Origin of the sequence: Desulfitobacterium sp. THU1 (assembly GCF_038181555.1) — a bacterium.
GTDB lineage: Bacteria > Bacillota > Desulfitobacteriia > Desulfitobacteriales > Desulfitobacteriaceae > Desulfitobacterium.
Map to the genome: position 1 here is coordinate 57,545 of NZ_JBBWUA010000009.1, position 53,875 is coordinate 111,419.

Genomic DNA, 53,875 nt, shown 5'->3' on the forward strand with positions numbered 1-53,875 from the left:
TTAGCGAAAATCATGCGCCCTGCGGCAGTCTGCAAAACACTGGTAACTAACACAGTTATGGTTTGCCCCATATATCTGCGACCAGTATCCACCACGATCATCGTGCCATCATCCAAGTAGGCTACCCCTTGTCCGGGTTCCTTACCCTCTTTCATCACTTGAACTTCCATCTCTTCCCCAGGTAGTACGATGGGTTTGACCGCATTAGCCAGTTCATTGATATTAAGGACTTTTACCCCCTGCAACTCTGCCACCTTATTGAGGTTATAGTCATTGGTGAGAATCGGTGCATCAAGATTTTGTCCCAAGCGAACCAATTTGCTATCCACTTCCGCGATATCCTCAAAGTCCACTTCCATGATTTCCACATTATTGGCTAACTTCTCTTTGGAAATCTGGTTTAAGATGTCCAACCCTCGGCGACCACGATTGCGTTTTAAGAGATCAGATGAGTCTGCAATATGCTGGAGCTCCTCAAGAACAAAACCTGGGATTAGCAACGTCCCCTCAAGAAAACCGGTCTGAACGATGTCCGCGATGCGTCCATCGATAATCACACTAGTGTCCAGAATTTTATAATTGAGCATAGCAGCGTCCGAACCTTGTCTTGACTGCCCATCCTTGCCTTTGCTCTTATCTGCTTTGTCCCCCCGAAGTTTCGGAAAGAAAGTAAAATAGCTAAATATCTCTTCTTTCCGTTTAACTCCAATAATCAAGCCTAAGTAACCCAAGGAAGCACTTAAAATTATGGATAACACACTCCCGATAATGGGGATGCCATTTAAGGCATTGCTTAATAAACTAGCAATTATAAGTCCGATTATAATACCAAGCGCACCACCGATTAATTCATGGGTAGGAACTTTGTTCATGCGAGCATCGAGCCATGCCATCATTTTTAAGAACCCTCGTATACCTGGTGGGGCAATTAGGAAGCCGATACTAGAGAAAATTACCACCATGGCCACAAATGACCATATGGGAGAAATCGGCCATCCCAATGACTGTAATACATTAAGACTCAATAGGAAAGCATTAAGGTAAAAACCTAACGCTCCAGCTAAAACCGTGATGATACCGCGTACAATTTTGCGAATCATCATTTCACCTCCTTTATCATTATTTTGGCTGAAATCTTTTACCATTATACTAGCATTTACCATATATTTTCAATTCTAAAATTTAGGCAAGAAGCCCCTTTATTCGCTGTGTCATTTCATCAGCTTTCACACCCTCGGCCAAAACCAATTCACTGACCAAGATTTGACAGGCATTATCATACATTTTTTTCTCCCCTGTTGAGAGACCTTTTTCATGATCTCTTTGTGAGAGACTGCGCACCACCTCCGCTATTGAAAAAATATCGCCGCTTTTGATTCGATCCATATTGGCTCGATAGCGTCTATTCCACGCTAAGACAGGAAGCGTACTTTCATTTTCGAGAATCTTAAGCACCTCAGGTACTTCATCAGATGAAATCACTTCCCGAATGCCTAGCTGGTTTACATTATTTAAAGGAATAAAAACCTTCATATTCCCTATCGGAATATTCATGACGTAATAGCGATGGGACTCTCCAAGAACCTCTCTCTCTTCGATGGCTTCGATCACTCCTGCTCCATGCATTGGGTAAACTACTCTATCTCCGATACAAAACATTGAGATCCCCCCTTACGCTCATTATAGCAATAATCGAATAAGGGGTCAAAAATTTTTTAATTATATCATAGACAACCTGCTCTGTCAATTTCTTGTTTTCCCTGGCAGGATTGTAGAAAATTGACAACTCCACCAACCGCTCGTTATAATTAAGGTGTCAGAAAGGAGTGAGGAAATAACTTATGGATAATCTCACAGATCGCTATCAAACTCTCGTTCAATCCCTCCTGATTCGTCACCAAAGCATCTTAGATATCATCACCAAGGGACAGGAAGCCTCCTCTCGAGTCAATCGAGCTGTGGTGAAGAGTGTGACCGATTGCGGCTGCTTAGGTATTGATGCCCATAAGAAACCGATCCCGGAAGAGGCGAGCATGCAAGACTTGAAGAACTTGCTGGACAGCCAACTCGATGGAAAGCTTTGCGAAAACTGCCAAGACATCATTGAAGCAGAACTTGGGGAACAATTCTTTTACATAGCTGCTTTAGCCAACACCTTGGATATATCCCTAAGCGAGGTCCTTGCCAAGCAGGAAAAGAAACTCTCCACCCTGACCATCTTTAACCTTACTTAGTTCCACTCAATTCTGACGTATCCTCCCGCACCCATTCGTTAAGGACTAATATGAATTTTGAGCCGTATCTTTTTGAAGATACGGTATTTGTTTTTTAGGCCATAAACATGACCTCTAGGACTCAAACATGACTTGAACTGCTTCTTCGACGGTCTTTACTGGAACAATCGCAAAATTATGAGTAGATTTTACAGCGGCGATATTGATTTGCGGGAGAATGCAGCCTTCAAAGCCTAATTTCATAGCTTCTTTCACCCGGTTTTCAATCTGAGCAATCCCTCGCACTTCACCTGTCAGTCCCACTTCACCAATGAGAGCATAGCGCTTCAGGGGACGATCTCGCATACTGGAGGCAATAGCTGCAATACAAGCTAAATCAACCCCCGGATCATCAATGCGTATTCCGCCGGCGATATTGATGAACACATCCTGAGCTCCCAAATGAAAACCCACCTTTTTATCAAGCACAGCCAAAAGCATCAAGACCCGGTTATAATCAATCCCCGTGGCTGTTCGACGAGGTGGCCCGTAGGTCGTCGGGGTGACCAAGGCTTGAATTTCTACCAACAGAGGCCGAGAGCCTTCCATGACTACTGCCACAGAGGATCCCGGTGCCGTGGAAGAATTCTCTCCCAAAAAGGCTCGAGAGGGGTTGGGTACCTCAAGCAAGCCGTCTTCGTGCATCTCAAATACCCCAATCTCATTGGTAGAACCGAAACGATTTTTCACAGCCCTCAACAAACGATACACATGATGGCGATCCCCTTCAAAATAGAGGACCGTGTCCACAATATGCTCTAAGACCCGAGGTCCGGCAATGGCTCCTTCTTTTGTCACATGGCCCACTAAGAAGATCGGAATCTCTTCTTCTTTGGCTATGCGCATGAGGAAAGCAGCCCCTTCGCGAACCTGACTCACACTCCCCGCTGCTGCCTGCAGTTCTTCCAAGACCATGGTTTGGATAGAATCAATAATCAAGAGTCCCGGCTTCATGGCTAGGGCAACATCTTTGATAACCTCTAGCCGAGTCTCCGTCAGAATATGCAAGTGAGATTCAGTAATTCCTAGACGCTCCGCTCTCAGCTTGATCTGCTTTTCGGATTCTTCTCCGGAAATATAGAGTACGTCCATTTTTTTTGCTAACAATCCAGCGGTTTGCAGGAGCAGGGTAGACTTGCCAATTCCCGGCTCCCCACCCAAAAGTACAAAGGAGCCCGGCACAATGCCCCCGCCCAAGACTCTATTCAGCTCTTGGCAACCAGAGCTTACTCTTTCTTCTTCCTGAAGCATAATCTCGGTCAAGGGCGTCGCCCTTACCCCTGTAGAGGTGCGCTTAGCGGTAGAACGTTCTAAGATCTCTTCCACTAAAGTATTCCATTCCCCACAACCCGGGCATTTTCCTAACCAACGAGCACTTTCTTGCCCGCAGGCTTGACAAAAAAACCGCGTTTTTATCTTCGCCAAATAGGTATCCGCCTTTCTCTACCATCGATCATCTCAACTTTACCCTTATAAGAAAATACGTTTGGTCATTCAATTTTTAAGTCCAAGTACCTATTTTAACTAATTGTTCGATAATTCGTTAGCTCGATATTTCGTTTGCAGAAAGTTCTAGGCTAACCCTGAGGTTAGCCTAGAATAGGTATATCCTTTATTTTACCATAAATCTTATACAGTACCAAAACTTAAAGCACTAAAATTTAAACTGACAAGAAATCCATAGAAATTATTTTTCAGAAGTCACAGCTTTCTTGCTTTTGCGAGCCTTTACTGCGGAGAATTTCATTTTATCCTCTTCAGCAGTGACCTTGATCTTGTCCCCGGGTTTAAACTCCCCAAGGAGGATTTTTTCGGATAGACTGTCTTCGATCAAGCGTTGAATAGCTCGGCGGAGAGGGCGGGCACCATAGGTTGGGTCATTACCCTCCTTAGCGATAAGCTCCAGAGCACTCTTCTCCACTTGTAGATCATAGTCTTGTTCCTTCAGACGGGTGTTGACTTGTTTCATCAGAATCTCAGTAATCTTCAATAAGCCTTCAGTTTGCAGGGAGTGGAAGACCACAGTCTCATCAACCCGGTTAAGGAATTCCGGACGGAAGGTCTTTTTCAGCTCCTCCATGACGCGCGCGCTCATATTCTTATATTCTGTATTTTCATCGCGGCGGTTAGCAAAGCCCAAAGCTTCCTTCTTCATCATGGAAGCGCCCACATTGGAGGTCATAATAATTACTGCGTTGCGGAAATCTACGGTTCTGCCCTTGGTATCGGTAAGACGCCCATCCTCTAAGACTTGCAGCAAGATATTGAAGACCTCAGGGTGAGCTTTTTCAATTTCATCCAACAAAATGACACTGTAGGGTTTACGGCGGATTGCTTCCGTGAGTTGACCCCCTTCATCATGGCCAATATAGCCGGGAGGCGCTCCCACTAAGCGGGATACTGCATGCTTTTCCATATACTCGGACATATCGATACGTACTAGATCATCGTCCTCACCGAATAATGCTTCAGCTAAAGCACGAGCGAGCTCGGTCTTCCCTACCCCAGTAGGTCCAAGGAAGATAAAGGAACCTACGGGACGTTTGGGGTCTTTCAACCCTGCCCTGGCCCGGCGTACAGCACGGGATACGGCCTTTACAGCATCCTCTTGTCCGACCACCCGTTGATGAAGGGTCTCTTCAAGGCGGAGGAGTCGTTCGCTTTCTTCTTGAGCCAGCTTCTTCACAGGGATTCCTGTCCAGCTCGCCACGATCTGAGCGATGTCATCGGCGGTTACTTGACTTTCGTTAACATCCCGCTTGCTCTCCCAAGAGTTACGCAATTGGGCAAGCTCTTCCCGAAGTTGGTGTTCTTCATCACGGAATTTAGCAGCCTTTTCAAACTCCTGGCTGGAGACAGCGGCTTCCTTTTCACTCTTGAGAGCATCAATCTTTTCTTCTAACGATTGCAGATCCGGAGGAGCAGTAAAGGCTGTCAAGCGAACCCGAGAAGCCGCTTCGTCCATCAAGTCGATGGCTTTATCCGGCAGGAAGCGGTCGGAAATATAGCGATCAGACATCTTCACCGCAGCTTCAATCGCTTCATCGGTAATCTTCGTCCGGTGATGGGCTTCATAGCGATCCCGTAAACCATAGAGAATCTGAATAGCCTGCTCGACAGTAGGTTCGCCCACCTTAATGGGTTGGAACCGCCGCTCAAGGGCCGGATCCTTTTCTATATATTTACGGTATTCATCTAAGGTGGTAGCCCCAATGCATTGCAGTTCGCCACGAGCTAAAGCCGGTTTTAAAATATTAGCAGCATCGATAGCCCCTTCCGCTGCTCCGGCACCGATCAGGGTATGAAGCTCATCGATAAAGACGATAATCTTGCCATCGATTCGTATTTCTTCCATAACCTTTTTGAGGCGTTCTTCAAATTCTCCACGATACTTACTACCGGCGACCACAGCAGAAAGATCCAAGGTGACCACCCGTTTGCCCGCTAAGGTCTCAGGTACTTTATTCGCAATTATCCGTTGAGCCAAGCCTTCCGCAATTGCAGTTTTTCCCACACCCGGTTCACCGATCAGAACTGGATTGTTTTTGGTCCGGCGGCTGAGCACTTGTACTACCCGCTCAATCTCATCATCCCGGCCCACTACCGGATCCAGCTTGCCATCCCGAGCCTGCTGAGTTAGATCGCGACCGAATTCGTTCAAAGCCGGGGTGTTTGAGGGTCCGGCATTTTTGGCACTTCCATTGCTCGGGGCACCGTTAGGCATTGGGGTATCATCAGGCTGCCCACCCAGCAACTGGACCACTTGCTTCCAGATTCTCTCCGGGCTTACCCCGAGATTGCGCAAGACTCGCGCGGCGACCCCTTCCCCCTCCATAAGGAGACCGAGGAGGAGATGCTCTGTACCTACATAACTCACCCCATGACGGCGAGCTTCTTCGCTAGCTAATTCTAAAATCCGTTTGACCCGGGGAGTGAGACTAACCTCGCCTTCATATGGCTCGCCAATACCGGTTAAATTTCCGATTTGCTCCCGGATCTTTTCCGGGGTTACCCCTATTCCTAAAAGTGACTTAGCCGCAATTCCTTCACCTTCATCGACTAAGCCGAGTAGAAGGTGCTCTGTCCCAATGACGTTAGAACCCATGCGTTGGGCCTCTTCTGCAGCAAACTGCAGAGCTTTCAATGCCTTTTCCGTAAATTTCTCATTCATTATGGTTTCCACCTTCCATATTGGTCTCTTTAACTTCACTCATGGCCATTCGCACAAAGTTGGCCCGCTGCTCATCCCGTTGCTCAGGAGTGAGTTCTTTTTCTAAAATGTATTGCAAGGAAGCAGGCAGGGTCTCCACTAGCAAGGTGCTAAAGCTACGCTGGTGAGGAGGAAGTATACCCATGTCTATCCCCAGACGATCTAGGGATAAGCTTTGCAGTGCATCCTCCGATTTGAGTAGCCTAGCATTTTCTAGTGTACCCCTTGCCCTCCAGACCTTATCTTCCAGAGTAACTCGGGCCTCTCTAGCCAAGCTCTCCCGAGCATGAATTTCTTGCTCAACTATCTGAAGAGTCACCGCCTCCAGATGGGTCAGTGTATCCTCTTCGCTCTTGCCTAGGGTAATCTGATTAGATACCTGATAGATATGCCCAAAGGCTTGTGAGCCTTCTCCGTAGAGTCCCCGTACCGCCAAACCCAGTTGATTAAGGGCTCCCAGTAGCTGCTGAACCCGATGGGTCATGACAAGTGCCGGGATATGGACCATCACCGAGGCCCGCATGCCTGTTCCGACATTTGTGGGGCAAGCGGTCAGATAACCTTCGTTTTCTCGATAAGCCAGATCCAAGCGATGTTCTAACTCATCGTCTAAGGTATTCGCCAAGTGAAAGGCCTCTTTTAATTGATTTCCCGGGAGTAGGACCTGAATTCTGATATGATCCTCTTCATTCACCATCACCGATGCCCGATGATCAGGATTTATGGCTACCCCCCGAGCTCCTCTTGCACTCACAAGGGCCGGACTGATCAAATGTTTTTCGATAAGGACATATTGCTCAATCGCGGTCAAATCCTTAATCGAGTAATAGGTGAGCTTCTGACCATCAATCGCTAGCTCTTCTAGTTGCTGAGAAACCTTCTTCTCAACCTCTTGGGAGGCTTCCTCGGTAAGTCCTAAAGGAAAAGGAACTCCTTCTAGATTACGGGCTAGACGAATTCGGCTGCTCAAAACCACCGGCATATCCGGCCTTTCCTTCATCCATTCACTGTGTTTTAGCAAGTGTTCTTTTCTCTCCATCGTCTCACTCCCCCAGCTTCTGCTCGAGTTTACGAATCTGATCGCGAACCGTTGCCGCTGCTTCAAATTCTTCATTGCGAATGAGTTGCTGAAGCTTTTCTTTAAGCTTTTTGACCTCCATCTTCTCTCGGAGGGACGCTCCTTTGCGGGCGGGAATCTTACCAACATGGTAGCCGCCCCCGTGGATCTTCCGCAGGATGGGCTCCAGCTCCGCTTGGAATTTATCATAACAGCCACTGCAACCTAGCTTACCGGCTTGGGTGATTTCAGAAAGCCGACGTCCACATTGCGGGCAGGCTTCTTCCTGCAAGGCTTTAGAGTTAGTCGTCACACTAAAAAGCGACTGCAAAAAATCCGGAATGATTCCCGGGTTGAAGACGAAGCTTACTTCCGGGGCGTTTTTAGCGCATTGATCACATATAAAAAGCTTGACCATCTCTCCATTGTCTATTTTGGTGATTTGGACATTAGCCTCTCTTTGCTGACAATGTTGACATAGCATGTGGTTCCCTCCTGTTCTCAGTGCAAATCCTCACGGCCTAGGGTTAACAGGATCCGCTTCATGATATGAGCTCGTAGGCTATTGGTTTTGATATTCTCCAGTCCTAAGGTGTCTCGGTGGAGAATCGTCTTGATAATTTCCTCTTCCCGTCGCGTGACAAGTTCATCTTCATAGAGACGCTGCAATAGATCATTCGCGCGATTCTCCGTTAACTGATTGCCAATTAACTGTTTCATGATGTTTTGGAATTCCCCATCATCACTAAAGCTCAAACGAACAATCCTGAGATAGCCACCACCACCCCGACGACTCTCCACTAAATAACCTCGATCTATAGAAAAGCGAGTTTCCAGCACATAATTAATTTGAGATGGAGCGCAGGAAAATTCCTCCGCAAGAATACCTCGCTGGAGGGTGATAAAGCCCTCTGTTGATTGTTCTATGATTCGCTTCAAATGCATCTCAATACGGTCCGCAAGATTTCCCATATACGACACTCCCTTGATCATGACATTCTTTGACCTTATGACCTTCTCTGACCTTTAATAGTATTCTACCCCAAAATGTTCTTTTTGCAAAGACTCTAAAGAACTTTTTAAAGATTTTCTTCCCCGAGTCCCTAGCCTATCTTTTGCAAAATCCATACATCCTCATTCGTCATACTAAAAATACAGTAAAATAAAAAACTTCGTCTTTGCCTATTAGGCAAAGACGAAGTATGCCCACGTCCCTAAGGTAATACACCCCATCACCGATAATAAGATATACACTTTTGCACCTGACCAAAAAAGCGGCGGATCACCCTCGTTATCCAGATCATTCTTGTCTGGCTCAGGATCATTTTGAGTAGTAAACTTACTTCTAACCCGAGGTTCATGACTAAGAGAGACGGATGCGTCCTTTGGGACTGCCGGATCAATGGTGCTTCGTAAAGGGCCTTCCGATCGAGCGGAAAGATCCTCCCAATGAATCGTTCCTTTTAATAAGTAATCAATCTCTTCAGGTGTCAACCGAATCTCTTTTTCTTTCATAGCTATCTTACGCTCCTGTTGCTGGGTTAGTCTTGCACTTCTTGGTATTCTTTATTAAAGTAAAAAACCCTGCTCCTGGGAGCAGGGCTAAAGTCCTATTTTATGAGCAGGACCGGGCAGGGTGCCTTTTGGAGAACGCGCTGACTGACGCTACCCAGTACAGAACCTGTGATTGGTCCATAGCCGTGACTACCGATAATCACCAAATCAATCTCATCCTGCTTGATCTGATCGATGATCTTCATGACGGGATGGCCGATCTCTAAAACTGTACGAACAGGCACCTCTCCCGTATCAATCCCCGCGAGGGTAGCCTCCAAGGCCAATTCAGCGTTTTTCAAGATATCTTCTTGGGACATGGTAAATCCATAGGACACAGTATATCCCCAAAGGGCCTGTGGTGTATAAGTAACATGCATAAGTACGATCTCTGCTCCGAATTGTTTTGCAAGTTCAAGAGCTGTTTTATAAGCACGTACCGAAAATTCTGAGGCATCGGTTGGGACGAGTATTTTTTTGTACATAGATAATCCTCCCTTCTATTGAAAGACTCCTGTTCAGGGAATTCTTTCTTGTCTTAATTTTAAGTAGTTATTTTTCAAAAAGCAACTTATAATAGTAATTTGAAACGCTACATTTAAAAGATATCTGAAATTAATATGATTAAAACGTTTAAAACACAGAAAGAAGTGGAGAACTTGCAGTTCGCTTTAAAAACATCACGCTATGGCTGGAGCAGTTGGAGCATCTTAGTCATAGCCTTTATTACTGTCTTTTTTCATCGACTATCGGTGGGTTCAGTGGCTGATCAGCTGACCCAAGAAATCCCCATGAATGCCTTAACTCTAGGGAACTTGACTGCTATGAACTATTACGCTTATGCCCTTATGCAGATTCCCGTCGGCATTCTCGTTGACCGCATCGGTGTTCGCAAAATTAACTTCTGCGGACTCTTGATTACTGCAGCAGGAAGCATCCTTTTTGGTTTAGCTCATAATTTAGAAACTGCCTACCTCTCCCGTTTCTTAGTCGGAATCGGTTCCTCAGTCATCATCGTCTCGATCTTTAAGATTCAAGCCACTTGGTTTCCCCTCTCACGTTTCTCAGCCCTTTCAGGGCTTACCTCCTTTTTTGGGAATTTCGGCTCTTTGCTCGCTCTCTACCCACTGTCCTTTGTATCTATGGCCTTTGGCTGGCGAAATGTCTTTTATTGGATGGCGGTCGTATCCCTGGTTCTTGCCATCTTGGTCCTTTGGGGCGTACATGATGCCAAGCCCAAGCTTAGGGATCCTGACCGAGATGAGCAAAAAAAGGCCTCCCCCCAAGTAGCGACCACCACCGAGATCACCTCACAAGAGCGGATCAATCCTCCTCAGGAGAAATCCGTCCCCTTTATGAGCTTCTTAAAAGAAAGCTTACGCAGTGTGCTCAAAAACCCTCGAACCTGGCCCAATGTCCTTACCCTCTTTGCTTTTACCGGTTCCAGCACCACTTTGCTGGGGCTTTGGGGAATTCCCTTAATTACGCAAATTTACGGTCTGGATAAAGCAACGGCTGCCGGATATGTGACTTTTGCTACCTTTGGCTTTATTCTCGGAGCTCCCCTCGTCTCCCTATGGGTTCGCTTGCTGAAAGGTATTCGCCCTGCCCTCTTAGCCGGCACGGGTCTCAATCTTCTGCTATGGACCTATATCACAGTGATTGCGGCAGGACGACCGCCAGTTCAGCTCTGGCCCATATTTTTCTTTCTGTTCGGACTCCTAATTATGACCCATATTCTTGCTTTTTCTAATGTAACTGCCGTCAATTCCTTAAAATACAGTGGCATTGCAACAGCAGTTACCAATATGGCTGAATTCATCGGTAGCTCTATCGCCAGTCTTGCCATCGGATTAGTGCTAGACCATAGCGGTAACGCCGGCACTGCTTGGTGGATTATCCTGTTCATGGCTGCTTTAAGCTTTATCGCAGCTCTCTTAATAAAGGAACAGCCGATCGACTCCTAAATATAAATAAAACCTTATTCAAAGAGCACGAGCTCCTTTGAATAAGGTTTTTTACTATTGGTAATTAAAAAAAGCGAAGAGCCCCCGTCGGAGCTCCTCACTTTTTAGATGCTCTGTATCTTGTTCATATTGGCCATAGGCCAAATGGTTCTTATTAATACTCTTCCGGTAGCGGCTTGAAGTAACCTTGAGGATGTTGACAAGCTGGGCAAAGATCGGGAGCGCCTGCACCTTCATGAACATAACCACAGTTCTCGCATTTCCAGGAGAGCTTTTCTTCTTTTTTGTAGAGGGTACCGTTTTCCAAGTTCTTAGCTAAGTTTGCATAGCGATTCTCGTGATGTCCTTCTACAGAGGCAATCTTGCGAAAAGCTACTGCAATATCTTTATAACCCTCTTCGTCCGCAATATCTGCAAATTGCGAGTAAGCTTCTACTTCCTCTCCTTCTCCGGCAGCCGCGGATTTCAGGTTTGCTAAAGTATCCCGCAGGTTAAGTGGGTATTCCCCAGTAACATGGAAGGATTCCGCTTGGTCGCCGGCATATTTTTGCAAGAACTTATAGAACACCTTTGCATGTTCTTTTTCATTATCTGCTGTAGAAATGAAAATGTTTTGAATTGCTTGATGTCCTTCATTCTTAGCGGTACCAGCATAAAAGGTGTAACGATTGCGCGCTTGAGACTCTCCGACGAATGCATCCACCAAGTTTTGAAATGTCCTTGAATCTTTAAAATCCATCTAATACAAACCTCCCTAATTATTATTTTGGTAGTGTGCCATGTACTGAATAATTTCATACTGTGCAACTCTCTACTTTGTTATTTTCTTCATAACCACGGTTTTTTCCTGCCTTTGTCGATAGTTTTTAATATAATTATAATTTTCATCTATCTCAGCTTGCTGCCTTTACTTACGTCTAAAGCCCTGAACCACCCTCATTCCTCTACATTTTTCCAGAGGGATGCATTGTTATTTTCCAGTTAGAGTGGTAAGTTATTAGAGCGGCCACAATTATTATGTAAAGAGGTTATAGCCATTTATGGAGTCTCAACAGATCACTAAATTTAACATTCCGAGGCCTATACTTATCTTAATCATCGGCGGTTTTATTCATTCGGTGGGTAACTCTTTTATGTGGCCACTGAACAGCATTTTTATGCATAATATTCTTGGGCGTTCCCTGACCGAAGCTGGAACGCTTATATCTCTACAAGCCTTAGCTACTTTAGTCGGGCAATTTATCAGTGGTGTTTTAGCTGATCGCTTTGGCTCACGTCGCGTAATGATCTACGGGTTGATCGGAGCAATTATACCTCTAGTCTTGATCGGGATCTTTCCGGTCTGGGAAGTGTATGCTCCATGCATTTTGTTTTTCGGCTTCGCTATCGCCTTCATATTCGTCCCTATCAATGCCATGATTTTCACCCTTTGGCCAGAGGGCGGGCGTCGGGGTTTCAACCTACTTTACGTTTTTAACAATGCCGGAGTAGCCGTAGGAACCGCTTTAAGCGGATTCATTGCCGCCATATCTTTTAAGCTGGTTTTCCTCCTTAATGGCTTTTCCTTTTTCATCTACCTTCTCATGGTGCTCTTTCTCCTGCCTGTAGCGGATACACTTGGAAAGCCCCTAACCCGATCCAAGGAAAAGGTACCCATTTTCCATGACCGAGGTTTTCCTGTCCTGATCGCCCTTTGCGCCGGAATCTTCCTTATGTGGGGTGCTTATATTCAGATCAACACGATTCTCCCTGTGACAATGACTAACTTAGGCTATTCCTTACCCCAATACAGCATCCTTTGGACTCTGAATGGAATCATTATCGTGACCTTTCAGCCCGTCATCAGCTGGATAATCCGCCATTGGGCTCCTACCCTTTCACGACAGTTTTATTTTTCCTGCATCTTCTACGGGCTGGGTTTTCTCATGCTCCTAGGCAATCTTCCCTATCCTTCCTACTTTATCATGATGCTTATTATCACCCTTGGGGAAATGTTGGTCCTCCCCGGCGTTCCTGCCGCCGCTGCACTCATCGCTCCGGAAGGAAAAACCGGAACCTATCAAGGGGTAGTGGCTGGCGCCTCCTCTGGAGGGAGAGCTCTTGGCCCCATCCTAGGCGGATTAGCCTTTGATATGTATGGGGGATACATGGCTTGGTGGCTGGCCCTGACCTTTGTAATCCTTGCTTTCTTCCCCTTCTATCTCTATCAGCGTCGGGAAAGAACCTTTAGTCAAAAAGTAGAAATACACGAACAAGCTTTATAATATACGAAGCCTATAGAATACAAAAGGATGTATGCTCATGTCATTGTCAACCAACAATTACCGATTCTGCCCACAATGCGGCAACCCTCTCCACAACTCAGAGTTATACGGTCAAATTCGTTCCCACTGCACAGCCTGTTCCTTTGTCTTCTGGGGAAATTTCTCACTGGGTGTGGGTGGCGTCGTTTGGCATGAAGGAAAGGTTCTTTTAGTCCAACGGGCCCATAACCCCGGCAAAGGAGTCTGGACTCTGCCCGGTGGCTACGTAGATCAGCAAGAAAAAATCGCCGACGCTGTTGTCCGGGAAATATGGGAAGAGACCCATCTCCAGACCCGGCCGCTTTCCGTTATCGCTCTGCGGGACCGTCCCGGAGAGAAGCACGATACCTACATCGTCTTTCTTCTGGAATACTTGGAAGGAGAGCTCCTCGCCGATCCGGAGGAGGTCAGTGACATCGGTTTCTTTACCTTAGAGGAAGCCCAAGCACTCATGATTGCTGAACTCAGCCTTAGCGTCATCAAAGCCTCGCTCACCCAACGCCTCCAAGGCTTCTTACCGAAGTCAGGGGTTGCTATGGTAGGCGGTGAACGCTCCGTGTTATATCAGATTCCAGAAAAAACGTAACTTATTTTTAATCTGATTTTAATAATCGTCAAATTTACCTTAAAGCTTTTGTGGTTAGAATTTAGACATAGAGATAATCCAATAAAGAATTCTCAACCCAAAACAAGGAGGTACCAATTATGACACCTTTAGAAAAAGTAGAAAAACTATGTTCGATGGGCAACCTAACCTATGAGGAAGCCAAAGCCGCCTTGGAGGCATCCAACGGTGATTTGCTTGATGCCATCATCTATCTTGAAAAACAGGGCAAGATCCACGCCCCATCCGGTGGAGGATACTACAGCAGCGAGAAAACTGTCGATGCCAGCATCATTCCCTATTCAGAAAAGGACAGGGAAAAGGCTCATTACCACAGCAACAAAGAAAATCCTTTTATCTCCTTTACCAAACAGGCCTGGGATTTCTGCGTAAAGCTGGTTCGTAAGGGCAATGCTAACACCTTTGAAGTACTCAAGAAAGAGGAAGTCAAAGGATCTTTCCCCGTCACCGTCCTCATCCTGCTATTGATCTTCGCCTTTTGGGTTACCATTCCCCTGTTGGTCATCGGCCTATTCTTCGGTCTGCGTTATCGTTTTGTGGGGTCTGATTTTGAAAAAACCACCATCAATGACGCCATGGATAGTGCCGCCGATGCTGCCGAAAACCTCAAAAAGTCCATGGATAAATAATTTCTGGAATTGGTGGGGATCTCCATGTGCTCGAAGATACTGATTATTGAAGACGAAGAAAAAATCGCTCGATTCGTCGAGCTTGAGCTTAGTTATGAAGGATATACGGTTACTAAAGCCTTTGATGGTCGAACCGGACTTGAACTCGCCGAAACCGGCGAGTTCGATCTGGTTTTGCTTGATGTTATGCTGCCCCAATTAAGCGGCATGGAGGTTCTTCGTCGAATTCGCCGCACCTCTGCCGTTCCTATTATCATGCTCACCGCCCGCGATAGTGTGATGGATAAGGTTTCCGGACTGGATAGTGGGGCAAACGATTATATCACCAAACCCTTTGCTATCGAGGAGCTTCTCGCCCGCATCCGTAACGCTTTGCGAAAGCAAATTGCAGTGGAAGACACCACGGAGCTATTATCTGCTTTAGATTTACAGCTCGACATGGGTCGTCGTACCGTGACTGTAAAAGGTCAGCCCATTGATTTAACCAAACGGGAATTTGATCTTCTGTACTTTCTCCTCAAAAACAAAGGACTAGTTGTCTCCCGTGAATCATTACTTGAGAATGTCTGGGGCTTTGATTTTACTGGTGATACCAACGCCGTCGATGTCTACATCCGCTTTCTTCGCGGAAAAATTGATGAGGTGTTCGATATAAAGCTCATTCACACTGTCAGAGGGGTAGGATACGTGATTAAAGATGACCGCTAAATCACTCCCTAATCAGCATAATCCTCACAACCGTATTAGAGATCGAATACGGTTTTCAATCGTTTGGAAGCTTAACCTTAGACTCCTTTGGCGATTGCTGTGGATTTTTCTCAAGCTTAACGTTTGTTTGGTCCTCGTATCTACACTGGGTCTGTTCATACATGCGGAGCAGATGATTGGAACAACCGCCGAAAAAATAGCTCAGTCAGGAGCACCTTCCTTTGAATCGACGGATTGGCTTGATCTTTCTGGAATTCGTATTTCTTCTTCTTTTGCTGATGCTGCTTCTAATATAAGTACTGCTGCTGATACTCCTCCTGATATTTCTACTGCTGCTACTAAGACTTCAAAGAGATTCCATATCCCGCGGGGCCTGCAGCCTTATTTTTCCCCATTGACTGCCGCAGAACTCAGAAATATCGAACTCCCCGGTTCGGAAGGCATGAGGATTTGGGAACGCATACGAAATATTAACTATCAAGTGACGATGAAATCTGGTGAGAACTTATATCTTATCTCCTATCATCCACAAAAAACTCTCCAGATTCTGATCGCCATGTTTGCCATTGTTGTGCTGATCGAACTTATCCTACTGATCAGCAGTATCTCTTCCAGTGCCCGAGTGATTCGGCAGACCCTCCGTCCTATTCAAGAATTAGCCGAAGCTGCCCGCAATCTGACTCGAGAAGGGGGCTTTTCTCCAGAGCAGTTGCAGGATTTAGCAGGCAAATTGGATGATATCAATGCCACTCATTTAGATACAAGAATAGCCGTGGATGAAACCCAGAGCGAGCTTAAAAGCTTGGCCTCAGCGATTAACGGGATGCTTGACCGTATTAATGAATCCTATCGTTCCCAAGCACGTTTCGTTTCCGATGCCTCCCATGAATTGCGAACGCCTATTTCCGTGATTCAGGGCTATGCCAACCTTTTAGACCGCTGGGGTAAAAAGGATGAAAAAACCCTTCAGGAATCCATTGATGCCATCAAAAACGAAACAGCTAATATGAAGGCTTTGGTGGAACAGCTTTTGTTTCTCGCCCGAGGGGATAATAATACCATGTCGCTACAGATGGAACGGTTTGAATTGTCCAGCCTTGTGGATGAAGTGTTGAGAGAAACCCAGATGATCGATGGGGGACATGAATATACATCCACTATTACACCGGTCTTTATCCTTGCTGATAAGGGGCTGATCAAACAGGCCACCCGGATCCTCATCGACAACGCTATGAAATATACTCCCACTGGTAAAAAAATCAGTCTGTCTGTATCTGGGGAAGATAGCTATGCACGCCTAACCGTACAAGATGAAGGAATCGGCATTGCCCCCGAGGCAGTTCCTTTGATCTTCGATCGATTCTACCGCAGCGATGAATCCCGTACGCGTACGACGGGTGGCTCAGGGTTAGGCCTTGCCATTGCTCGATGGATTGCCGAGCGACATGGCGGTCACCTGGAAGTACTCAGTAGATTGGATATCGGCACCCGGATTTCCTTAGTACTCCCCAAGGCCTCCGAGGCAGTATAAGTATATATTTTTTATTTCTACTTCCTCGACCCCCTAAAAGCTCAACCACCTTTCGTATTACTTATTTAGACATTAAAAATTTAGTAAATAAAAACTAAACCATCGGTCCTTTCGCGACCGATGGTTTCTTGCTGATTACATCCATTCTTACTTCCTCGAGGAGGCCAGTTTATCATGAAAAATTTCCCTCCGGCTAAGGAGGACTTGAAAGACTATCTTAGCAAAATCTCCAATAAGCTCCACGCTATCAAGCTCCCATCCTTTTTTAAAGACCCCAAATTCTGGCGAACCTTCGGTATCCTGACGGCTCTCCTCTTACTGATTATCACAGGGGGAAGTGCCTTCTGGATCTCCACTTTGGATGTGAGCCAACTCCTAAGTCCTTTGGCAAGACCTACCTACATCTATGACCAAGAAGGCACAAAAATCTCCGAGCTCTCCTCCTCAAAGATTGAACCCATGCCCATTGAAAGAATTCCCCTCCATACACAACAAGCCATTATTGCAATTGAAGATAAGCGTTTTTACAAGCACCAAGGGGTGGATTTTCGAGCTATACTGCGAGCTTTGCTTCGCGACCTCCAAACAAGGGACTTTTCCGAAGGAGGAAGCACGATTAGTCAGCAGTTGGCAAAGAACCTTTTTCTCACCTCCGACAAAACCCTTCTCCGCAAGCTGAAGGAAGCAGGTTATGCCATTAAGATTGAGTCCACCCTTTCCAAAGATAAAATTCTCGAGGCTTACCTAAACCAGATCTATTTTGGTGAAGGACGCTGGGGAATTCAAGAAGCAGCTCGTTTCTACTTTGGCAAAAATACTGAGGAGCTCAACCTGCAGGAATCGGCACTTCTCGCAGGAATTCTTAAAGGTCCTACCATCTATTCCCCTCTGAAAAGCAAGGAACTTGCCTTAGAGCGTCGCAACTTAGTCCTCTCCCTAATGGAGGACCAGGGTCTGATTACAGAGCAGGAAGAATCTCGCGCCCTCGTTGCTCCCATCGCCCTACGCCAAAAACCCCTAGCCGACTTATCCGGCCAATATGCCCCATATGTGGATTATGTTATTGAAGAAGCCATCACCCACTATGGCTTTACCGAAGATCAGATTCTTACCGGGGGACTGCAGATTTATACCACCATGGATACCACAGTTCAGCAAGCTGTTGAAGGGATCTACAAGGATAATCAATACTTCCCCAAGGGAAAAGAAGATCAGCAGGTTCAAAGTGGTATGGTCCTCATCGACCAGCATACCGGAGCGATTCGAGGTTTGGTAGGTTACAGGGGAGAGAGCGCCTTTCGCCAGTTTAATCGTGCCTCTCAGCTTAAGCGCCAACCCGGCTCTGTCCTCAAGCCCCTGATGGTCTATGGCCCCGCCTTGGAAATGGGGTACCGTCCGAATACCTACCTCTTTGATGGCCCCCTCAATATTGAGGGTTACTCTCCGCAAGATTGGGATTACCAAACCCGAGGTTGGGTCACCATGGAAGAGGCCATCGAGCAGTCCTGGAATATCCCGGCAGTCTGGTTGTTGGATCAAATCGGTATCGAAACAGGAAAGACCTTCGCCCAAAAAGCCGGAATCCCCTTTACTGAGTCTGATCAACATCTCAGCCTCGCTCTAGGAGGCCTATCCGCGGGGGTCTCGCCTTTGGATATGGCCCAAGGCTATAGTGCCTTTGCCAACCTGGGAGTCATGCACACAGCCCATGCTATTACAAAAATTACCACCAGCGATGGGCATATTTTGGCCGAAGCACAACCATCGTCTGTTCAGGTCACGGATGCCCATAACGCTTATACCATGACGCTTCTGCTCCAAAATGTAGTAGAACAAGGCACCGCAAAAAATGCTGACTTAGGCAATCGTCCCGTGGCCGGCAAGACCGGTTCCGTGGAGCTTCCCCCTACAGAGGAGTTTGCCGGTATCAGCAAGGGACAAAAAGATGTCTGGTTTGTGGGCTACACCCCGGAATTGACCGCCGCAGTCTGGATGGGCTACGATCAAACAGATCGCGAGCATTATCTCACCACCTCAGGCGGCTCCGGTCCCGCTGTAGTCTTTCAAGCTGTCCTCAACCAAGCCCTCAAGAATACCCCTATCAAGCCCTTCACTGTCCCTGATGGGTATGTGAAGGATTGGTATAACTGGTGGGAAGCGGATGGGTACGATATGGACGAAGACGGTATAGACCATAAGGACGGCGTGGATGACCAGGATAAAGCGAAGAACGACAAGAAAAATAAAAAGAAGAACAACCAAGATAAAAATAAATACCCAGAAAACGCCGAGAACTCTTGGGAAAAGTTTTTACAAGAGCTCTGGGGAAATTTAATCATAGAATTAAGGTTTTCTTTCTATCAAGCCTTTTTGTTCGAGTCGGTCCAGAACTCCTGTCATCGATGAACTATCTAAAAATAACCCTTCAGATAACTGCGTAAGGGTCTGCACAAGATACTTGTCAACAAGTCTCTTTCAGTGAAAAAAGTTGGCCAGTCATTGAAGTGGCCAACTCACTATCTACCAATCAAAAATTACCGACTTTACCATGGCAAAATACTCCCTCAGATACACATTAGGGCGAATATACCAAGGAGTATAACAGGGCACTCCTACGGGATTGATCCCGTTACGCTCTGCCAAAATCTTCGAGCGAAACATATGAAAATCACTGGTAATGACCAGCACCGGGTTCGCGGGATTGAAGTCCTCCTCCCCATCGAGTAGGGTTCGAGAATAACGGAAATTCTCCATGGTGCTGGTGGAACGGTCTTCGATCAGGATTCGCTCCGAGTCTATCCCTTGCTCCTTGAGATAACGGCCCATCGCTTCCGCCTCGGGAATCAATTCTCCCGGTCCTTGGCCCCCCGAGACCACCACTTTCAGGTGCGGGTTAGCCTCCAAAAGCTTACGGCCTTTTTCCACACGCTCCCAAAGGGTCCAGGAGAGCTGTTCACCGTTAAGACCCGCTCCCAGAACAATTAAATATTCCACCCGCTCCGGCATCGGGTCCTCAGTATTCCACAACAGTAATCCCTCGATGATGAGAAAAGAGCTCAGGAACAGAATTATACCCCAGCGTAAGATGAGACGAAGACGGTGGAAACCGTACTTCATTAGCGTCCGTTTAAGTCTATTTCCGAAGATTCCCCAGAGCAGGAGCACTCCGCCTACCCCTGCAGGCAAGAGAGTTCCAAGGTTTAGCCCTCCCTTAAGAGCGACCACGATAGCTGTATCAAGTATTCCGACAATCCCTAACAGGATACACAGCCAAGAGAACCACGATTTCTTCAACATTCTTCTCCCCTCACGTCTTGGACTTCCACTAGTGTCTATGATGTGAGCTTTTATGATGTAAGTTTATCTGATATAGCTTCTACGATGTAAACTTCTATAATGTAAGCCACTATTGATGTTAGTTGATGTTAGATAAACCCCGCAACCTTTACGTCGCGGGGTTAGATGATCAGGGTAGGTCCCTTAGTGCGGAGCCATTTGCGATAAGCAATTTGCTCGGGGCAATAATGGGAGACCATGTCCCAAAACTCCTGGGAATGATTCATATATTTCAAATGAGAAAGCTCGTGAATGATTAGATAGTCCAGAACCGGTTCGGGGGCCATAATAGCTCGCCAATTGAGATTGATATTACCAAGACTGGAACAGCTCCCCCAGCGGGTTTTTTGTTCCTTAAGCCGGAACTGGTGATAGCTAACCCCTATTTCCTGGCTCCACAGATTCAGCTTTTGCTGAAACACCGCCCGTGCCTTCTCCTTATACCACTTTTCTAGAATCTCGCGAATGGCCTCTTGGCGTTTATCTTCGGGAATATCTTGGGGCATTTTAATTTCTAAGGTTTCATTTTCCCGATGATAAAGGGCACTGAGCATCTTCGAGGGAGTATCGAAAATATGAAGGACGAGCTCCTTACCGAGATAAGGAATCCGCACCCCAGTCTCGTATAGACGTAGGGATGGCTCAACTACCGTCTCTTGAAGCTTAGTCCAATTCTGAATGATCCAGTCCCGATTCTTATCAATAAAGGCTTGGATCTCTGCTTTAGAAGTGCGAGCAGGTGCTGATACTCTGACCTTTTCCGGGGTCACTCGAATCGAAATCCGTTTGATTCGTCGGCTTCTTCTTTCTTCATAAGGAATCATGGTATTTCCAAACTGCAAAGAAGACATCTTATCCTGCTCCTAATAATTTGATACCCTCAGGCACATTCCGTCTGAAGTTAAGAATCACTTGATCCCCAACTTCCCTTAAAGATGATCTGTGATAGCTCTTTCCTCGGTCGAGGATTTCTTTCCTCAGCCGGGTAGCCCAGCGGGGTCATAGCCAGCACGCGGACATTCTCGGGAACCTTTAAAATTTCCCGTACCTTTTCTTCTGAGAAGAGCCCTTGCCAGCAGGTGCCTAACCCTTGCTCAGCCGCTGCTAGGATCAGATGCTCCATGGCCAATCCCGCATCCAGCATCATATAATCCTTGCCTTCATAGACTTCTGACTCTGTAGGAACCGCACAAAGTACGATGATGAGTGGTGCTTGGAGTAAAGCTTTACGACCAGGATTCGTCTCCGCATAAGCTGTGGTCAGGGCTTGCTTCTGAGCTTCACCCTCCACAACGATAAAGCGCCAACATTGGAGATTCTTCCAAGAGGGCGCCAAACGGGCACACTCTAGAACGTACTCCAGCTTTTCCTGCTCGACAGGATCGGGTTTATAAGATCGCAAGCTGCGTCTCTTCTGAGCGAGTTCCAGAAAATCCATTATCTATCCCCCCACTATTATATTCATCTAAAAGATTAGTATTTATGCTAACTTGATTCGCGAAAGCTTTAGGAAATCCTGCCTTCGGCGACATAAAAGCCTAGCTTACAATCGTCTCGCATGCAATCATCTAAAAATAACACAAGAAATAATACCCACTATCACATTCTTGAATACCCACTAATGCATTCCTCATGTTAAAATATAGACATGATAAGAAAATTTCCGTCATCATTCTCCTAAGATAGTTTGAAATAGGTAAACGAAGACATCTGATTGTGATGATTTGGCAGGTGAGATAGTTGGGATATATATATTTATTAGGATCTATATTGGTAGGAACATTTGCCACAATCTGTCTTAAATATTCAGACGGATTTAAAAAGCCATTGCCAACCATAGGAAACCTGATCGGTTTCTTTTTAAGTCTATGGCTTTTATCTTTGTCAGTATTGACGGTTAAATTAAGTATAGCTTATGCAACATGGTCAGGACTAGGCATTATTCTGGCAGCGGTTTTGGGCAATATTTTGTTTCATGAAAAACCTTCAAGACCTAGTATGTTTGGCATGGGCTTTATTATCATTGGTATGATTCTAATGAATATTTTTTGATAGGTGATGAAAAATGGGATATGTATATATGACATTGGCTCTTCTGGGTGAAGTGGCGGGGACCGCTTTTTTAAAAAGCTCTGCCGGGTTTTCAATCCTAATTCCTACTGTATTGTGCGTGCTAGCTTATATTGTGTGTAATCTATTCATCGCAAAGTCATTATTTACTATAAAAATGAGTGTCGCCTATGCGACTTGGTATGGTGCCGCTGTAGGAATAGCGGCCCTCTTGTCCGTGTTTCTATATCATGAGAGTATTTCACTCATGGCAGTAATAGGTCTGGTTTTTATTATTGGTGGTATAGTTCTTGCCAACCTAGGTGAGGTTAGCGAGAAAGCAGAAAATGTTCGAAGTGCTAAACAATGAAGGTTAGGCCTTATTTATTCTTAGTCTCCCTCTGACCTAGCCTGCGGCTTAAGGAAAGAAGTTGGGTCCCTCGCATGAGAATCTCCGACCCATATTTATTCCGGATTTCGTCCACGGTGCGATCCAATTCAGTCGCTTCTTGAACATCTTCTTGGAATAAACAAAGCTGTTCCATGCCCTTTTGCAAACGACTGGCCGTTATGCCTAGCAAACGTATCGGCTTACCCTTAGGCCATTTTTCAAAGAGCTTAAGGCTTTCTTGGTAGATCACATCGGTAAGCTCCGTCGGTTCAAACAAAGTGGTAGAGTAGGTACGAGTTTTAAATTCCGGATCCTTGATGGATAAGGTTAGAGTTTGAGCCTTGGTCTTCTCTTGGCGGACCTTTCTACTCACACTGTCGGCTAGAGAAAGCAAGACCTCCGCTACCTGCTCTGAATCAACAATATCTTGCGGTAAGGTTAGGGAACGTCCAATGGAATGATCCTTGACCCGATCCACCGGAGTTACTGGCCGCTCATCCCACCCATTGGCCAAGGCGTGAATCTTTTTCCCATAGATACCAAAACGCTTTTGCAAGGCGTCCCCAGAGACTTGCGCCAAATCGCCTAGGGTCCTAATTCCCATGGTCTCCAGTTGCTTTTCCGTCTGGGCACCGATCCCGGACATTTCCCCCACCCGCAAGGGCCAAATCTTAGTTTCTAGATCAGGTGGGGCAAGGACTGTAAAGCTACGCGGGACCTTAATCCGCGTCTTTGGATCTCGCCGGTAATCGCTGGCAAGCTTGGCAAAAATCTTGCAGTAGCTTATTCCTACCGATACCCCGAGGGATAATTCCTCAAGAATCTCCTTCTGTATCCTGCGAGCTATATCCTCCGTACTTCCGAAAAGCAAATGAGAGCCTCGGAAATCCGCAAAACACTCATCCACGGAGACCACCTCGATATGGTCATCATCCGTATAACGACCAACGATCTGCCACATCTTTTCACTAAGCTCAAGGTATAAGCGAAAATCTGGGGAAAGAACGATAGCGTCTGGACAAAGTTTCTTAGCTTGAAACAGAGGCATTGCTGTCTTCACCCCATACACCCGAGCTTCGTAGCTGGCCGTAAGGACAATACCCGTCCGGCTTTTCGGATCCCCCGCTACCAGCAAAGGCTTCCCTTGCAGCTCAGGGTTCACTGCCTGATGGCAGCTAGCATAATAACTATTAGCATCGAAGAGGACGATATCGAGGGGCTGTGGCGAGCTATCCGTTGACATCATGTTCCCTTCTCTCCTGTCATGATCGCTTCTCTCTCACTATGATCAATTATTTTTTACCATCACTGCTTTTGAAATAAAGCCTTTTTGGTATTTTCCTCAAGCATTCGTTTCAATTCCTTCGGATCATCTATATCCCTTTTCGGCAGAATATAGGCGCTGATAGAGCTGTTATAAAGATAGAGGTTATCTTCATCCTGATTGATAGCTTGAATACCAGCCCAGTTCAATTTGGTCTCACCCTGAGCTGTTGTATCAATGATTCCTTCCTCAGCTAAGACCATATGATGTTCACCAAATAGGTCATCGTTGTTGCCCGCTTTGAGGAGGGTCTTGCTATTGCGTGTAATATAACGGTAAAAGTACTTAGGATAATAAATAAACCATAAAACGCTGAGAAGAGTAAACATAATCATGACCTCTTGGTAGGGCCGCGATCCCACTATGGATAGAAAAGCGGCGAAGGTCATAAAAATGGCAGGTCCTAAAAAGCGTTGCTTTTTCAAGGCCTGTTTAGCCGGTTCGGAGTTTTTAATATGAAATAAGTTAAACTTCAAATAATCTTCTTCGGATAAATAATAGGTAATTTCCATGGACAGTCTCTCCCTTTCTCAGCTGATATCAAACCATTTATACCGATTATACCATAGGAATTGTCCCCTTGCTGATCATTGGAGTAATTTGGCATCATCAATACTTCTGCCATTGGAAAACCTATAGTTGATCCAATCGAATTGAAGGAGGGGTTATTTTTGAGTAAAGGCAAAGCCGCAAGAAGAGAAGAATTGGCCAATAAATTTCCCGAAATGGACCAACGTTTTCAAGAGATTAAATCCGAGATCAATGGTCCACTTGAACGCTTAGGTGACAATGCAAAGGAACAAAAAAACGCTAAGCATCTCACATGAAATGCAAGAAAGGAGAGCATACTGTAGCTCTCCTTTCTTGCATCTATCAACGGTATCTAGCCGGGTATCGTACCGGCTAAAGCCGCAACCTGTCAAAGACTTGACCCTGCATTAATTCGGTTCTCGCCCTCAAAAACTCGGTTAAGGCGACTCTCACTATTTACCTCCCGTCATGGGTAACATAGCATAGCAGTCCATTGCCATTTCACTTTCCCTTACTGGTTCGGCGGCTTTAGCCAAGTAATAGCCCACCGATTCCCCAATCCATAAGGCCGTCGAGAGCGCGTAGACGAGATCCTTTTCTAAGGCCGCGGTTTCCGAAATATAATTGCTTCGCATTTCTAAAAGAATGGAGGCAATATTTCTTCTTTCCTTCCTTTCCTTCTTGGGCATATAGTCTAGTTGGTTTCTGCTCAGGAGCTTCCACATGAGGAATTGAAGTCTTATCTCATATAAAAAATGTCCACCCAGCTTATGAAATATCTCTCTGTCCAAATGGTACCTGCAAAAAAAGTCGCTGACGTAATGGCAAATTTGACCTAATTCTGTTGAAAACTTTTGTCGGTCCATGTTGTTTTGCATTAATTCATTGACGCTTTCGCAAACATTACCAAAATGGTTCTCCATTATATGGGCCGTTTTGATTTGCTTGTAAGATAGATCAGGCTTGATGTTTCCATAAATAAAGGAAAGCCTATTCAATTTCATTTTTTTCTTAAAATGCCCGTACAATATCATCGAGATTGTTACATGAGTTAAGATTTTCACTTCCGCACTCCCTTCTCTTCTCTTCGATTCTTCCAGACTCTATAATAAGACCTGAATATTAATCTTAAATTGAATTCAGATTATAGTTTTATAAAATCTATGTAAAAAAACTGCAATAAACAAAATTGGGCAGAGGTTATCGCCGACGAAAGCAATAACCTCTGCCCATCTCTTAGTTATATCTATTTAAAAGGGCACAGCACCCTTATGTAAGTGAGTGAATTATAGACCTAAGGAGAACCGCATTCCCTTCCCGCCGTGCATTCCCATACCGCCCGGCACGAAGGTACCTTGCTCTAGGGCTTCCTTTTGTATTTCTATTTGAGCTGTTTCAGCATCAACCCAGCTCTTAATTTGCTCTTCGGTCAGCTTACCTTCTGTTTTCATTGCTTCTTCTTGTGCTTTAAGCCGGGCTTGAGCGTTTTCCACCCATGTCGCAATCTGTTCCTCCGTTAGGGGTTCACCCACTTTAAATTTAATGTTTTCGCGGTCCATCATTCCCGGTCCCATACCCATGCCAAATCCTCCGAGTTCACCGTTGGCCAGTGCTTCCTCGGACCGTTGCTGGCGTTCTTCAATGAACTCCTTCATTTTATCCCCTTGCTCTTGGGTAAGCAGCCCCGCTTCAACTTCTTTGTCTACGATTTGTTGATGGATACCAAACATTTGTTGAGTCAGGCTCTTCATCTCCGCTAGTTTTGTGGAATCTACTGCTTCAGCACCCCAAGCCACAGCGGCACCCCCCAGTAACATGGCCGTACTGAGCACTCCGACGACAATTTTTTTCTTCATCAAGAAAACCTCCCGCTCCAATTTTTGAGCCAAGGATTAATTTGGCTCTATACACAAGATAACCAACCTAGCTGAAACCAAGCTGAGTGCTCACTTAAGGTTAACTTAAAATTTTTCGAATTATGTAATCAGGTATTTCCTTGTCCGAAACAAATCGTGCAATAATCACTCTGTTATAGTAGAATTAGAAAAACCATAATGTTCTTGCCATTCAATGCTGTGAACAATACAGTGACAATATTAAAATCAATGCTGGGAGGTACACGCTATGAAGCTAGACAGTCAAGCCTATCTGATTTTTGATGGAGCCATGGGCACCATGCTGCAAAAAAATGGACTTAATCCGGGGCAACCCCCTGAGGTATTTAATATGACAAGACCGGAAGTCATTGAGGGTATTCATCGAGAGTACATTCAAGCAGGTAGTCAGGTCATCACAACGAACACCTTCGGTGCCCTAGAAGGCAAAATAAAACCGACCGGATATTCCGTAGAGGAAGTCATCCAGTCGGCTGTAGCCATTGCCCGCAAGGCGGCCGGAAGTCAATTGGTTGCTCTGGATATAGGACCAACCGGTGAGCTTCTGGAACCTATCGGCGATGTAACCTTCGAAGAGGCCTATGAATTATTTGCCCGCCAAGTCAAGGCAGCTGCCATAACAGGCGAGGCCGATCTTGTCTTAATCGAAACCTTTTTTGATTTAGAGGAAGCAAGAGCAGCAATCCAAGCAGTGAAGGATCATTCTTCACTCCCGGTTATCTGCACCTTTACCTTCCAAAAGCAAGGGAAAACCATGATGGGCTACGATGTTGCGACTGTAGCTACAGCCTTAGCAGAATACGGCGCAGATGGGATTGGCATCAATTGCTCCGTGGGTCCCAGTGAAATGCTTCCCTTTGTAGAAACCCTGGTCAACTCTACCCAATTACCAATTTTAGTTCAGCCCAACGCCGGCTTGCCGAAGATCGTTGACGGCCAAACCGTCTATGATATTGAACCTCAGGAATTTGCCCGGTTTATCAAAGCCATGGCCGATCTAGGAGTAAAATGGTTCGGTGGATGCTGCGGAACAACTCCTGAGTTTATTAGAGCTATACGGAAAGTGTTGTCTGAATAACTCTTCTGCTCCACACTAAACTACGCTTCCTCGAGCGCCTCAACTACTGCTAGAGGTTCGAAATCATCAAGTGTACAAACCTCTTTGAAGTAGCTAAGTAGAATAAACACATCTCGCGGGTCTTCATATTCATCCACATGCTCTATCTTGATTTGTTTCCCGGCCAAGAACGTCTCTAAATCCAGTTCCTTATTCTCTTCTTGTTTGATCAGAGTATGATAGTCATTTACCAGCTTCTGCAGTTTTGCCTGATTATCGTCATTGACTTCGATGTCTGGAAAACGATAATTAGCAGAGTTCTCGCCAAAATAAACCATGAATTCGAGAGTTGATGCTGCAGCTGCTGCCGCCTCTTCTTCAAGTTTCAACTGAGTGTATTTCTTCAAAGTTCTTCTTTCCTCTCCGGAGGCTGGGCCTCCTTGAATGATTTTAAAGCCGCCAGCATGGCGGCTTCTCTCAGTGTTCAATAACTCATGCAAATAATAATCTTCCTTTGGGTTTGGGAGCCGGGCTTCCTGCAATCTATTATACCAGTTTCGAGAAGTTAAATGAACTTTAAGTAGTTGGGATTGTTTTTTTCACATCTTCATAGAAATTTGCTATGGTTGCATGATAATAGGGCGCTGCAAAGAGAAAGCCTATCCCTAGAGTTACAATCCCAACCAAAAACCAACCAATAAAGCTCAACCAAAGGTAGAACAATCTTAACTTCTGTCCGTCCATCATTCTCTTGCTCAATTCTATTGCCTCTAAGGGCTTCAGGTCGGGATTATCATTCATAATGTAATAGGCCAAGGAATAACGTAGAGCCGCGATAATTCCCGGAATGATGAGCAACAAAAACCAAAGGAAGATAAAAAGTCCGATTAAGAAATTTAGGATAAAGTTCTTTAAAAAGTAGTGAAAACCACTAAACAGATCACTAAAGGTAGACTCTTGATTTCTTGCTAATCTCAAGAAGACGGATGCCAAGCCAAAATGGATTGGCCCACCGACTATGAAAGCAATTAATAGAAATAATGAGTTTGGGTGACTTACCATTGTTCTCACAAATTCTCCGTCACGCAATACATATTCAGCAGTGTCTTTACCGTTATTTCCCGTCAAAGCATCCGTAAGCAGCCATGCCACCACAGAGACTGCAATGGCTAAAAGCCAATTTCCACTTAAATTCTCCCGGGCCAGCATTTTGAGCTCAGCATTGCTTTTCATTTGATCTCCTCCACTCTCCATTGATTCCTTGACTATTTTTTAGTAGAGACGAGCCAGCTTACAGTTTTTGCTCAAGCCTTTACCCCCCAGAGTTTAGACCCTGAGCAGGCCACGGAAACCCCTCACACCATAGTAGGATTCTGCTCCGTTATGGTAGACAAAGACCGTGTCATAGCGACGATCACCGAAGATAGCTCCGCCAAGCTTTCTAATATGTGCAGGTGTTTTTAGCCAGCTTGATGTTTTCGCATCAAATTTGCCAAGCTCCTGCAGGTCCTTATATTGTTCGACTGTTAAAAGCTCGATGCCCATGTCAACGGCCATATCTATAGCGCTAGTCTGTGGTTTATGTTCTTTCCTTGCCTCCAAGGCTTCGCGATCATAACAGACATTTCTGCGTCCCTTCGGGCTTTCTACTGAACAATCACAAAAAATGTATTCACCCGTGTTTTCATTATGACCAACTACATCCGGTTCTCCGCCTGTTCTTTCCATCTCATTGAGTGACCACAGTTTATCTGCATTTACCTCCACCTGTGTTTGGACTTTTGCCCATTCAAGACTTGGATGGCGATTCATATTCTTCGCAAAGCGCTCTTTCAAGATTCCGAGTAGTTCATCTTGTTGTTCCGGTGGTAACACCCTTTTTTCATTCGCCATGTGAAACCTCCTAGCACTATTTTTTCTTATTGTTGTTGACCTTCATCTCTTTATTATTGTTAAGCTACCTGTTACTTATTCCTGTCACAATAACAACTCCTAGCGAAATACCAAGGTCAAAATTGTTGCTTTATAAAAATTACATAAATAGCATTTGCAGGAGGTACGTGTAGGGGGTATAATTTCCCCATAGAGATATAGAGGAGGAAGAAGTTCATGAAGGTTGGATTAATTCGCTGTCTGCAAACCGAGGATATGTGCCCTGCTTCGACTTGTCTTAAGGTTATGAAAGAAAAAAAGCTTGCCTTTGCCGAAGTAGAAGAGGATATCGAGGTCGTTGGGGTAAATACTTGCGGAGGCTGTCCTGGAAAAAAGGCTGTGACGCGAGCTGCTGAGATGGTTAAACGTGGCGCTGACACGATCGCCTTAGCATCCTGTATAACAAAAGGAAGCCCGATTGGCTTTCCTTGCCCTCACGCTGATCAAATGAAGCAAGCAATTGCCAAGAAAATTGGTGACACCGTGAAAATAATCGATTACACCCATTAATTCTCTACGTCAACTGGAATAGGTCCATTCAATTACCCTACTTAGTATGCGCATTATTTGATAATGCGCTTTTTTTGTGGAAGTCCAAATGAACCACACTACCTCTTCATATCTTCATACTAGATCCTGAACCTAATCCTGACCCCTGCTTCTGATCAAGTTTTCTCCACCCAGTCTCGGGAAGGAACAGGGCCCCTAGAGCAGATAGCAGTGGAATGAATGTGAAAATCAACATAGAATTATATTCACCTAAGCCTGCCGACATTGCACTATATGCAATCGGAAACCCAAAAACGACAAGATTACTGATTCCTATAATAACAGCCATGGCTCCACCGATAAATTCCGCAGTTGCTCCTTCTAGCTCCATTGGTATGGTAATCATCACCGAAAACCAGGAAGCCATGCCAAAGCCAAAAATGCCCACGCTGAGATAAAGCAGTGGACCAAAAGGTAAAACAATGCAGCCTATTCCCCCAAGAACCATCAAAAGATGCATGGGCCAGGTAAACGGCTTGCGCAAACCTATAGCACTTGACGCAATCCCGCATGAGATGCTTCCGAAGGCTCCGATCAATGGTACGAATCCCGTTATGGAACTGGCCGTCGCTATATCAAGGCCTTTAACTTCCTGGAAAAACGAAGGCAAAAAGGTCATAAATCCCTGAAATGTCCATACAGCCCCACAGTGGGCAACAAATAAAAGCCAAACCTCCTTTTTCTTCAGGGCTAGGCTGAGTCCCACTCGTTTTTTTACCTTCGACTGTTTTTTTATTACTGATAACTCGTTCTTAGAATGTAATAAAGCTATCCAGACAAGGGCAATTACTAGAGCGCTTGCCCCATAAAGCGATGCCACAATGCGCCAGTTACCAAAAAAAACGAATAAAGGTATCGTGATCGCGAAAGCAATAGACATACTTAAATAGCCCATGGCCGAATAAAGGGAGTTCACAAACTGATGTTCCTTCGGGGGAAACCATTGATAGATTAACACAGATGCAGCAGGGGTTCCTATGCCCAAGCCCGCTCCGATAGCGATACGCATAACCATCAATAACAAATAGTCCCGGACAAAGAGTCCTCCGACCCCACCCAACCCAATCAAAACTGCCGAAAAAATCATCGCCTTCGTTGCGCCGAACCAGTCGATAATAAAACTACCGGCGAACATAAAAAGAGCCAGCATCAAGGAAATAATCGACATGAGAGCACCGGCTGAAGAATAGCCAATATTCAATTCCGTTCTAATTGTAGTCAACAACGGTGAAGGTCCAAACCAATTAAATGTGCTGGCTAATTGTAATAAAATAAGCATAATCAGTACTCCCCAGCGATACTTGGAGAAACCACTTTTAGACATAGATAATGCCATATCGATCCTTCCCGGCTCGTTCTGTTAAACAGCTCATGCGCCATATGAATTCTATGTCATAGTTCTGCAAATATTCCCCATTTCCTCTAATTCTTCCTTTAAAAACACTGTCCCTCTAACCACTCTACCAGCCTTTTTTCACGCAATAATTGCTTCCCTCCATCAGTCTCATAGTGGTCAAAATATGCTCCCCCTTTTATAAGCTCTTTCTCCCCTAATATAATCTCTACTATCACGTTGTATAAAATGTCGAATTTTGAATGCACCGTGTCGAATCGCGATGAGGCGTATCCGAAAGGAAGCATTAAACGGAGAAACTTCCCATAATCCACGTGAAAATTATGTAGAAATTCTTAACAATACTTAAAGTATTTAAGAAATTTGTCGATATATATATTAATATATCGAAATTGCGAACCCCCTAACTAACTTAAAAGGAGAATTCAAATGAAAAAACCCATGTTCAACCTGCAGTCTATTCGCACAAAGATTAGCTTACTGGCGATTGCTCTTCTTCTCATTCCGAGTATCGCTATAGCTATCTCATCGTACAAAACAGCTGCCAACCAAGTCGAAATGGATATGACAAACAATGCCAAAGACAAGGTCGCCCTCTTAGATTCAGTGATTACGAATTTTATGGACACGAAGTTGAAGGACACGGACTATATGTCCCACCTTGTTAGCGCAAAAAATCCAGGCAATCGAACTATACTCGACGATTTCGCTAAGACACATCCGGATCTCTTGAGCAGTTACCTAGGAACCAACGAAGGAGTTACCATTATATCCCCTCATGCTGACCTCCCTAAAGATTACGATCCGAGGCAAAGAACTTGGTATAAGATGGCTATGGAGAACAAAGGTAAGGTCGTCCTAACTCCACCCTATGTCGATGCCTCTACTGGGAGGATGGTCGTCTCAGCAGCTAAGGCCACCATCGATAATACCGGCGTTTTCGGCATAGATATAGATTTATTTACATTAGGGGAAGTCAGTAAAAACGTCGTTATCGGTCAAGCAGGGTATCCTATCATTACTGACCAAGCAGGACTCATTATTTACCATCCAACAGATGAGCTTGGCAGCCAAGGCCAAGGAACAAACTATGATTATATGGTCCAAGAGGAGTCCGGGCAACACGAATACCTTGAAAACAATACCGGCAAAGCAAAGCACATGGTATTTGCCACAAATAAACTTACAGGCTGGAAAGTTTCTGCGACAATGTATAACAGTGAATTCTCACAAGCAGCGAATGGTATCTTAGTAAATATTCTAATTGTACTTGTAGCTGCTATCTTATTAGGCTCTATCGCCATTTATTTTATAACGCGCTCAATCGTGAATCCTCTAAAATCACTGGCGACAGTATCCCAAAAAATCAGCGAAGGAAATCTAACTGAACGAGTCGAAGTGAAGAGCAAGGATGAAATCGGCAAAGTCGGAGATAACTTTAATCTTATGGCGGCATCTCTCCAAGAGATCTTAAAAGGTGTTGCCAATACCTCAGAGCAGGTCGCAGCTTCTTCAGAAGAGCTTACTGCCAGTGCCGGACAACATGCACAGGCTTCAACCCTAGTAGCGACAGCTGTTTCAGAAGTCGCCACAAGCTCAGTCCAACAGAGTGAGTCCATGACAGAAGCAGCAAAATCAGTTGAGCAAATCGTGGCTACGATTAAGCAAGTAGCTGTCAATACAAATGACATGGCTTTGTCTTCAAATCAGACTTCAGATGCAACAAAAAACGGACAAGAGGCACTGCAAAAGGCCATTCAACAAATGGGTCATCTCTCCGAAAGTACGAACATCGTTCACTCTAGTATTTCTGATTTAGAAGAAAGCTCCAAGGAGATCGGGGTCATCACCAATGTCATCTCCCAGATTGCTGATCAAACAAACTTACTCGCACTCAATGCAGCCATCGAAGCGGCTCGTGCTGGGGAAAACGGAAGAGGCTTTGCGGTAGTCGCTGATGAAGTGAAAAAACTAGCCGAACAATCTCAAGAAGCCGCAAAACAGATTAATGAGTTAATACAAAAGAATCAAGGAAATATTAGTCATGCCGTCAACTCCATGGAACAAGGCAGAATCGATGTAGACAATAGCATCCAGGTTGTTAACGTTGCTGGAGAGTCATTCGAAAAGATCATCCATCTGATTGATATCGTCGTAAAAGGTGTTCAAGAAGTGTCAGCGATGACCCAGCAAATTGAAGCGGATAGCCAAGAAGTCCTTGAATCCGTTAAGAATATGGATCGGATCAGTATAGAAAATACTCATCAAACTGAGAGCGTTTCTGCGGCCATTGAGGAACAAACAGCTTCAGTTGAAGAAATTGCAGCCTCCAGTCAGACTCTCGCAGAAATGGCGCAAGAACTTCAAACCTTAATTAGCAAATTTAGATACTAAGAAGATTTCATTTGTAGCTCTTAATCTACCAAATCTATATGGATCAGTTCAGTGACACTTGGGGAAGGCAGATTATATGAGATGCCTTCCCCTCGAGCATTAATCCAACAAAGTAGCCTATCCTCAAGCTACTTTGTTTTTGTTTATTTGTTTATTGTTTTTGCTTATTCGTGTATACCAAGGTAGACCGTCTGACCTACAAACCCTGACTCTAAGTCATCCCAAAACCTATCTGTTAACACTTCAGGATAGACGGTAATCTCTGAGCTTTTAATCTCTTCCTTGCTAAGAAACCGCGATTCCACAATGTACTGTTCTTCTAATTCAGGATCTATTCCAGTGACGATGTCATAGCTATCCACTTCTGCCGTAAAAAATAGCTCGACATGGTGCACCTGCTCAATGTGCCCCCCAATGAACTCCCTCACATAAACTAAGCTCCCTGGTTTACACACAATGCCACACTCTTCCTCTACCTCTCTGATCACCGCTTCAATAGCACTTTCGCCGTCTTCTAGCTTTCCCCCAGGTAATGTCCACCACGCTTTACCCCTAAACGGACTTCTGTGCAAGACAAGAAGCACTTCCTTTGCCTCATTAAGTATAATCGCTGCTGCCCTTACTCTAAATCTCATCTAAAAACCTTCCTTAATCCGGTTAAATCTTAAAACTCCCGTTCCCTATATTTCGTAAGGTACGAGAGCTTATGCTTGTAGATCAGATAGGGTATTCTTCCTCACCGACAAATACCAAATCACCTATCCGCTTATATTGTTTGAATAATCCTTTGGGCCGATAACCCTGAGCAAATTGGAGCCATGTATTGTCCTTGCTATAGACCTGATACAGGAGCCCATCCATGCGAACCCCTTTTAACCTTACAAATCCATCGTAACAAAGGATGATACGTTCCTGTTTAGATGCTTGATCGGCTGCATATTGTATAGCTTCATAAACTGCTTCACGGTATCCTTTTTCATTTGAAAATGTGGTCAACTTTTCATCTTCTGGTTGTCCCTCTAAAACATAGGGCTGAATTGCTGGTTCGCCACGTTTTCTTGCTTCCTCATCTATTTCGATAAGACTATACAGCTTCTTAACAATCCATTGATCCCTTTCGACATCAAATCCCTCTACGTTGCTCATTTTATGCCCTCCCTTAATTACCTAAATGCCATATTCTATCTTCTTCCAACAAACTCCTTCACAAGAATAAAAGTTGTTTAGATTCCTCGTCGCATTTATATTTCTTTCTAGTTTCCACCAAGGCTATTGACTATATTGATAACATAGGTTACTATTAACCTATGTTATTTGGGTAAAGGGGTGTCGTTATGTCAATTTCATTTGCAATACTTGGTATCCTCAGTTGGAAACCATCTACCGGATATGAACTAAAGAAGGTATTTCAGGATTCTTCCTTTATGTATTGGTCCGGTAATAATAATCAAATCTACAAAGCCTTGCTTCAGATGCAGGACGAGGGATTGGTTACTTCCGAAGTTATCCATCAGGATAGCGCTCCCTCTAAAAAATTATATCGGATAACAAACGACGGATTGACTGAATTAAAAGAATGGGTATTATCATCCCCAGAAGCTCCCGAATTTAAAAAAACATTTTTGATCCAGCTCGCCTGGTCGGACTTGCTTAACAATCACGAATTAAATGAATTGCTGTCAAGATATGAAGATACCATTAAGGTACAGTTGCTTTTAGAACAGGAAAAAAACAGGCGGTCTCTCAATTCACCCAACCGAAATAATCGGGAAACCTTTTTATGGAATTCGATCTATCAGAATTTAATAACCTCATATCAAGCTGAATTAGACTGGATCAACCAAGTCAGACAAAAACTATTTGAGAATGAAGTAATAGAGGAGGAAAAAAGAATGAACTATCAAGTGATTAGCAGAAATGATAAAAAATATTTAGAAATAATCTCTAATACCACTCCCCTGCGATCAGAAAGCGACGCTTTGGAACTGGTGGCTCTATGCGGTGAAAATGATACCAATCTGCTTATGATCCACTACGCTGCTTTGTCCGAAGACTTCTTCGAGCTCAAAACGAAAGTTGCCGGCGATATTCTTCAGAAATTAATGAATTACCGCATCAAAGCAGTCGCTATTATCCCCAGTGAAATCATCCAAAAAGGTAGATTTCGTGAGTTAGCTCTCGAAATGAACAAAGGCCAGCATTTCCGAATGGTCAACAGCAAAGATGAAGCGGAGGCATGGCTTCTACAATGAGGGGAGGGTGATTAATAATGGAGGAAGTATATAAATCCGAAGGCGGTAAACAAGAGATATTGGGAAAATACCGCGAAATGCTTGATGCCTGGCCCGTAAAGAACCGACAGTATGAAGTAGCAACAAGTTTCGGTCCCACGTTTGTAATTGAGTCCGGGGTTAGTGAAAACCCCCCTCTGATTCTACTGCACGGTAGTATGTCAAATTCTCTTACTTGGTATGGGGATGTGGTTACCCTAAGCAAGACCCATCATGTTTTCGCAGTGGATATGATTGGAGAACCCGGATTATCAGCTCCAAGCCGGCCAAGCTATGAGAGCGGTGCTTACCCCCTATGGTTAAACGAGATTTTTCTTGCCCTCGGTTTAAAGAGCAGCGCAATCGTCGGTCTATCATTGGGTGGCTGGATGGCTTTAAGCTTTGCTAGCCAATATCCCGAAAAGGTTGAGCAATTGGTTTTACTTTGTCCCGGAGGAATTGCACCTGTGAGTTTCGGATTATTGTGGAAATTCCTCTTTTTCTCACTGTTTGGGAAATGGGGTGAACAACAGATCCTCAAAATGTTAACCGGTGGGAAAGTGCCATTGGAAGTATCCCCTGGAATGGAAGAAGGCCTTGCTTTCACGATGCTGATCAATAAACACTTTAAGCCCCGTACAGCAAAATTACCCATTTACACTGACGAGGCTCTTTCAAAGCTATCCATGCCAATTCTTATCATTTGCGGGGAATATGATCAGCTAATACCAGCCCAGAAGAGCATTTCCCGACTTAAACAGCTAGCTCCACAAACCGAATCCGTGCTACTTCCTAATACCGGACATGTAGTCATCAATCAGGCTGAACGAATCTTGGACTTCTTGACTCCCCATACCAAAATAGTCTCATAGGTATTCTGTAGGAACCTAATATTCAGAGGCCGCCAAGATGGCGGCCTCTCTTATTTTTTGGGTGTGTAGTGATAAAAAACATCAATTACCCTCCCCTTATGGTTGAAGAGATAATCTCCGCTGAGTCACCTCTCCCGACAATTACTTGATCTACGTAATTAATAAATAATCCATGTTCGATTATCCCTGGTATCTCTTTTAACCATCCAGCTAACTTCGTAGGATTATTTAGCTCAGCTGAGTGTAAGTCAATGATGTAATTATTACTATCAGTAAGAAATGGCTTCCCGCTAATTAATCTAAGCACTGGGCCCATTCCCTCTAATTTCAATTTACTATAAACCTGTTTATAGCCAATGGGACTAACCTCTATTTGCAAAGGGGACTTTCCTAATCTTTTCACCATTTTGCTAGAGTCAACTACCCAGATAACTCTTTTGGATGCATGGGCTACTATCTTTTCGAAAAATAAAGCCCCGCCTCCACCTTTAATCCCGTTAAAGTCTTCATCTACCTCATCGGCACCATCGATAGTAATGTCGACACAACCTATGTCGTTTATGGATACAAGCTCTATTCCCAAGCTCTGTGCTAGCTCTGTTGTAGATTTAGAAGTCGAGACCCCCACAATATGGACCCCTTCACGGACCAACTCTGCAATTCTTCTGATTGAATAATATACTGTTGAGCCGGTTCCGAGACCAACTAGCATACCATTTTGTATGAACTCCGCTGCTTTCTCTCCTGCCACTTGCTTTTCATTCACAAAAAACACCTCAAAACCAATCTTCGGTAGCCAATTCACACAGCATTAAGGACTCCCGCTGCGCCCTAGGTACTCAACTCAACTAATTCAACCCATTTAATTCTTCTATGGCCTTATCAAATACTAGCTTCCATTGTTCAACCCGAAAAGCCGGAGAAAATGGGTTAATCTTGCTCCCTCAAATTTGGCACCAGTGCAAAATTTGGCCTACACCTAGGCGATCACACAGCGTCCCACCACATGCATTATCCTCTATGTTGTGGCGAAAGCCTTGTTACACGATGCCGGACTTTCCCAAATTCAGAGGTCACCATACGACGGCACCTTAAGCCTAATAAACTTTATAATGTTCCTCAAGTTTATCCAGACTAGTGTAATATTCTCCTTCATCTAAATATCCGTCTTGCTTTAATCCATCTAACATTTTCTTATATTTCTGATACAGCTCGTGGTTTTCATTTTTATCAGCTTTCTTCTTGCGCATCTCGATTATTTCTTCAAGTTGAGAATTACTCAATACCTCTATGTCTCTCATCTTAATCAATCCTGATTCATTTTCCTTCGCAAATAATTTCTCATCATCTTTATTTATGCTTGATCTCCTATATACTCGTTCTAATCTATAAAGACCGGGACTTAAAACTCCTACTAATCCAAACAAATACGCATAGATTTCTGCCCCACCAATGATTCCTCCAATGTTCAGACCTATGAACCCCATTATTAGTGAGAGCACTATTAAAACCATATTTAATCACCTTTTCAATAAGTTCTCTAAACTCTCTTTGAAATCTCTATATACTAGATTGCGTCGCTTGCAAATACAAATTGCACATCATTTCCAAGGAGTGAATAATACTCCATCAACTCAAGGGTTCTCTCACGAACTCTTCCTTTAATTGCCTGTGGCATCTGGACTCTACCCTGGCTACCGAAAACTGGGCCTGAGTCTCGCAAATTAAACACTTGGTTAACGAATTCCGATTCTTTCATATGATGCTGTAACCAACCCTTTTGTGACTCGATCAATACCTCTTTCTCTTCTGGGTTCAACTTTGTGAGTAGCTTATTATATATAGCATTCAACTCTGCATCCCACAATTTAATATACTTTGACTCAAGCTCAACCTGAGCTAACGTTGAAAAGTTTTTGGATTGATTCAACTCTTTGAATTCAACTACATAACTGTGATCAATCGGATTGTTATTTAGTTTGTCTACGAGCTCACCCGTCATATCATATACTCCATAATTACCAGAACCATTAACTTGAACTCGCTCACCATTGACTACTTGTTGATTTACCTCTGACGAGAGACTATCGTTTTGGGCCGATGCTTTACCACCTGTGACTTTTCCGCATGATACAATCAAAAAACTGATAGCAATCAGAATGCACACTCTAATAATTCTTTGCATAGAAATCCTCCTATGAAAACATTTTATGCGACCCGACAGGCCTATTACGTCCGACGTTTTCGCCATTCCAGCAGCTTCATTTTACATTCATATTTTCTAAGTAACTGAGATAGACGCTAGTTAAATCTTTAGTTAGTTATCTGATGGTCGGCTCCCCATAGGAATATCCGAATAATTATATTTCCAGTTTGCAAAATTACGTAATAACGCATAAACTGTAAATACAAAGTACTGAAGGGGTGATATCATGTCAGCTATCTCCCATAAAATCTTCGTTCAAAAACGAAACCTTATAAGCCTACCAAGGGATATTAGAGAAAAGCTCAATATTTCTGAAGGTGATGTTCTCGACATTAGGATGGATGACAATAAAATCATCATTGAACCTATGAAACTAGTCCCCTCTGTCCAAGCATACTTTTGGACTGATAAAACACAAAATGATATGCTCGAGGCTAAAAATGATATTGAATCCGGTAACGTCCGTGAATTTAATACAATTCGCGAATTCCTTGACGGTATCGAACAATGACTAGGCGCTTCCGATCTACCCGAAAATTTGATAAGCAATTTGGGCAGTTGAACTCGAAAACGCATAGTAACTACTTCGACAAGGCTCTCCCGATTCCTACCTTAAAGTACAAATTATTCCAAATAATAAAAATAAGCTTTGCCTAAATCACCTTAGGCAAAGCTTATTGCGTATCACGAATTAAGCTGTTGCTCCAGTCTCCTGAAGCCTAAATACATGGCGATCCGCCATGGGAAGATCATGCTCAAGGCCAGGATGAAAAAGATTCCGCTCATCTGAGCGGGCTCGATGAGGATCACATCCGGCAAGATCATCTTCCCGATGATGCGAATCACCACTAAGCCGAACAACACCACTAGGAACAACTTCGAGCGCTGGAGATAGATTTGATTGTCCCGGACTTCGAACTTGGAGGTTTTAATCAAGAGTATCGAGAAGAGCATCCCCAGCATCACCGCGCAGATTAACTCGGTCAGGGTAGGACGGAACATGGGCAGGAGGAACATACTCGTACCTGTCGCCATGAACAGGGGAGGCAAAATAAGCTTCTTGGCTTCTACAGGTTTACTCATGTTTTTTGCTCGGATCAGATTGACCATAACGACCATCATCACGGATACCACGATGGAGCCTGTCATTAAAATCTCTTTTGTCAGCATAGCAACAATCTCTAATCCCTTTCTAGATATCTTTCTTTGAGAACTTCCAGGTGGCGAGAGCCACAAAGGTCAGCATGTAGAGGGCGATGTACAAAAACATCCATGTGCTGGCTGGTTGACCACTTCCGGAAAGACTGGCTGCAGACATGGCACTTCCCGCCAGTTGCGAATTAGGGACCATGACTCTCTCCATGCTGGTGTAGATGGTTTGGAAAGGAGAGATTAGGCTGATAAAGATTCCCGTGCTGATGATGGAGTCGCTATTCAAATAGCCCCCTATCATCTCAACCATGCCACCCACATTCCCTAAAATGTAGATAAAGATGACCGCGATGCCATTAGCCACTGCCTTTAAGGATACTGAGCCGTAGACCGTGAGGCAGAGCAGTGCCACCGGTATTAGTAGATAGAGTAACCAGCCCTTGAGAATCTGTGCAAAGGTCAGGCTTAGAATCGTATCAAGACCATAGAAGGAGCCGATCGCTAAGATCAAGGCAAAAAGCACTGTCGCATAGAGGCTGGCTAAGATGACCAAGCCAAAAAGCTTGCCCAGAATGTATTCATAGCGCTGAATTGGACGGGCCAGAATACCATGGATTAGTCCAGATTCCAGCTCGGAGGCGATGGCCCCGGAGCCCAACATAATGGTGAGCAAGGCAATCAGCATCGAGGAAAATTGAAAGCCCATTCGTGTGACCATTTGCATGGCAAAGGGGCGAAATTGCTCTTGCCCCATCCCATGGGTCACTGAGGAATTAGGAAAATAGTTGAGCATAATAGTCCAGAATACCAAGTAAAGAAGAGATACGATCCCCATCACGATAAAAGTTCTTTTACGAATGGCTTCTTGAAGTGTCGTAACAATAATCGCAGTGATGGCTTATTCCTCCTCTCCCACAAGCTGCATAAACACCGTTTCTAGGGTCTCATGGTGAGGAGTCATTTCATATAGGGTTGCTCCTTGGGCTATCAGACGGTTGGCAAGAGTCGGAATTTCTTCGTAGTCGCGGAGAACGACGTGGAAGGTGTCCTCACCTATCCGTTCCACTAATCGTTTCCCCTTACCGAATTTATCTTGTGAATCTAACTTACCTAACTTATCAGGCTCAGCTAGGTCAACGTGCCCACTGTGCTCTCCCAGCTCACCGTGATTATCTAGTTCATCCAACTTGTCGAGCTCAAATTGCTCACTCAGCCTACCTAGCTTCCCCTGTTCACTCTGCTTAACTATGCTCATCAAACTCTCTTCGCTCACACCCTTCGCCCGCAGAGTTAGGGAAATCTCACCCATGAGCAGCTCTTCCATAGAAGCGGATTTCACGATCTTGCCCTTATGGATAAAGGTCACACGGTCGCAGACCGCTTCCACCTCACTGAGTAGATGGCTGTTGAGAAACACGGTGGCTCCTTCATTTTTGAGGGAAAATATGATGTCCCGTACCTCTTTACGTCCGATAGGATCGAGAGCCGAGGTTGGTTCGTCAAGAAAAATCAGCTGGGGTTCAGGGAGCAAGGCACAGGCCAAGCCAATGCGCTGTTGCATCCCTTTGCTATAGGAACCCACCTTATACTTCTCCTGTCCTTCGAGACCCACGAGCTGCAAAACCCTCTGGATTCTCTCGTTTTTATTCTTAAGACGGCTTAACTGAGCGTGAAAGTTCAGGAGGTCCAAGCCCGTCATCCAGTCCTGATAACGAAAGAGTTCCGGAAGATAGCCGAGCTTTTCGCGGGCTGTCACATCTCCAAGTGGCTTCCCTAAAACAGTTCCCCCTCCGGAGGTGGGAAAAATTAGACCCAGGAGCATTTTTATACAGGTACTCTTTCCCGCTCCATTACGACCGAGAAAACCATATACCTGCCCCGCTTCCACTTCCAGATTGATGAGGTCACAAGCGGTCTTGTTGCCATAGACTTTAGTCAAGCCCTCTGTTTCGATGATCATTAACGAACGCTCCTAGCGATTTTTGCCAGCTCAGCATCCGTCTTATTACCCGTTAGGGTATAGAGGTTGCCATCCTTGGTCCAAATCAGCATGGAAGCTTTCTCATAATCTATAGCGGATATATCTTCCATCGCCTTTTTATGGGCCTCCAAGAGGGCTGTATATTGATCTTCACCGTGCTTAGCAATAAATTGTGCTTTGAATTCGGCTACCTTAGCTTCATCAACTTTTCCCTGAGCATGGTCTAGATACTTGCTTGAGGCTTCCGTTCCGGTCTGGGTCATGGGCATATCTTGAGAAAAGCTCTCCATCATACCCTTCAAATCGGCTAAGGTATAGATATAGCCCTTTTGATTGCCCAAGTCCACTTCGCGACCAAAACCTTCGAAGACAGGCAGATAAATATGGTTGCTATCTGATTCAGTCTCCGCTAATTGCTGACGCAGATGGGTGGGAAGGACCGGCAGATTCAGCATTACCTCCCGCAATTCTGTCTTGGCCGCTTCGGGAGCGTCCAGATGGGACTTTTGTGAAGCTGTGAAAAGGACATCTTCATACTTCACCAAAGCCGCGCCGGAAGACTTTAAGGTCATCTCCACCTTGTCAAGTGCAGGGGTCAGCTGTTTGGGACTTTTCAAAGTAGTCAGCACCCCGTTGATTCCCTGTACATCCAGAGTGAATTTGAATTCACTGGCTTCGAGGGCTGAGATTGCCGGAGTCTGTCCCTCCAACTCCTTAGGCAAGCGCAGTCTGAAGGCCTTGAAATCCTCCGCCTTTTCCAGCTCTCTTACCTGATGCTGTGGTTGAGATATGACATTGATGAGGGACTTATGTTCAATCCCCTCACCCTTTAATCCCGCGGGGTACTTTGCCTTGAGCTCCTTTTGGAGATTAGCTACGTTTTGCATGCCTTCTTGCAGGTCGGCTAGTGTGATCTGAATGGTCTGCACATCATTGACTCGAAAAACTGATAATACCTCCGTGGCTAGAGTTTGGACGGGTTTTACAAAAGCAACCAGCGCTAAGGCGGAAGCTATGGAAACTGTGATAAGAAGCTTTTTCTTCATGGATGAAATCCCTCCGTTTCTTAATGGGTCAAGTGTAGTTTAGCCCCGGAATATGACCTGAATGTGTCCTGAATGCGTCCAATTGAAATTTTATAGACTATTGTAGTATGCTTGACTTGAAGAAAGCGAAATGTATCATTAAGCAGTGAGTGACTGTCAAGTAGTTAAACTAAATAGTTGCAATGAAAAATAGAAGTCTTAATCAAGTCATACTGAGGTCATACTGAGGTCATACTGAGGTCATACTGAGGTCATACTGAGGTCATACCGAGGTCATACTGAGGTCATACTGAGGTCACACAAGCTAGGTACACTGAAATTGACATCATCAACTATTTAATGTACCAGTCTTAATATCAATACTCACTACTTATATTTTTCATTTATCTTTGCACTAATAGGTTGGCATCAACCGAAATAGATCTTACACTGCTACATTTTTTATCTACATATTAAAGTAACGTTTTCCCGTGATGGAGGGTGCAGATTATGTTTCATATACTGATCGTCGAAGATAATGCTAATATTCGAAAGCTGATGGCCGCTCGCCTGGAGCAGGAAGGCTATGTCATCTATCAGGCGGAGCATGGGCGAAAAGCCTTAGAAATTCTTGATATACAGCATATTGATTTAATCATCTGCGATATTATGATGCCTCAGATGGATGGTTATCAGCTTACTCAAATCCTGCGGGAGGCGGACTACACCGCACCCATCCTCATGGTCACTGCTAAGGAAAGCTTTGAGGATAAAAAGAAAGGCTTCCAGTTGGGTTCGGATGATTATATGGTCAAGCCTATTAATCTGAACGAGCTGGTCCTTAGAGTTGCCGCCCTACTTCGGCGTGCCCGCATCTCTACGGAACGCAAAATCACCTTGGGGGATATTGTCCTCGATTATGATACCCTGACTGTCACCACCAAGGATACAGTCTATGAGTTACCCAAAAAAGAATTCTATCTATTGTTCAAGCTCTTGAGCTATCCGAAGCAGATTTTTACCCGCCAGCATTTATTAGACGAGATTTGGGGGATGGATACGGATGTGGACGAGCGAACTGTGGACAGCCACATTAAAAAGCTGCGCAAGAAATTTGAAGACCTGGAAGAATTCAAGATCATCACCATCCGGGGCTTAGGATATAAGGCGGAGAAGAAAGTATGAAAAATTTTACAACGTCCATACGGGCGAAATTCACCCTCTTATTTATCGGGATTCTATGTTTATCCTGCCTCGTTTCCTTAGGCTTTATGATTGTCGCGGCCTATCATCTTCATAGGTTAGGCACCATCAGCCACCAAGGAAGCATGGTTTTTCTTTTAACAGCGACGGTCGTTCTTTGTGCGGTTATCGGTTCAACACTGATGGTTTTCGCCTCAAAATATTTCTCAGGCCCGATTAAGCTTATCAGCGACAGCACCAAGGAAGTCGCTAAAGGGAATTTTGATGTGGAGATTCAGTATAAGAGTCAAGATGAGGTCGGTACTCTAGCTAAGAATTTCAACCTCATGACCCAGGAGCTCCGGAGCATGGAATATCTCCGCAAGGATTTTATCAGCAATGTCTCCCATGAGTTTAAGACTCCCATCGTGTCTATTCAAGGCTTTGCCGAAATGATCAAGGACGAGAACCTCCCTCGAGATAAATTCGAGGAATACACCGATATTATCATTCAAGAATCGCGCCGACTGAACAACCTTTCCGCGAATATGCTGCGCTTGTCCAAGCTCGATTATCAGGTGATTCCCGATAAAAAAGTCAGCTTTCCACTGGACGAACAGATCCGCAAAACCATCCTCCTCTTAGAGGAGCATTGGTCGGCCAAGAATATCAACCTAGAGATCGATTTGGCAAAAGTCAGCTACGAAGGGGATGAGGACCTAATCCAACAAATCTGGATCAACCTCATCGGCAATGCCATTAAGTTCTCCCATCCTGAAGGGTCAATCACCATTACTCTGCAGGAAACCTCGGATTCTCTCATGGTGGTAATCAAAGATGAAGGAATCGGCATGACCCAGGAGATTCAGCCTCATATCTTTGACAAGTTCTATAAAAGCGACACCTCTCGCTCAGAAGCCGGCAATGGTCTGGGACTGGCCATTGTCAAAAGGATCGTGGAGATCTGCCAAGGAACCATCACCTTTACCAGTGAGGAGGGTTTGGGTACAAGTTTTCACGTCACCCTGCCCAAATCTTTGAAGACCTCCTTGCCGTCGAAGTAGGAATGTAAAGGCTTAGAAAACAACTTTCTTTATGGTATGATTTACTAAAAGGTTTTCACCTTGTAGTGATGTTTGTGAAGGAGTTTGAAGCTATGAACTATATCAATATGACAAGAGAACAGCTTCTGGAGCGTATCGAAGCGCTTGAGCTACTGACTCGTGAATTGCTAAGGGAAAAGGAGCAGGAAACTACGCTGGAATATGCTTGGAGCGGCAATCTTGGACATTGGTATTGGGATATCAAGACAAATACTGTGACATTTAATCCACTTAAAGTAACTAATTTGGGCTATGACAAAAACGAAATACCGGAACATGTTACTTATCAGTTCTTCACTGAAAAACTTCATCCAGACGATTTCCAAAAGACAATGGATGCTATGCTCAACCACTTACATGGAAAAGCCAATGTATATGAGGTTGAATATCGTATTCTTGCTAAGGATGGAAAATATAGATGGTATTATGATCGCGGCAAAATAACAGTATATGACGATAGTGGCAAACCAAAACATCTTGCCGGAATTGTTTTTGATATTACTGAAAAGAAAGAATTGGAGATGGAACTACAGATCAAAAATCAGATTCTAGCTGAGCGGGCCAAAATTGATGGACTAACAAATCTTAATAATCATCGAACACTGATAGATCGCTTAAAATCAGAGATAGCTGATGCGAGCAGAATGGATAAGCCTTTATCTATAGCTATTTTTGACATAGATGATTTCAAAAAAGTAAATGACTGTAAAGGCCACATCTGTGGGGATCAGGTCCTCATTGATGTTGCCGCTCTCTTTAAGAAAAGCATAAGAGATACCGATTTTGCAGGAAGATATGGCGGAGAGGAGTTCATGGTTATATTTCCGAATACCGATCTAGCCAAAGCTATAAAAATATCAGACCGAATCAGACAGTCTGTTGAATGTCATCCCTTTGTAAACGGTTTAAAAGTAACAATAAGTGGCGGCGTAAAGCAGTACGAAGGAGAAAATCTTACAGAGCTTATTCATTCTGCCGATATAAAGTTATATGAAGCCAAAAGGAAGGGGAAAAATAGGATAGAACCAATCGATTGATCAAAGGGCAACATCAACACGAAACTTAGCTTTCTGTTGATGTTGCCCTTTACTACTGCTATTGTGGCTATCTTTATTCATTTTCTACTTTTGTTCAGCTACTACTTTTACTTCGCCGTCGGATCTTCCATAATCCCCATAAACAATGGCATATTGGTCTCCCAATCGACAATGGCGTAGACAAAAGGTCGATCAAATACGACCTGAGTAAGATCGATGGGGGCGCTGGTCATCTCCATTCCTACTCCTGTTACGGCAGCAGCCTCCGTGCCCTTCTCATCCACTTTGATAAAGGTCTTATGCTTTACTTCCCCGATGAAGAGCTCCTTGATATGTTGCTTACTCATCAAGGAGAAATCTGCCTGATTAGGATCAAAAGCAATTCCCATGCCTAAAGTAGCCAGCTCATCCCTCATCTCATTCTCATAACTGCTCTCAAATTTCGGCAAGGAGAGCTCAACGTTCTTCATTTCTTTGCTATTGATTAATTTAAACAGATCGGTGACCATTAGCTGATCAATAAACTCCCGGGGAGATTGGTCTGACTCAGGTAATATCCCGACAAAAGCATAGCGCTCATCCACATAGGGTAAAATGACCCCGGTCGCTTCTTTCCCTTGGAAATAATCGATATTGCCCCGTCGGTTCATAAAGGGGGCTTCGACACTGCCAGTGGGGGTAGTGAAGTTTCTGGGGTGAGTTTTATCCGCGGTAAACTGATCCTTCCAGTCCCCTTTGAAGTAGATGGCATTGATCAGATACATCATTAATTCCTCATCCATCTCCTCGATGATCTTATCGATGGTCCCTTCGGTCTTCTCCTTCACCCATTTATTGATTGCCTTAGGTGCTGAGGGATCATTAAAATCAAGGGTGCTTATTCCCGCTTGATAATAGTCCCCATTGGTCTGTAAAAACTTCTGGTCCGCCTCGTAGCCCTCCCGAATCCAAATGGAGTTGGCGATCCGCACCGTGACCTTACTCTCCTTATTCATCAAGGAATTGCTCCAGGTGGCGAGACCGACGTTAAAATCCTCTAGCTTTAGGTTTTGAGCAGACAGCGCCTTGAGCATCGCCTCCTTGGTTGCTCCCTCGGCTCCATTTAAGGTCATCCCTAAGGCGAGGTAAATCGAGGGGGCTGAGATCATCACATTCCCCTCATTTTTCTTGCTCTCCTTAAATACATTCCAAGTAAAGTCCACCAAAGCTCGGTTTAACTCGCCATCCATCTTAGGCGGTAGCTGGACATTGTTTCCCTTGATTCCCTTCATCAAATCTCCAGACCCAACCGCTGAATTCGTGGCACAGCCGGTCAGCGTCATCCCTAGCATTAATGCAACTAATAGCCAAGTAATTATAAAATGTTGTTTACGTTTCATAGACTTCGCCCTCCTTTAGGTGTTAAGACGTGAATGCGGGGCAAAACTTGGCAAGAAAGATTACAATTAGGCATATTCCGTAACCGTAAAGGGTTCACGGCGGGGATAAGTATAGCCCAGGTCGTGAACCCTAATTTTGTGACATTAGAATTAGTTGATTCTTATTGCACAACTAGCTGTAGAATTTTATCCTTCTACATTGACATCCTTTTCGACATAAGGAATATTGGTCTGCAAAAGAAAATACCCAATTACACCATAAAGCCTAAGGTTTAACATTCATTTAACTCTATAAGTTAAGGAATAATACTAATAGGTTAACAAAAGGAGGTTTTACTATGCTAAGGCGTCGTGTTGATCCTGGTCCGTTTAGCTTTATGCAAGGAGGATGGTTTGCTTTACATGCCCTCACTATTGCAGGTTCTATATATGTAGGAAAAACCCTTGAAAAAAGAAAGGACGACCCACTCAGACATCGTTAGAAAAATCAAAGACACTGGGGTATATAAATAATTCCCCAGTGTCTTTATTTGATGTGACGAAGCCAAATATGACGAGAGCCTATATCATGAAGGGTTAACCCAGGAGAACTGGCTGGCATCTTCATCGAAGATCTCCAAATCCGAGGGAATTCGAATCAGAATCCCTCGTGCGCCCATGACCATCGAGCTGCCTTCGTTGAGATTTCGAGGCTCTGGATGGAATTGACTCACGGTAAAATTGTCACTAAAATTCTTAAATGCGATCCTTTGCCGGTCAAGGGAGGCATCTGTGGCCGAAGCTTCGATCTTGAGTATCCCCTCTTCTAAGGATATCCTAGGCGGGGCAACCAGCTTGGTGTAGTCAATGGACTTGCCATCAGCGGTCCTGACATAATGAGGCGCAACATAGGTATTGACTTCGATGACACCATCGGCACTAGCCTTGCGCTCCATATAGATTTGCTCATAGCCCGTATAGCCAATGTTCCTGATTTTTAATTGAGGTGCATTTACTTCTTCTACCTTATAGGTCAACGTACCGTTCTTATATACCCCATCTCGATCCTCGAAGCGCCCACCCTCGGGAAGATGATATTCCCAACCATCCCCTGACCAATTACTGGGAGCTTCTGCTAATAATTCCTTACCGTTTGCATTAGGTGATTGAAAGCCTTTACTTTGATCCAAATAAGGCGCGAAGAGAGCCAAGAGCACCAGCACACCGAAGTAGACACCTGCCACTAGCAGATTATTCTTCCATTTATTCCTTTTATTCAGCTTTGGATTTATGTCCATCATCTTTTTACCTCCGTTCGCTGAGAGATAAGAATACTTAGCCCAAAAAGAAGAATAATGCTGCCGATCACTTTACCCACAAAGAGTCCCAAGGAGCTTTCCCTAAAATAAAAGTTCAGGAGATTGCCAATTTGAAACGCGAAGATGCGAATAAAGCCAAAGCCAAAAGCGAAGAGAGTGATCCAGAGAATGATCCCCAGTTTCTTGCTCAAGGACAGGCTAATCGTCTGAATAAAATAGGCAGTTGCCCCAAAGAGTAGTAGATACAAAAAGGCGACCAAGGAGCCCAGCAGGAGATCCCCGGGTACTATCTGCAACCCACCAAAGAGAAATTCCGATTCTTCAAGGGTCATGAGTATGAGAACACGTTGGGGAATAGCCATTAAAGTCGAGGTTATTCCAGCGAAGGCAGCGTAGGTAAATATAAGCAGGATATTCGAGAGATGACTGGTGACTCGATTGTTTACTACAGAAAACTCTATGCTTTGATATGGTTGGGAAACCAGAAAGGAAGCGACTACCACCATCCAAATAAACGAGAAGATTAAGAAGATCTCTCCGGAATACGAGTTGACAATGACCTGCAGAAATTCATTACTTGAAGACATACTGCTACGGGTGCCTAGGGAAAACAGGATACTCAGCATTTGGATAACAACGAGAATAAAGACCAAGCCTGAATGTCCCTTGAGTTTATATAGATACTGCTTTGCGATAATCTGCTGCAAGCTGACAGGGGCCAACCTAACCTCGCTTAAAGACATCATCGATTCCTCCTTTGGTTTTGGCTGTGAGGTAATTACAGAGATCATCCAGCGCTATGGGCATCACTTCCACATCCTGCCGCCGAATCCGCTCATAACCGACTGCGAGATTCTCTGCCTTGACTACCACGTAGAGACTTCCTTTGGCAAACTCCTCGCGGCGAAGAATCCCTTCCTCCGGTGTGTCTCCCCGTAGGTGTCCTCGCAGGAGGGCCTCGATGGCCTGGGCGTTACCACGAAAGCCCAAGGCGTATTGCTTCATATCTAGGGTAGACATCTGCAATTTCTTTGTTCCTTGATCTAAGAGAAGAATATCCTCTAAAATGTCTTCCAGCTCACCTAACAAATGGCTGGATAGAATCACGGTGCGGGGGTACTCTATATAATCCTTAAGCAAGGCTCGGTAAAAATCCTTACGCACCGCCGAATCCATACCGGTGGTAGGCTCATCCATGAGGGTTAACGGACACCGCGAGGCGATCCCGATAACGGCCTGAAAAGTGCTTTTGCTTCCTTTAGAGAGATTGCTGTGACACTGATGGGGATTAAGCTGGAAATAATCAAATAAGCCCTGGGCAATCGATTGGTTCCAGTTGGGATAAAATGTAGCAACCTCTTTTAATATATTCTGCAAAGTGAAGGACTCCGGAAAGGTCATGCTGTCATTGACGAAGATCGTGTTTCCAGCAATTACTAGGTTGTCGAAGGGCCTTTGGTCAAATACCTTAAGCTCTCCCCGAGTAGGCCTAAGATGACCGGCAATCATCTTTAAAAGGGTCGTCTTCCCCGCGCCATTTCTGCCGATGAGACCAGTGATCGTATTCGCTTCAATCGAAAAGGACAAATCCTGAATCGCATGGAGCTCCCCATAGGCCTTAGTTAGGTGCAAACCTTCTATTTCACTCATCTTTCCCCATCCCCTCCCTCATAAATTTCTTCCCTGGCCTGCTTCATCATCTGGAGCAATTCCTTCTCCTGTACCCCTAAACGTTGGGCCTCGGCCACCAAATCCTTGACCATCTGACCAAGGACCTGCTGCTTGCGCTTGGTCAAGATATATTCCTTCGCCTGAGTAGACACGAACATGCCAAGACCCCGCTTCTTGTATACCATGCCTTCGTCTGCCAGAAGATTAAGTCCTTTGGCAGCTGTAGCAGGGTTAATGGTAAACATCTCCGCCAGTTGATATTGAGAATAGACTCGCTCATCTTCAGCCAGCTGGCCGCTCAATATTTCTGCCTCCAACCACTCGGCAATTTGCACATAGATTGGTTTAATGCTATCCGGTTTAAAAATCATGAACCTACCTCCTTCATTAGGAGTCCATTAGTGCATTAGTTATGTAATGTACTATGGTTATAGTTTATGCTCTAGTGACCTTTTTGTAAAGGCTTTTTGTTCGAAAGGCTTTTTTGTTAGGTTTCCTATGACCACCCCGTGGATAACTCAACTAAGGCTTCCGCTCGTTCCTCTCACAAGACAAGTTTCCTATATCACTATGTAGGATTTTAGGATGGTACAAACGAATTATTAGATTAGATCAATGTTAGACTAATCTGTCTATTCTCTTTTATATCAATCTTTCAATCTTCTATATCAGCCTTATATTTTCATTTCATATTCAGCTTTTAATCATTAGGTCATGAACGATCATGCAAAAAAGGAGGCGATGCCAATGGCAATAAAATACACAGTTTGCCCCCATGACTGTCCGGATGTCTGTGCTTGGGAGGTTGTGGTAGATGATGGTGGGAAATTAACAAAGATTAAGGGTGACCCCAGTCATCCTGTAACGCAGGGCACCATCTGCGAGAAAACTAAATTCTATGGGTCGAGAGTATACGGGGAAGACCGTGTCCTTTACCCCCATCGGCGGATCGGTAAAAAAGGAAGCGGTGAGTTTCAGCGCATTTCTTGGGATGAGGCTTTAACCGAGATTGCCGAGCGTTGGCAGGCTTTAATCCAGAAGCATGGAGCAGAATGCATTTTGCCCTATTCCTACGCAGGAAATATGGGCATAGTGAATAAGCTGGGGATGGATCGGCGCTTTTTTCATCGAATGGGAGCCTCCAGGCTAGAACGGACGATTTGTTCTGCGGCGGGGGTCAAGGGCTATTCCTTAGTTTACGGTGAAGCACGAGGGATTAACCCGGTGGAGAGTGCAAAGGCCAAGCTGATTCTCCTTTGGGGTGTCAATGCCCTATCTACAAATATGCACCAAGCCTTGTTGACTGATCAGGCTCGCAAAAACGGCGCTCGTGTCGTTTGTATCGATGTTCATCGCAACTCTACTGCGAACTGGGCAGATGAATTTTATCATATTTTACCGGGCTCCGATGGAGCCTTAGCCTTGGGAATCGCCCATATTCTGTTTAGAGATGGGCTAGTAAACAACGCTTGGGCAGAAAAGCACGTCAAAGGGCTGAAGGAATTTGCGGAGCACGTTAAGGCTTATCCACCAGCGAAGGTGGCTGACTTAACTGGGCTTACCATCGCCGAACTGGAACGTCTCGCCCACCTTTATGGGGAGACTCAGGCAAGCTATATCCGGATTGGCAATGGTCTACAGCATCATGACAATGGAGGAATGGTCGTTTGGGCCATCGCCTCCTTACCTGCCTTAACCGGGGCTTGGGCCGTGCCAGGGGGCGGTGCGATTCGCAGCAACGCCGGTTGGTTCCCCTTGAACAGCAAGCTTGTGGAAAGACCTGACCTGCAGCCAACCCCTACCCGTTTGATTAATATGATGCAGTTGGGGAGAGCTTTGACCGAACTAGATCCTCCTGTACATTCCGTGTATATCTATTCCACGAACCCCATGGTAGTCGCACCGGAACAAGAGTTAGTACGTAAGGGTTTAGAACGGGAGGACCTGTTCACTGTGGTTCATGAACAGATCTGGACTGATACCGCCCGTATGGCTGATATCGTGCTGCCTGCTACCACTCATCTTGAAAATCAAGACCTCTATGCCTCTTACTGGCAATGCACCCTGCAATGGGCCGAACCCGTCTTGGAGCGGCAAGGTGAGAGTAAGCCGAATGTCGAGGTCTTTGCAGAGCTGGCCCAGCGAATGGGCTTTACGGAGAGCTGTTTCAAGGATACCGCTGAGGATATTGCCGCTCAGGCCATAGATCTACCGTATTGGCACGAGCAAGGGATTAGCTTGGACCGGGTTCGCAAGGAGAGATTTGTAGAGTTAAAGGTGCCCGCACTCCCCTATGCCCACGGCAAGTTTCCTACCTCTTCGGGTAAAGCGGAAATCTATAGTGAAAAAGCAGTTGAAATGGGTTTCGCTCCCCTGCCGATTCATACTCCTTTGGTGGAAGGCCCGGAGACCGCCAGCGAAAAATACCCCCTGACTTTAATGGCCGGCCCCAATCGACAATTCCTTAACTCTTCCTTCGCCAACCTACCCAGTCTCCGGGCCAAGGCAGGCCGACCGGAGCTGGAAATCCATCCCGAAGATGCTGCCAAAAGGGGCATCCAAACTGGGGATTTAGTCGAAGTCTTCAACGATCGGGGTAGTTGTAGGCTTCACGCCTTAGTAAAAGACACTGTCCTTCCGGGAGTCGTGGCTACCACAGGGCTATTTTGGACCAAGAACTATGTGGATGGTCGCGGCATAAACTCTCTAACCCCCAGCCGCCTCTCAGATATGGGCAATGGCGCTACCTTTTTCTCGAACTTAGTGGAAGTCCGTCCTTGTTCCAACGTTTGCTCCCGATCTCTTACAAAGCACAATTTATCTAACGAGTTTCACTAGCTTTCTAACTGGTATACGTAACATATATAGATAAAGCCGATTGATCCAGTATGATATGATCCTCCTAAAGTAGACCATGGAAATATCCAAATCTACTTTAGGAGGATATTTTCATGTCCAAATCACCGCATAGTGCCGAATGGAAATTAAAAGTTATTGAAGAATATCTATCCGGGCTAGGTTCATATGAAA

General features: G+C 44.8%; 57 protein-coding genes and 1 pseudogene (1 of these 58 only partly in view). 22 read left to right on the forward strand and 36 right to left on the reverse strand.

The window, feature by feature from the left end; translation table 11 throughout:
• Nucleotides 1-1,100: the 5' portion of a PIN/TRAM domain-containing protein gene (locus AAC978_RS09475; RefSeq protein ID WP_341547845.1), read on the reverse strand. It extends 70 nt beyond the left edge of the window; the window shows 1,100 of its 1,170 coding nt (coding positions 1-1,100); it begins with the start codon at nt 1,098-1,100; its stop codon lies beyond the left edge, outside the window.
• A gap of 82 nt (nt 1,101-1,182) precedes the next feature.
• Nucleotides 1,183-1,659, reverse strand: coding sequence for a CarD family transcriptional regulator (locus AAC978_RS09480; protein WP_341547793.1), 477 nt, complete (start codon nt 1,657-1,659; stop codon nt 1,183-1,185).
• A 182-nt stretch (nt 1,660-1,841) separates the two neighbouring features.
• Between AAC978_RS09480 and AAC978_RS09485 the strand changes: the two genes are divergently transcribed.
• Entirely contained in the window at nt 1,842-2,234 is a 393-nt protein-coding gene (locus AAC978_RS09485; RefSeq protein WP_341547794.1) for a DUF1573 domain-containing protein, read from the forward strand.
• Between the two features lie 114 nt (nt 2,235-2,348).
• Here the strand turns inward: AAC978_RS09485 and radA are convergent, their stop codons facing one another.
• The 7 genes from radA to AAC978_RS09520 all read right to left on the reverse strand — a co-directional run bounded on the left by radA (nt 2,349) and on the right by AAC978_RS09520 (nt 9,579).
• Complete coding sequence (radA, locus tag AAC978_RS09490; RefSeq protein WP_341547795.1) at nt 2,349-3,698, reverse strand: DNA repair protein RadA; 1,350 nt, start codon at nt 3,696-3,698, stop codon at nt 2,349-2,351.
• Nucleotides 3,699-3,960: 262 nt separating this feature from the next.
• Nucleotides 3,961-6,444 carry an ATP-dependent Clp protease ATP-binding subunit gene (locus AAC978_RS09495; protein WP_341547796.1) on the reverse strand — a complete coding sequence of 828 codons (2,484 nt, stop codon included), beginning with the start codon at nt 6,442-6,444 and terminating at the stop codon, nt 3,961-3,963.
• A complete protein-coding gene (locus AAC978_RS09500) occupies nt 6,437-7,522 on the reverse strand; it encodes a protein arginine kinase (protein WP_341547797.1) in 1,086 nt (361 codons plus the stop codon). Before AAC978_RS09500 ends, AAC978_RS09495 begins: the two co-directional genes overlap by 8 nt.
• Nucleotides 7,523-7,526: 4 nt before the next feature.
• Nucleotides 7,527-8,024, reverse strand: a complete 498-nt coding sequence (locus AAC978_RS09505) for a UvrB/UvrC motif-containing protein (protein ID WP_341547798.1) — start codon at nt 8,022-8,024, stop codon at nt 7,527-7,529.
• Between the two features lie 17 nt (nt 8,025-8,041).
• Entirely contained in the window at nt 8,042-8,512 is a 471-nt protein-coding gene (locus AAC978_RS09510; protein ID WP_341547799.1) for a CtsR family transcriptional regulator, read from the reverse strand.
• Between the two features lie 213 nt (nt 8,513-8,725).
• Nucleotides 8,726-9,055 (reverse strand): hypothetical protein, encoded by a 330-nt coding sequence (locus tag AAC978_RS09515; RefSeq protein ID WP_341547800.1) that lies wholly within the window; start codon nt 9,053-9,055, stop codon nt 8,726-8,728.
• A 95-nt stretch (nt 9,056-9,150) separates the two neighbouring features.
• A complete protein-coding gene (locus AAC978_RS09520) occupies nt 9,151-9,579 on the reverse strand; it encodes a universal stress protein (protein ID WP_341547801.1) in 429 nt (142 codons plus the stop codon).
• 135 nt (nt 9,580-9,714) lie between these two features.
• Here AAC978_RS09520 and AAC978_RS09525 point away from each other — a divergent pair, with 135 nt between their 5' ends.
• Nucleotides 9,715-11,061 carry an MFS transporter gene (locus AAC978_RS09525; RefSeq protein WP_341547802.1) on the forward strand — a complete coding sequence of 449 codons (1,347 nt, stop codon included), beginning with the start codon at nt 9,715-9,717 and terminating at the stop codon, nt 11,059-11,061.
• A gap of 154 nt (nt 11,062-11,215) precedes the next feature.
• On the opposite strand, the gene rbr is transcribed toward AAC978_RS09525, so the two are convergent.
• Nucleotides 11,216-11,800: a rubrerythrin gene (gene rbr / locus AAC978_RS09530; protein ID WP_341547803.1), complete on the reverse strand. Its 585-nt coding sequence runs from the start codon at nt 11,798-11,800 to the stop codon at nt 11,216-11,218.
• A gap of 301 nt (nt 11,801-12,101) precedes the next feature.
• On the opposite strand from rbr, the gene AAC978_RS09535 reads away from it, so the two are divergent.
• The 6 genes and pseudogenes from AAC978_RS09535 to AAC978_RS09560 all read left to right on the forward strand — a co-directional run.
• The gene (locus tag AAC978_RS09535; RefSeq protein WP_341547804.1) at nt 12,102-13,325 is read left to right on the forward strand and encodes an MFS transporter; all 1,224 of its coding nucleotides are present in this window, start codon (nt 12,102-12,104) and stop codon (nt 13,323-13,325) included.
• A gap of 37 nt (nt 13,326-13,362) precedes the next feature.
• Nucleotides 13,363-13,950 carry an NUDIX hydrolase gene (locus AAC978_RS09540; RefSeq protein WP_341547805.1) on the forward strand — a complete coding sequence of 196 codons (588 nt, stop codon included), beginning with the start codon at nt 13,363-13,365 and terminating at the stop codon, nt 13,948-13,950.
• 119 nt (nt 13,951-14,069) lie between these two features.
• On the forward strand, nt 14,070-14,618 hold the full coding sequence (locus AAC978_RS09545) for a DUF4342 domain-containing protein (protein ID WP_341547806.1): 549 nt from the start codon (nt 14,070-14,072) through the stop codon (nt 14,616-14,618).
• 24 nt (nt 14,619-14,642) lie between these two features.
• Nucleotides 14,643-15,326, forward strand: a complete 684-nt coding sequence (locus tag AAC978_RS09550) for a response regulator transcription factor (protein ID WP_341547807.1) — start codon at nt 14,643-14,645, stop codon at nt 15,324-15,326.
• Entirely contained in the window at nt 15,316-16,857 is a 1,542-nt protein-coding gene (locus tag AAC978_RS09555; protein WP_341547808.1) for a sensor histidine kinase, read from the forward strand. The genes AAC978_RS09550 and AAC978_RS09555 overlap by 11 nt, the downstream gene beginning before the upstream one ends.
• A gap of 174 nt (nt 16,858-17,031) precedes the next feature.
• Nucleotides 17,032-19,182, forward strand: a pseudogene (locus AAC978_RS09560) (transglycosylase domain-containing protein); the annotation flags it as partial.
• Nucleotides 19,183-19,200: 18 nt separating this feature from the next.
• On the opposite strand, the gene AAC978_RS09565 reads toward AAC978_RS09560, so the two are convergent.
• The 4 genes from AAC978_RS09565 to AAC978_RS09580 form a co-directional block, all read right to left on the reverse strand.
• A complete protein-coding gene (locus AAC978_RS09565) occupies nt 19,201-19,257 on the reverse strand; it encodes a MarR family transcriptional regulator (RefSeq protein WP_341547846.1) in 57 nt (18 codons plus the stop codon).
• Between the two features lie 120 nt (nt 19,258-19,377).
• The gene (locus tag AAC978_RS09570) at nt 19,378-20,154 is read right to left on the reverse strand and encodes a YdcF family protein (protein ID WP_341547809.1); all 777 of its coding nucleotides are present in this window, start codon (nt 20,152-20,154) and stop codon (nt 19,378-19,380) included.
• A gap of 161 nt (nt 20,155-20,315) precedes the next feature.
• Complete coding sequence (locus tag AAC978_RS09575; protein WP_341547810.1) at nt 20,316-21,044, reverse strand: M48 family metallopeptidase; 729 nt, start codon at nt 21,042-21,044, stop codon at nt 20,316-20,318.
• Nucleotides 21,045-21,094: 50 nt separating this feature from the next.
• Complete coding sequence (locus AAC978_RS09580; protein WP_341547811.1) at nt 21,095-21,631, reverse strand: nitroreductase family protein; 537 nt, start codon at nt 21,629-21,631, stop codon at nt 21,095-21,097.
• A gap of 302 nt (nt 21,632-21,933) precedes the next feature.
• Here AAC978_RS09580 and AAC978_RS09585 point away from each other — a divergent pair, with 302 nt between their 5' ends.
• Both AAC978_RS09585 and AAC978_RS09590 read left to right on the forward strand, forming a co-directional pair.
• Complete coding sequence (locus tag AAC978_RS09585) at nt 21,934-22,245, forward strand: DMT family transporter (RefSeq protein ID WP_341547812.1); 312 nt, start codon at nt 21,934-21,936, stop codon at nt 22,243-22,245.
• 13 nt (nt 22,246-22,258) lie between these two features.
• Nucleotides 22,259-22,612 carry a DMT family transporter gene (locus AAC978_RS09590; protein WP_341547813.1) on the forward strand — a complete coding sequence of 118 codons (354 nt, stop codon included), beginning with the start codon at nt 22,259-22,261 and terminating at the stop codon, nt 22,610-22,612.
• A gap of 10 nt (nt 22,613-22,622) precedes the next feature.
• On the opposite strand, the gene AAC978_RS09595 is transcribed toward AAC978_RS09590, so the two are convergent.
• A complete protein-coding gene (locus AAC978_RS09595) occupies nt 22,623-23,876 on the reverse strand; it encodes a DNA polymerase Y family protein (protein ID WP_341547847.1) in 1,254 nt (417 codons plus the stop codon).
• 62 nt (nt 23,877-23,938) lie between these two features.
• Nucleotides 23,939-24,469: a YcxB family protein gene (locus tag AAC978_RS09600; protein WP_341547814.1), complete on the reverse strand. Its 531-nt coding sequence runs from the start codon at nt 24,467-24,469 to the stop codon at nt 23,939-23,941.
• 159 nt (nt 24,470-24,628) lie between these two features.
• Here AAC978_RS09600 and AAC978_RS09605 point away from each other — a divergent pair, with 159 nt between their 5' ends.
• On the forward strand, nt 24,629-24,784 hold the full coding sequence (locus AAC978_RS09605) for a hypothetical protein (RefSeq protein WP_341547815.1): 156 nt from the start codon (nt 24,629-24,631) through the stop codon (nt 24,782-24,784).
• 156 nt (nt 24,785-24,940) lie between these two features.
• On the opposite strand, the gene AAC978_RS09610 is transcribed toward AAC978_RS09605, so the two are convergent.
• Nucleotides 24,941-25,552 carry a zinc dependent phospholipase C family protein gene (locus tag AAC978_RS09610; protein ID WP_341547816.1) on the reverse strand — a complete coding sequence of 204 codons (612 nt, stop codon included), beginning with the start codon at nt 25,550-25,552 and terminating at the stop codon, nt 24,941-24,943.
• A 222-nt stretch (nt 25,553-25,774) separates the two neighbouring features.
• Nucleotides 25,775-26,344: a DUF2680 domain-containing protein gene (locus AAC978_RS09615; RefSeq protein ID WP_341547817.1), complete on the reverse strand. Its 570-nt coding sequence runs from the start codon at nt 26,342-26,344 to the stop codon at nt 25,775-25,777.
• A gap of 268 nt (nt 26,345-26,612) precedes the next feature.
• On the opposite strand from AAC978_RS09615, the gene AAC978_RS09620 reads away from it, so the two are divergent.
• Entirely contained in the window at nt 26,613-27,461 is an 849-nt protein-coding gene (locus AAC978_RS09620) for a homocysteine S-methyltransferase family protein (RefSeq protein ID WP_341547818.1), read from the forward strand.
• A gap of 20 nt (nt 27,462-27,481) precedes the next feature.
• On the opposite strand, the gene AAC978_RS09625 is transcribed toward AAC978_RS09620, so the two are convergent.
• From AAC978_RS09625 to AAC978_RS09635, 3 genes are all read right to left on the reverse strand, one after another.
• Nucleotides 27,482-27,778 carry a hypothetical protein gene (locus tag AAC978_RS09625; protein WP_445900296.1) on the reverse strand — a complete coding sequence of 99 codons (297 nt, stop codon included), beginning with the start codon at nt 27,776-27,778 and terminating at the stop codon, nt 27,482-27,484.
• Nucleotides 27,779-28,016: 238 nt separating this feature from the next.
• The gene (locus AAC978_RS09630; RefSeq protein ID WP_341547819.1) at nt 28,017-28,673 is read right to left on the reverse strand and encodes a DUF975 family protein; all 657 of its coding nucleotides are present in this window, start codon (nt 28,671-28,673) and stop codon (nt 28,017-28,019) included.
• Between the two features lie 93 nt (nt 28,674-28,766).
• Nucleotides 28,767-29,333, reverse strand: a complete 567-nt coding sequence (locus tag AAC978_RS09635) for a DUF4256 domain-containing protein (RefSeq protein ID WP_341547820.1) — start codon at nt 29,331-29,333, stop codon at nt 28,767-28,769.
• A 216-nt stretch (nt 29,334-29,549) separates the two neighbouring features.
• Between AAC978_RS09635 and AAC978_RS09640 the strand changes: the two genes are divergently transcribed.
• Nucleotides 29,550-29,882, forward strand: a complete 333-nt coding sequence (locus AAC978_RS09640) for a CGGC domain-containing protein (RefSeq protein WP_341547821.1) — start codon at nt 29,550-29,552, stop codon at nt 29,880-29,882.
• A 106-nt stretch (nt 29,883-29,988) separates the two neighbouring features.
• Here AAC978_RS09640 and AAC978_RS09645 read toward each other — a convergent pair whose 3' ends face one another.
• The gene (locus AAC978_RS09645) at nt 29,989-31,257 is read right to left on the reverse strand and encodes an MFS transporter (RefSeq protein ID WP_341547822.1); all 1,269 of its coding nucleotides are present in this window, start codon (nt 31,255-31,257) and stop codon (nt 29,989-29,991) included.
• 447 nt (nt 31,258-31,704) lie between these two features.
• On the opposite strand from AAC978_RS09645, the gene AAC978_RS09650 reads away from it, so the two are divergent.
• Nucleotides 31,705-33,669, forward strand: coding sequence for a methyl-accepting chemotaxis protein (locus tag AAC978_RS09650; protein ID WP_341547823.1), 1,965 nt, complete (start codon nt 31,705-31,707; stop codon nt 33,667-33,669).
• Nucleotides 33,670-33,833: 164 nt separating this feature from the next.
• Here AAC978_RS09650 and AAC978_RS09655 read toward each other — a convergent pair whose 3' ends face one another.
• Entirely contained in the window at nt 33,834-34,304 is a 471-nt protein-coding gene (locus tag AAC978_RS09655; RefSeq protein ID WP_341547824.1) for an NUDIX hydrolase, read from the reverse strand.
• An 82-nt stretch (nt 34,305-34,386) separates the two neighbouring features.
• Nucleotides 34,387-34,815 carry a hypothetical protein gene (locus AAC978_RS09660; protein WP_341547825.1) on the reverse strand — a complete coding sequence of 143 codons (429 nt, stop codon included), beginning with the start codon at nt 34,813-34,815 and terminating at the stop codon, nt 34,387-34,389.
• A gap of 188 nt (nt 34,816-35,003) precedes the next feature.
• Here AAC978_RS09660 and AAC978_RS09665 point away from each other — a divergent pair, with 188 nt between their 5' ends.
• Entirely contained in the window at nt 35,004-35,921 is a 918-nt protein-coding gene (locus tag AAC978_RS09665) for a DUF4180 domain-containing protein (protein ID WP_341547826.1), read from the forward strand.
• A 17-nt stretch (nt 35,922-35,938) separates the two neighbouring features.
• The gene (locus tag AAC978_RS09670; protein WP_341547827.1) at nt 35,939-36,811 is read left to right on the forward strand and encodes an alpha/beta fold hydrolase; all 873 of its coding nucleotides are present in this window, start codon (nt 35,939-35,941) and stop codon (nt 36,809-36,811) included.
• 85 nt (nt 36,812-36,896) lie between these two features.
• On the opposite strand, the gene rpiA is transcribed toward AAC978_RS09670, so the two are convergent.
• The 3 genes from rpiA to AAC978_RS09685 all read right to left on the reverse strand — a co-directional run bounded on the left by rpiA (nt 36,897) and on the right by AAC978_RS09685 (nt 38,996).
• Nucleotides 36,897-37,616 carry a ribose-5-phosphate isomerase RpiA gene (gene rpiA, locus AAC978_RS09675; protein WP_341547828.1) on the reverse strand — a complete coding sequence of 240 codons (720 nt, stop codon included), beginning with the start codon at nt 37,614-37,616 and terminating at the stop codon, nt 36,897-36,899.
• A 292-nt stretch (nt 37,617-37,908) separates the two neighbouring features.
• Nucleotides 37,909-38,325: a hypothetical protein gene (locus AAC978_RS09680; protein ID WP_341547829.1), complete on the reverse strand. Its 417-nt coding sequence runs from the start codon at nt 38,323-38,325 to the stop codon at nt 37,909-37,911.
• Between the two features lie 53 nt (nt 38,326-38,378).
• Complete coding sequence (locus AAC978_RS09685; RefSeq protein WP_341547830.1) at nt 38,379-38,996, reverse strand: lysozyme inhibitor LprI family protein; 618 nt, start codon at nt 38,994-38,996, stop codon at nt 38,379-38,381.
• A gap of 247 nt (nt 38,997-39,243) precedes the next feature.
• Between AAC978_RS09685 and AAC978_RS09690 the strand changes: the two genes are divergently transcribed.
• Nucleotides 39,244-39,528 (forward strand): AbrB/MazE/SpoVT family DNA-binding domain-containing protein, encoded by a 285-nt coding sequence (locus tag AAC978_RS09690; protein WP_341547831.1) that lies wholly within the window; start codon nt 39,244-39,246, stop codon nt 39,526-39,528.
• Nucleotides 39,529-39,701: 173 nt separating this feature from the next.
• Here AAC978_RS09690 and AAC978_RS09695 read toward each other — a convergent pair whose 3' ends face one another.
• From AAC978_RS09695 to AAC978_RS09710, 4 genes are read right to left on the reverse strand one after another with little or no spacing between them, the layout of a single operon-like run.
• Nucleotides 39,702-40,187: a cytochrome c biogenesis protein CcdC gene (locus tag AAC978_RS09695; RefSeq protein ID WP_341547832.1), complete on the reverse strand. Its 486-nt coding sequence runs from the start codon at nt 40,185-40,187 to the stop codon at nt 39,702-39,704.
• Between the two features lie 22 nt (nt 40,188-40,209).
• Nucleotides 40,210-41,064: an ABC transporter permease gene (locus AAC978_RS09700; RefSeq protein WP_341547849.1), complete on the reverse strand. Its 855-nt coding sequence runs from the start codon at nt 41,062-41,064 to the stop codon at nt 40,210-40,212.
• A 3-nt stretch (nt 41,065-41,067) separates the two neighbouring features.
• Nucleotides 41,068-42,129 (reverse strand): ABC transporter ATP-binding protein, encoded by a 1,062-nt coding sequence (locus tag AAC978_RS09705; RefSeq protein ID WP_341547833.1) that lies wholly within the window; start codon nt 42,127-42,129, stop codon nt 41,068-41,070.
• Entirely contained in the window at nt 42,129-43,196 is a 1,068-nt protein-coding gene (locus AAC978_RS09710) for a DUF4367 domain-containing protein (RefSeq protein ID WP_341547834.1), read from the reverse strand. Before AAC978_RS09710 ends, AAC978_RS09705 begins: the two co-directional genes overlap by 1 nt.
• 489 nt (nt 43,197-43,685) lie before the next feature.
• On the opposite strand from AAC978_RS09710, the gene AAC978_RS09715 reads away from it, so the two are divergent.
• The 3 genes from AAC978_RS09715 to AAC978_RS09725 all read left to right on the forward strand — a co-directional run bounded on the left by AAC978_RS09715 (nt 43,686) and on the right by AAC978_RS09725 (nt 46,497).
• Nucleotides 43,686-44,360 (forward strand): response regulator transcription factor, encoded by a 675-nt coding sequence (locus AAC978_RS09715; protein WP_341547835.1) that lies wholly within the window; start codon nt 43,686-43,688, stop codon nt 44,358-44,360.
• Nucleotides 44,357-45,421, forward strand: a complete 1,065-nt coding sequence (locus AAC978_RS09720) for a HAMP domain-containing sensor histidine kinase (protein ID WP_341547836.1) — start codon at nt 44,357-44,359, stop codon at nt 45,419-45,421. Before AAC978_RS09715 ends, AAC978_RS09720 begins: the two co-directional genes overlap by 4 nt.
• Nucleotides 45,422-45,513: 92 nt before the next feature.
• On the forward strand, nt 45,514-46,497 hold the full coding sequence (locus AAC978_RS09725) for a sensor domain-containing diguanylate cyclase (protein ID WP_341547837.1): 984 nt from the start codon (nt 45,514-45,516) through the stop codon (nt 46,495-46,497).
• Nucleotides 46,498-46,604: 107 nt separating this feature from the next.
• Here AAC978_RS09725 and AAC978_RS09730 read toward each other — a convergent pair whose 3' ends face one another.
• Nucleotides 46,605-47,876, reverse strand: coding sequence for a serpin family protein (locus tag AAC978_RS09730; protein ID WP_341547838.1), 1,272 nt, complete (start codon nt 47,874-47,876; stop codon nt 46,605-46,607).
• 338 nt (nt 47,877-48,214) lie between these two features.
• Here AAC978_RS09730 and AAC978_RS09735 point away from each other — a divergent pair, with 338 nt between their 5' ends.
• Nucleotides 48,215-48,358 carry a hypothetical protein gene (locus AAC978_RS09735; protein WP_341547839.1) on the forward strand — a complete coding sequence of 48 codons (144 nt, stop codon included), beginning with the start codon at nt 48,215-48,217 and terminating at the stop codon, nt 48,356-48,358.
• A gap of 84 nt (nt 48,359-48,442) precedes the next feature.
• Here AAC978_RS09735 and AAC978_RS09740 read toward each other — a convergent pair whose 3' ends face one another.
• The 4 genes from AAC978_RS09740 to AAC978_RS09755 are packed head-to-tail and all read right to left on the reverse strand — an operon-like array spanning nt 48,443 to nt 51,216.
• Complete coding sequence (locus AAC978_RS09740) at nt 48,443-49,156, reverse strand: hypothetical protein (protein WP_341547840.1); 714 nt, start codon at nt 49,154-49,156, stop codon at nt 48,443-48,445.
• Entirely contained in the window at nt 49,153-49,920 is a 768-nt protein-coding gene (locus tag AAC978_RS09745; protein WP_341547841.1) for a hypothetical protein, read from the reverse strand. The genes AAC978_RS09740 and AAC978_RS09745 overlap by 4 nt, the downstream gene beginning before the upstream one ends.
• The gene (locus AAC978_RS09750) at nt 49,898-50,824 is read right to left on the reverse strand and encodes an ABC transporter ATP-binding protein (RefSeq protein WP_341547842.1); all 927 of its coding nucleotides are present in this window, start codon (nt 50,822-50,824) and stop codon (nt 49,898-49,900) included. Before AAC978_RS09750 ends, AAC978_RS09745 begins: the two co-directional genes overlap by 23 nt.
• Entirely contained in the window at nt 50,821-51,216 is a 396-nt protein-coding gene (locus AAC978_RS09755; RefSeq protein WP_341547843.1) for a GntR family transcriptional regulator, read from the reverse strand. Before AAC978_RS09755 ends, AAC978_RS09750 begins: the two co-directional genes overlap by 4 nt.
• Before the next feature lie 376 nt (nt 51,217-51,592).
• On the opposite strand from AAC978_RS09755, the gene AAC978_RS09760 reads away from it, so the two are divergent.
• The gene (locus tag AAC978_RS09760; RefSeq protein ID WP_341547844.1) at nt 51,593-53,683 is read left to right on the forward strand and encodes a molybdopterin-containing oxidoreductase family protein; all 2,091 of its coding nucleotides are present in this window, start codon (nt 51,593-51,595) and stop codon (nt 53,681-53,683) included.
• The last annotated feature ends 192 nt before the right edge of the window (nt 53,684-53,875 follow it).

Bases quoted from the DNA above. Each gene is read 5' to 3' on its own strand.
- AAC978_RS09655 (WP_341547824.1), bottom strand. From the start codon at position 34,304: ATGAGATTTAGAGTAAGGGCAGCAGCGATTATACTTAATGAGGCAAAG.
- AAC978_RS09685 (WP_341547830.1), bottom strand. From the start codon at position 38,996: ATGCAAAGAATTATTAGAGTGTGCATTCTGATTGCTATCAGTTTTTTG.
- AAC978_RS09660 (WP_341547825.1), bottom strand. From the start codon at position 34,815: ATGAGCAACGTAGAGGGATTTGATGTCGAAAGGGATCAATGGATTGTT.
- AAC978_RS09600 (WP_341547814.1), bottom strand. From the start codon at position 24,469: ATGGAAATTACCTATTATTTATCCGAAGAAGATTATTTGAAGTTTAAC.
- AAC978_RS09695 (WP_341547832.1), bottom strand. From the start codon at position 40,187: ATGCTGACAAAAGAGATTTTAATGACAGGCTCCATCGTGGTATCCGTG.
- AAC978_RS09715 (WP_341547835.1), top strand. From the start codon at position 43,686: ATGTTTCATATACTGATCGTCGAAGATAATGCTAATATTCGAAAGCTG.
- AAC978_RS09625 (WP_445900296.1), bottom strand. From the start codon at position 27,778: ATGGTTTATTTTGGCGAGAACTCTGCTAATTATCGTTTTCCAGACATC.
- AAC978_RS09570 (WP_341547809.1), bottom strand. From the start codon at position 20,154: ATGTTGAAGAAATCGTGGTTCTCTTGGCTGTGTATCCTGTTAGGGATT.
- AAC978_RS09720 (WP_341547836.1), top strand. From the start codon at position 44,357: ATGAAAAATTTTACAACGTCCATACGGGCGAAATTCACCCTCTTATTT.
- rbr (WP_341547803.1), bottom strand. From the start codon at position 11,800: ATGGATTTTAAAGATTCAAGGACATTTCAAAACTTGGTGGATGCATTC.
- AAC978_RS09520 (WP_341547801.1), bottom strand. From the start codon at position 9,579: ATGTACAAAAAAATACTCGTCCCAACCGATGCCTCAGAATTTTCGGTA.
- AAC978_RS09680 (WP_341547829.1), bottom strand. From the start codon at position 38,325: ATGGTTTTAATAGTGCTCTCACTAATAATGGGGTTCATAGGTCTGAAC.
- AAC978_RS09510 (WP_341547799.1), bottom strand. From the start codon at position 8,512: ATGGGAAATCTTGCGGACCGTATTGAGATGCATTTGAAGCGAATCATA.
- AAC978_RS09730 (WP_341547838.1), bottom strand. From the start codon at position 47,876: ATGAAACGTAAACAACATTTTATAATTACTTGGCTATTAGTTGCATTA.
- AAC978_RS09745 (WP_341547841.1), bottom strand. From the start codon at position 49,920: ATGATGTCTTTAAGCGAGGTTAGGTTGGCCCCTGTCAGCTTGCAGCAG.
- AAC978_RS09650 (WP_341547823.1), top strand. From the start codon at position 31,705: ATGAAAAAACCCATGTTCAACCTGCAGTCTATTCGCACAAAGATTAGC.
- AAC978_RS09640 (WP_341547821.1), top strand. From the start codon at position 29,550: ATGAAGGTTGGATTAATTCGCTGTCTGCAAACCGAGGATATGTGCCCT.
- AAC978_RS09760 (WP_341547844.1), top strand. From the start codon at position 51,593: ATGGCAATAAAATACACAGTTTGCCCCCATGACTGTCCGGATGTCTGT.
- AAC978_RS09545 (WP_341547806.1), top strand. From the start codon at position 14,070: ATGACACCTTTAGAAAAAGTAGAAAAACTATGTTCGATGGGCAACCTA.
- AAC978_RS09540 (WP_341547805.1), top strand. From the start codon at position 13,363: ATGTCATTGTCAACCAACAATTACCGATTCTGCCCACAATGCGGCAAC.
- AAC978_RS09535 (WP_341547804.1), top strand. From the start codon at position 12,102: ATGGAGTCTCAACAGATCACTAAATTTAACATTCCGAGGCCTATACTT.
- AAC978_RS09485 (WP_341547794.1), top strand. From the start codon at position 1,842: ATGGATAATCTCACAGATCGCTATCAAACTCTCGTTCAATCCCTCCTG.
- AAC978_RS09555 (WP_341547808.1), top strand. From the start codon at position 15,316: ATGACCGCTAAATCACTCCCTAATCAGCATAATCCTCACAACCGTATT.
- AAC978_RS09630 (WP_341547819.1), bottom strand. From the start codon at position 28,673: ATGAAAAGCAATGCTGAGCTCAAAATGCTGGCCCGGGAGAATTTAAGT.
- AAC978_RS09595 (WP_341547847.1), bottom strand. From the start codon at position 23,876: ATGTCAACGGATAGCTCGCCACAGCCCCTCGATATCGTCCTCTTCGAT.
- AAC978_RS09635 (WP_341547820.1), bottom strand. From the start codon at position 29,333: ATGGCGAATGAAAAAAGGGTGTTACCACCGGAACAACAAGATGAACTA.
- AAC978_RS09645 (WP_341547822.1), bottom strand. From the start codon at position 31,257: ATGGCATTATCTATGTCTAAAAGTGGTTTCTCCAAGTATCGCTGGGGA.
- AAC978_RS09725 (WP_341547837.1), top strand. From the start codon at position 45,514: ATGAACTATATCAATATGACAAGAGAACAGCTTCTGGAGCGTATCGAA.
- AAC978_RS09710 (WP_341547834.1), bottom strand. From the start codon at position 43,196: ATGAAGAAAAAGCTTCTTATCACAGTTTCCATAGCTTCCGCCTTAGCG.
- AAC978_RS09735 (WP_341547839.1), top strand. From the start codon at position 48,215: ATGCTAAGGCGTCGTGTTGATCCTGGTCCGTTTAGCTTTATGCAAGGA.
- AAC978_RS09550 (WP_341547807.1), top strand. From the start codon at position 14,643: ATGTGCTCGAAGATACTGATTATTGAAGACGAAGAAAAAATCGCTCGA.
- AAC978_RS09750 (WP_341547842.1), bottom strand. From the start codon at position 50,824: ATGAGTGAAATAGAAGGTTTGCACCTAACTAAGGCCTATGGGGAGCTC.
- AAC978_RS09495 (WP_341547796.1), bottom strand. From the start codon at position 6,444: ATGAATGAGAAATTTACGGAAAAGGCATTGAAAGCTCTGCAGTTTGCT.
- AAC978_RS09525 (WP_341547802.1), top strand. From the start codon at position 9,715: ATGATTAAAACGTTTAAAACACAGAAAGAAGTGGAGAACTTGCAGTTC.
- AAC978_RS09665 (WP_341547826.1), top strand. From the start codon at position 35,004: ATGTCAATTTCATTTGCAATACTTGGTATCCTCAGTTGGAAACCATCT.
- AAC978_RS09500 (WP_341547797.1), bottom strand. From the start codon at position 7,522: ATGGAGAGAAAAGAACACTTGCTAAAACACAGTGAATGGATGAAGGAA.
- AAC978_RS09740 (WP_341547840.1), bottom strand. From the start codon at position 49,156: ATGATGGACATAAATCCAAAGCTGAATAAAAGGAATAAATGGAAGAAT.
- AAC978_RS09580 (WP_341547811.1), bottom strand. From the start codon at position 21,631: ATGGATTTTCTGGAACTCGCTCAGAAGAGACGCAGCTTGCGATCTTAT.
- AAC978_RS09575 (WP_341547810.1), bottom strand. From the start codon at position 21,044: ATGTCTTCTTTGCAGTTTGGAAATACCATGATTCCTTATGAAGAAAGA.
- AAC978_RS09590 (WP_341547813.1), top strand. From the start codon at position 22,259: ATGGGATATGTATATATGACATTGGCTCTTCTGGGTGAAGTGGCGGGG.
- AAC978_RS09755 (WP_341547843.1), bottom strand. From the start codon at position 51,216: ATGATTTTTAAACCGGATAGCATTAAACCAATCTATGTGCAAATTGCC.
- AAC978_RS09515 (WP_341547800.1), bottom strand. From the start codon at position 9,055: ATGAAAGAAAAAGAGATTCGGTTGACACCTGAAGAGATTGATTACTTA.
- AAC978_RS09705 (WP_341547833.1), bottom strand. From the start codon at position 42,129: ATGATCATCGAAACAGAGGGCTTGACTAAAGTCTATGGCAACAAGACC.
- AAC978_RS09620 (WP_341547818.1), top strand. From the start codon at position 26,613: ATGAAGCTAGACAGTCAAGCCTATCTGATTTTTGATGGAGCCATGGGC.
- AAC978_RS09505 (WP_341547798.1), bottom strand. From the start codon at position 8,024: ATGCTATGTCAACATTGTCAGCAAAGAGAGGCTAATGTCCAAATCACC.
- AAC978_RS09480 (WP_341547793.1), bottom strand. From the start codon at position 1,659: ATGTTTTGTATCGGAGATAGAGTAGTTTACCCAATGCATGGAGCAGGA.
- AAC978_RS09690 (WP_341547831.1), top strand. From the start codon at position 39,244: ATGTCAGCTATCTCCCATAAAATCTTCGTTCAAAAACGAAACCTTATA.
- AAC978_RS09615 (WP_341547817.1), bottom strand. From the start codon at position 26,344: ATGAAGAAAAAAATTGTCGTCGGAGTGCTCAGTACGGCCATGTTACTG.
- AAC978_RS09670 (WP_341547827.1), top strand. From the start codon at position 35,939: ATGGAGGAAGTATATAAATCCGAAGGCGGTAAACAAGAGATATTGGGA.